The organism is Eubacterium sp. An11 (genome assembly GCF_002161065.1).
GTDB classification, from domain to species: domain Bacteria; phylum Bacillota; class Clostridia; order Lachnospirales; family Lachnospiraceae; genus Anaerobutyricum; species Anaerobutyricum faecale.
This window is the reverse complement of the sequence record NZ_NFLV01000001.1, coordinates 173015-230685: the sequence shown is the minus strand read 5'-3', so window position 1 is coordinate 230685 and position 57671 is coordinate 173015. Positions and strand designations below refer to the sequence as shown.

At 47.7% G+C, this 57671-nt stretch carries 48 protein-coding genes (2 of these 48 running past the window's edge); 7 read left to right on the top strand and 41 right to left on the bottom strand.

Going from position 1 to position 57671, the window contains the following annotated elements; translation table 11 throughout:
* From B5E53_RS00955 to B5E53_RS00910, 10 genes are all read right to left on the bottom strand, one after another.
* Positions 1–1775: the 5' portion of an RNA degradosome polyphosphate kinase gene (locus tag B5E53_RS00955; protein ID WP_087311855.1), read on the bottom strand. 361 nt of this gene lie to the left of the window's left edge; only the first 1775 of its 2136 coding nucleotides appear in the window; its start codon is at positions 1773–1775; the stop codon falls past the left edge of the window.
* 14 nt (positions 1776–1789) lie between these two features.
* Positions 1790–3325 carry an HD domain-containing protein gene (locus tag B5E53_RS00950; RefSeq protein ID WP_087311853.1) on the bottom strand — a complete coding sequence of 512 codons (1536 nt, stop codon included), beginning with the start codon at positions 3323–3325 and terminating at the stop codon, positions 1790–1792.
* A gap of 10 nt (positions 3326–3335) precedes the next feature.
* Positions 3336–5831, bottom strand: coding sequence for an LTA synthase family protein (locus tag B5E53_RS00945; RefSeq protein ID WP_087311851.1), 2496 nt, complete (start codon positions 5829–5831; stop codon positions 3336–3338).
* Between the two features lie 41 nt (positions 5832–5872).
* Entirely contained in the window at positions 5873–7015 is a 1143-nt protein-coding gene (locus B5E53_RS00940) for a bifunctional chorismate mutase/prephenate dehydratase (RefSeq protein ID WP_087311849.1), read from the bottom strand.
* 94 nt (positions 7016–7109) lie between these two features.
* Positions 7110–8003 carry a 2-amino-4-hydroxy-6-hydroxymethyldihydropteridine diphosphokinase gene (folK, locus tag B5E53_RS00935; RefSeq protein ID WP_242963475.1) on the bottom strand — a complete coding sequence of 298 codons (894 nt, stop codon included), beginning with the start codon at positions 8001–8003 and terminating at the stop codon, positions 7110–7112.
* Between the two features lie 32 nt (positions 8004–8035).
* Positions 8036–8845 (bottom strand): dihydropteroate synthase, encoded by an 810-nt coding sequence (folP, locus tag B5E53_RS00930; RefSeq protein ID WP_087311847.1) that lies wholly within the window; start codon positions 8843–8845, stop codon positions 8036–8038.
* 135 nt (positions 8846–8980) lie between these two features.
* Positions 8981–10453 carry a folylpolyglutamate synthase/dihydrofolate synthase family protein gene (locus B5E53_RS00925; RefSeq protein WP_087311845.1) on the bottom strand — a complete coding sequence of 491 codons (1473 nt, stop codon included), beginning with the start codon at positions 10451–10453 and terminating at the stop codon, positions 8981–8983.
* A 120-nt stretch (positions 10454–10573) separates the two neighbouring features.
* Positions 10574–11368, bottom strand: a complete 795-nt coding sequence (locus B5E53_RS00920) for a polysaccharide deacetylase family protein (protein WP_162611734.1) — start codon at positions 11366–11368, stop codon at positions 10574–10576.
* A 197-nt stretch (positions 11369–11565) separates the two neighbouring features.
* Positions 11566–13674, bottom strand: coding sequence for a glutamine synthetase III (locus B5E53_RS00915; protein ID WP_242963463.1), 2109 nt, complete (start codon positions 13672–13674; stop codon positions 11566–11568).
* A 477-nt stretch (positions 13675–14151) separates the two neighbouring features.
* A complete protein-coding gene (locus B5E53_RS00910; protein WP_087311841.1) occupies positions 14152–14946 on the bottom strand; it encodes an alpha/beta hydrolase family protein in 795 nt (264 codons plus the stop codon).
* Positions 14947–15303: 357 nt separating this feature from the next.
* On the opposite strand from B5E53_RS00910, the gene B5E53_RS00905 reads away from it, so the two are divergent.
* Complete coding sequence (locus B5E53_RS00905; protein WP_087311839.1) at positions 15304–15930, top strand: sigma-70 family RNA polymerase sigma factor; 627 nt, start codon at positions 15304–15306, stop codon at positions 15928–15930.
* 13 nt (positions 15931–15943) lie between these two features.
* The gene (locus B5E53_RS00900; RefSeq protein WP_087311837.1) at positions 15944–17074 is read left to right on the top strand and encodes a DUF4179 domain-containing protein; all 1131 of its coding nucleotides are present in this window, start codon (positions 15944–15946) and stop codon (positions 17072–17074) included.
* 222 nt (positions 17075–17296) lie between these two features.
* On the opposite strand, the gene B5E53_RS00895 is transcribed toward B5E53_RS00900, so the two are convergent.
* The 15 genes from B5E53_RS00895 to B5E53_RS00825 form a co-directional block, all read right to left on the bottom strand.
* A complete protein-coding gene (locus B5E53_RS00895) occupies positions 17297–18685 on the bottom strand; it encodes a glycine--tRNA ligase (RefSeq protein WP_087311835.1) in 1389 nt (462 codons plus the stop codon).
* Positions 18686–18825: 140 nt separating this feature from the next.
* Entirely contained in the window at positions 18826–19629 is an 804-nt protein-coding gene (recO, locus tag B5E53_RS00890) for a DNA repair protein RecO (protein WP_162611733.1), read from the bottom strand.
* 62 nt (positions 19630–19691) lie between these two features.
* Positions 19692–20594: a GTPase Era gene (era, locus tag B5E53_RS00885; protein WP_087311831.1), complete on the bottom strand. Its 903-nt coding sequence runs from the start codon at positions 20592–20594 to the stop codon at positions 19692–19694.
* A 12-nt stretch (positions 20595–20606) separates the two neighbouring features.
* Complete coding sequence (locus tag B5E53_RS00880) at positions 20607–23531, bottom strand: insulinase family protein (RefSeq protein ID WP_087311829.1); 2925 nt, start codon at positions 23529–23531, stop codon at positions 20607–20609.
* A 221-nt stretch (positions 23532–23752) separates the two neighbouring features.
* Positions 23753–25927, bottom strand: coding sequence for a nucleoside hydrolase-like domain-containing protein (locus B5E53_RS00875; protein ID WP_087311827.1), 2175 nt, complete (start codon positions 25925–25927; stop codon positions 23753–23755).
* A 199-nt stretch (positions 25928–26126) separates the two neighbouring features.
* Positions 26127–27632, bottom strand: coding sequence for an ABC transporter substrate-binding protein (locus B5E53_RS00870; protein ID WP_087311825.1), 1506 nt, complete (start codon positions 27630–27632; stop codon positions 26127–26129).
* The gene (locus B5E53_RS00865) at positions 27629–29239 is read right to left on the bottom strand and encodes a histidine kinase (RefSeq protein WP_087311823.1); all 1611 of its coding nucleotides are present in this window, start codon (positions 29237–29239) and stop codon (positions 27629–27631) included. Before B5E53_RS00865 ends, B5E53_RS00870 begins: the two co-directional genes overlap by 4 nt.
* Positions 29236–29964, bottom strand: coding sequence for a response regulator (locus tag B5E53_RS00860; RefSeq protein WP_087311821.1), 729 nt, complete (start codon positions 29962–29964; stop codon positions 29236–29238). The genes B5E53_RS00865 and B5E53_RS00860 overlap by 4 nt, the downstream gene beginning before the upstream one ends.
* Positions 29965–30312: 348 nt before the next feature.
* Positions 30313–31332 carry a ketol-acid reductoisomerase gene (gene ilvC, locus B5E53_RS00855; protein WP_087311819.1) on the bottom strand — a complete coding sequence of 340 codons (1020 nt, stop codon included), beginning with the start codon at positions 31330–31332 and terminating at the stop codon, positions 30313–30315.
* A gap of 228 nt (positions 31333–31560) precedes the next feature.
* Entirely contained in the window at positions 31561–32055 is a 495-nt protein-coding gene (gene ilvN, locus B5E53_RS00850; RefSeq protein ID WP_087311817.1) for an acetolactate synthase small subunit, read from the bottom strand.
* Positions 32056–32079: 24 nt separating this feature from the next.
* Complete coding sequence (locus B5E53_RS00845; protein WP_162611732.1) at positions 32080–33213, bottom strand: LCP family protein; 1134 nt, start codon at positions 33211–33213, stop codon at positions 32080–32082.
* 102 nt (positions 33214–33315) lie between these two features.
* Positions 33316–34227, bottom strand: coding sequence for a glycosyltransferase family 2 protein (locus tag B5E53_RS00840; RefSeq protein WP_087311813.1), 912 nt, complete (start codon positions 34225–34227; stop codon positions 33316–33318).
* A 115-nt stretch (positions 34228–34342) separates the two neighbouring features.
* Positions 34343–36895 carry a homocysteine S-methyltransferase family protein gene (locus B5E53_RS00835; protein WP_087311811.1) on the bottom strand — a complete coding sequence of 851 codons (2553 nt, stop codon included), beginning with the start codon at positions 36893–36895 and terminating at the stop codon, positions 34343–34345.
* 46 nt (positions 36896–36941) lie between these two features.
* Positions 36942–38963, bottom strand: coding sequence for a bifunctional homocysteine S-methyltransferase/methylenetetrahydrofolate reductase (locus tag B5E53_RS00830; protein ID WP_087311809.1), 2022 nt, complete (start codon positions 38961–38963; stop codon positions 36942–36944).
* An 86-nt stretch (positions 38964–39049) separates the two neighbouring features.
* On the bottom strand, positions 39050–39868 hold the full coding sequence (locus B5E53_RS00825; RefSeq protein WP_087311807.1) for a hypothetical protein: 819 nt from the start codon (positions 39866–39868) through the stop codon (positions 39050–39052).
* A 221-nt stretch (positions 39869–40089) separates the two neighbouring features.
* On the opposite strand from B5E53_RS00825, the gene aroE reads away from it, so the two are divergent.
* Positions 40090–40959 (top strand): shikimate dehydrogenase, encoded by an 870-nt coding sequence (gene aroE, locus B5E53_RS00820; RefSeq protein WP_087311805.1) that lies wholly within the window; start codon positions 40090–40092, stop codon positions 40957–40959.
* Between the two features lie 215 nt (positions 40960–41174).
* Here aroE and B5E53_RS00810 read toward each other — a convergent pair whose 3' ends face one another.
* The 9 genes from B5E53_RS00810 to aspS form a co-directional block, all read right to left on the bottom strand.
* A complete protein-coding gene (locus tag B5E53_RS00810; protein WP_087311801.1) occupies positions 41175–41807 on the bottom strand; it encodes a hypothetical protein in 633 nt (210 codons plus the stop codon).
* Positions 41808–41823: 16 nt separating this feature from the next.
* Positions 41824–41970 carry a hypothetical protein gene (locus B5E53_RS19015; RefSeq protein WP_162611731.1) on the bottom strand — a complete coding sequence of 49 codons (147 nt, stop codon included), beginning with the start codon at positions 41968–41970 and terminating at the stop codon, positions 41824–41826.
* Positions 41971–42103: 133 nt separating this feature from the next.
* Complete coding sequence (locus B5E53_RS00805) at positions 42104–42823, bottom strand: DUF975 family protein (protein WP_087311799.1); 720 nt, start codon at positions 42821–42823, stop codon at positions 42104–42106.
* A 36-nt stretch (positions 42824–42859) separates the two neighbouring features.
* Positions 42860–43042 carry a hypothetical protein gene (locus B5E53_RS00800; protein WP_087311797.1) on the bottom strand — a complete coding sequence of 61 codons (183 nt, stop codon included), beginning with the start codon at positions 43040–43042 and terminating at the stop codon, positions 42860–42862.
* 93 nt (positions 43043–43135) lie between these two features.
* Positions 43136–43939, bottom strand: coding sequence for a hypothetical protein (locus tag B5E53_RS00795; RefSeq protein WP_140401417.1), 804 nt, complete (start codon positions 43937–43939; stop codon positions 43136–43138).
* Between the two features lie 54 nt (positions 43940–43993).
* Positions 43994–44521 (bottom strand): EutP/PduV family microcompartment system protein, encoded by a 528-nt coding sequence (locus tag B5E53_RS00790; protein WP_087311793.1) that lies wholly within the window; start codon positions 44519–44521, stop codon positions 43994–43996.
* Positions 44514–44807, bottom strand: a complete 294-nt coding sequence (locus B5E53_RS00785; RefSeq protein WP_087311791.1) for a hypothetical protein — start codon at positions 44805–44807, stop codon at positions 44514–44516. The genes B5E53_RS00790 and B5E53_RS00785 overlap by 8 nt, the downstream gene beginning before the upstream one ends.
* A 30-nt stretch (positions 44808–44837) precedes the next feature.
* Positions 44838–45938: a glycoside hydrolase family 25 protein gene (locus B5E53_RS00780; protein WP_087311789.1), complete on the bottom strand. Its 1101-nt coding sequence runs from the start codon at positions 45936–45938 to the stop codon at positions 44838–44840.
* A gap of 245 nt (positions 45939–46183) precedes the next feature.
* Positions 46184–47935: an aspartate--tRNA ligase gene (aspS, locus tag B5E53_RS00775; protein WP_087311787.1), complete on the bottom strand. Its 1752-nt coding sequence runs from the start codon at positions 47933–47935 to the stop codon at positions 46184–46186.
* Between aspS and B5E53_RS18805 the strand changes: the two genes are divergently transcribed.
* Complete coding sequence (locus B5E53_RS18805; RefSeq protein ID WP_140401416.1) at positions 47919–48329, top strand: hypothetical protein; 411 nt, start codon at positions 47919–47921, stop codon at positions 48327–48329. The two genes, aspS and B5E53_RS18805, sit on opposite strands and share 17 nt — an antisense overlap.
* A gap of 403 nt (positions 48330–48732) precedes the next feature.
* On the opposite strand, the gene B5E53_RS00770 is transcribed toward B5E53_RS18805, so the two are convergent.
* The 4 genes from B5E53_RS00770 to B5E53_RS00750 form a co-directional block, all read right to left on the bottom strand.
* The gene (locus B5E53_RS00770) at positions 48733–49230 is read right to left on the bottom strand and encodes a CarD family transcriptional regulator (protein WP_087311785.1); all 498 of its coding nucleotides are present in this window, start codon (positions 49228–49230) and stop codon (positions 48733–48735) included.
* Between the two features lie 365 nt (positions 49231–49595).
* A complete protein-coding gene (eutL, locus tag B5E53_RS00760; RefSeq protein WP_087311781.1) occupies positions 49596–50249 on the bottom strand; it encodes an ethanolamine utilization microcompartment protein EutL in 654 nt (217 codons plus the stop codon).
* Positions 50246–50902, bottom strand: coding sequence for an ethanolamine utilization microcompartment protein EutL (gene eutL / locus B5E53_RS00755; protein ID WP_087311779.1), 657 nt, complete (start codon positions 50900–50902; stop codon positions 50246–50248). The genes eutL (B5E53_RS00760) and eutL (B5E53_RS00755) overlap by 4 nt, the downstream gene beginning before the upstream one ends.
* A gap of 150 nt (positions 50903–51052) precedes the next feature.
* Entirely contained in the window at positions 51053–52126 is a 1074-nt protein-coding gene (locus B5E53_RS00750; protein WP_162611730.1) for a fibronectin type III domain-containing protein, read from the bottom strand.
* A 239-nt stretch (positions 52127–52365) separates the two neighbouring features.
* Between B5E53_RS00750 and B5E53_RS00745 the strand changes: the two genes are divergently transcribed.
* Positions 52366–53430 (top strand): SH3 domain-containing C40 family peptidase, encoded by a 1065-nt coding sequence (locus tag B5E53_RS00745; protein ID WP_162611729.1) that lies wholly within the window; start codon positions 52366–52368, stop codon positions 53428–53430.
* A gap of 27 nt (positions 53431–53457) precedes the next feature.
* Here B5E53_RS00745 and B5E53_RS00740 read toward each other — a convergent pair whose 3' ends face one another.
* Positions 53458–54129 (bottom strand): NUDIX hydrolase, encoded by a 672-nt coding sequence (locus B5E53_RS00740; protein ID WP_242963462.1) that lies wholly within the window; start codon positions 54127–54129, stop codon positions 53458–53460.
* 179 nt (positions 54130–54308) lie between these two features.
* On the opposite strand from B5E53_RS00740, the gene B5E53_RS00735 reads away from it, so the two are divergent.
* Positions 54309–55712, top strand: a complete 1404-nt coding sequence (locus B5E53_RS00735; protein ID WP_087312199.1) for a PLP-dependent aminotransferase family protein — start codon at positions 54309–54311, stop codon at positions 55710–55712.
* An 8-nt stretch (positions 55713–55720) separates the two neighbouring features.
* Here B5E53_RS00735 and B5E53_RS00730 read toward each other — a convergent pair whose 3' ends face one another.
* Both B5E53_RS00730 and trpS read right to left on the bottom strand, forming a co-directional pair.
* Entirely contained in the window at positions 55721–56005 is a 285-nt protein-coding gene (locus B5E53_RS00730) for a DUF2325 domain-containing protein (protein ID WP_087311772.1), read from the bottom strand.
* Positions 56006–56265: 260 nt separating this feature from the next.
* Positions 56266–57351 carry a tryptophan--tRNA ligase gene (trpS, locus tag B5E53_RS00725; RefSeq protein WP_087311770.1) on the bottom strand — a complete coding sequence of 362 codons (1086 nt, stop codon included), beginning with the start codon at positions 57349–57351 and terminating at the stop codon, positions 56266–56268.
* Positions 57352–57505: 154 nt separating this feature from the next.
* Here trpS and B5E53_RS00720 point away from each other — a divergent pair, with 154 nt between their 5' ends.
* On the top strand, positions 57506–57671 hold the start of the coding sequence (locus B5E53_RS00720) for an AI-2E family transporter (RefSeq protein WP_087311768.1). The gene runs 1019 nt beyond the window's last position; the window shows 166 of its 1185 coding nt (coding positions 1–166); its start codon is at positions 57506–57508; its stop codon lies beyond the right edge, outside the window.

The window sequence follows — 57671 nt, the reverse complement described above, 5'->3', positions numbered from 1 at the left end:
ACGATGGACCGGACACGGATATTTTCGCTGACACCCGGGATCCCCACTACCAGGCAGCAGATTCCCCGCACGATCAGATCGATCTGTACGCCCGCCGCAGACGCCTCGTAGAGAGCCAGAATGATCTTCTTATCACAAAGAGAATTGCATTTGGCGATGATGTGCGCTTCTTTTCCTGCTTTTGCATTCTCCGTCTCTCTTTTGATCAGCTGGAGGAATCGTTTCTTCATCCAGATTGGCGCCACCAGAAGTCTGTTCCATCTGGCCGGCTCAGAATAACCGCTCAGCATGTTAAAGACCGCTGTGGCGTCCTCGCCGTAAGCATCCCGGCAGGTAAACATACCGATATCCGTATACTGTTTCGCTGTGGAATCATTATAGTTACCGGTTCCCAGATGGACATACCGGCGGATACCGTCGGATTCTCTGCGGACCACCAGAGCAATCTTACAGTGGGTCTTCAGTCCCACCAGACCATAGATCACATGACATCCGGCTTTCTCCAGCTTCTTCGCCCAGTTGATATTATTCTCCTCATCAAATCTGGCTTTCAGCTCCACCAGCACCGTAACCTGCTTTCCGTTCTCCGCTGCAAGAGCCAGCGCAGAGACAATCGGAGAATGTCCGCTGACACGGTATAAGGTCTGCTTGATAGCCAGCACATCCTCATCTTCCGCTGCCTGACGGATAAAGGCCACCACCGGATCAAAGCTTTCATATGGATGATGGAGCAGCACGTCTCCCTTCCGGATCTGCTCAAAAATATTTCTGTCCGCCCGCAGTTCCGGTGTGATCTGCGGAACATACGGTTTTACTTTATATTCCCGGAATCCGTCCAGACCATAACACTTCATGAGGAAGGTCAGATCCAGCGGTCCGTTTACCGGATACATATCATCCGAATGTACTTTGAACTGTTTTTTCAGGTATTTCACCAGACGTTTGTCCATCCGCTCTTCGTACTCAAACTTGATGACCTCGCCCCACTGTCTTTTCTTTAACTGTTTTTCAATCTCCTTGAGCAGATCTTCCGCCTCATCTTCCTCGATATCCAGATCCGCGTTGCGCATGATACGGTAAGAGCTTGAACAGATGATCTCATGGTTCAAGAATAAATCCGGCAGGAAATGTTCAATGAGCGTCTCCAGAAGAACAATCCTCGTCGTCCCTTCTCCATTTTTCGGAAGAGTGATGATCCTCGGAAGAACAGACGGCACCTGCACAGTGGCCACATCATATTCTTTCTTGGCTTTCTTGCCCTTGTTCTCAATGAGGGCCGCGATATTTAATGTCTTATTCTGAATCAGCGGAAACGGTCTGGAAGAATCGATGGCCATCGGTGTCAGCACTGGATAGACATTCTTGTGGAAATATTGATCCAGATATTCCACCTCATCCTCCGTCAGCTCGTCATAATTTACGATCCACAGGCCGGCCTCTCTGAGTTTTGGCAGCATGGAACGGCTGTACACAGAATACTGCTTCTCCATAAATTCATGGGTCACCTTGCAAAGAGCATCCAGCTGCTCCTGAGCCGTCATTCCCGCGATATCCTTTTTGTCATATTCCGCATTCACCATATCTTTTAAGGATGCGATTCTCACCATAAAAAATTCATCCAGATTGGAGGCGGTGATGCTTAAAAACTTCATCCGCTCAAAAAGAGGGTTTTGTTTATCCTTCGCTTCCCCGAGAATTCGTTTATTGAACTCCATCCAGCTTAATTCCCGGTTGCTGAAATTACTTGGTTGATCAAATATAACTTTTTCTGCCATGACTGTCCCTTTCTCTAAAATACTCTTTTCTGCCTAAGTACCGGTTTCACACCCAGGATCTCGTTGAAATATTTGGCCTTTTTCTCAAAAAGACTGATTTCCAATGTGATATCCTGATCCGATTCCACGGTAATGATCAGTTCTTTTCCTTTTCTTACGATGCTGCGCTCCCGGTACTTCTGCCCATGGCCCCGGTCAAGGGCATTGGCCAGACGCAGGATAGCGGACAGTTTCGCGATCCGGAGATATTCTTCCCGCAGGAAAACGCTTTCCAGCTGATCCGTCTCCGGCAAAAACTCCGTATTGTACCGGACCACATTGGCCACTTCCTGTCTCTCCCGGTGAGAAATACCCATGATTTCTGTGGAAATGATCAGCTGGTACCCATTCTGCCCCGGCTGATTCATGTTGACGTACTTGCCGATATCGTGAAGAATCGCGGAGATTTCCAGAATCAGACGATCCCGTTTGGACAGTCCGTGGTATTTCACCGTCCTGTCAAAAATCTCGCAGGCCAGCTCGGACACGTACTCCGCATGCACTTTGTTGGAGCGGTAACGTTTTCCGATATATTTTACTGAAGCGATAATATCTTTATAATAGTCATGTTTAATTTTGATCTTATTCGTTTTTAACGCGTAATCCACCACGCTTCCGTCGCAGAGATCCGTATCGCAGATATAAACCGTATCCGCCTTGGACAGCTCCAGAAACTTCTTATAAATGATGACGGATGGCAGCGTCATCCTGGCATCCTCGATGGACATGCCGTACTTCACCGCCAGATCCTGATAGGACGCTTTCTTGATCTTTTTAAAAATATAACAGATTTCTTCGTAATTTAATGTAAGGGAAGGATTCAGTTCCGGTACGATTTTCTTAAGATTTTTGATCTCATCACCGATGGCCACCACATTTTTAATGGCCTTATCCTTCAGATAAGTATTGCGGAACATATCGATCTCATACTGGATATATTCCTCCATGACAGAAATGTAATCAAGGGCGTTATGTTCCACAGATTCCAGAATTTCCAGAATCTTTACGGTTCCGATCGCCATATTCTGCGTCAAATACAATGCCTGTTTGTCAAACAGAGATACCTGCACGCTTCCGGATCCAATATCCAGAATCGCTGTGTTTTTTTCAATAATGCGGTCAAAGTCAATTTCAGACACCTGAATTCCTTTGTACATTAAGAACCGCAGCTCAGAATTTGACAGCATCTGTACGTCAATGCCCGTCCGGATCTTAATCTGGTTCAGGACGGAAAGCTGATTTTTAGCGTTACGGATGGCGCTGGTGGCATAGCACTGGTATTCCTTCACATCGTACTCTTTCATTTTCTGAAGAAAACGATTCAGAACATCGCTGATCTCCTCAATCTGCGGAAAGGAAATCCGTCCGGTTCCGTAAGCTTCTTTTCCCAGCTCATACTCATGACATACCCTATCGATTTCCCGGATGCCATTGGCCTGAGAAATCTCATAAATCTTCATCAGGAGATTTTTCGAGCCAATCACTATAGCTGCATAACTGGAATATCTCATTTGCTCCTCCTTACTCTTTCAAATAAAAGAAAGAATTTACTGTGTGATCAGTATCAATAAGATTGTTATATTGAAGAATCTGATACTCCTGCACCATATCTTCATATGGCGTCTCTTTCACAGATTCATAATAATAACCGTCGGCATCATAGGCGCCCATGGCGCTGATCACCGGAAGCTTCTTATAAAGCTTCATAAGAAACTTCTGGTACGGAGTCATCTTCAGTCCCGCTTCCTGCAGGACATACGCGCTCAGATAATTGGCGCTCATCTTCTCGATGGTTGTCTCCTCAATATCATAGTTGGCCCAGATAATAAACGGAGTCTGGTATTTCTTCATCAGCTCCTCCGATGTGAGTTCATCGGAAGATTTTCCCAGAATACTGTCATAGAACCGGCTGGTCACCGCCGGCTGATGATCTCCGAACATCACAATGATGGTCGGCTCATCCACCCCGGAGAAATAATCCACCAGATACTCAAAAGCCTCGTCGGTCTTCTTGATCAGGGAAAGATACTGCTCCGCCTGTTCATTTTTATGATTATCGGTTATCTGCACATCGTTGGTAAAATTACTGTAGCTCTTGTCAAAACCGCCGTGATTCTGCATGGTCACATTAAACAGGTAGAACGGTTTTGAGGTATTTTTCCGGTCTTCATAGAGTTCTATGATTTTCTCCACGTCGGACTGATCAGAAATATATTTCCGGTACATGAGAGGGTTGGTAAAATCGCTCTCGCTGTAGAAATGTTCAAAGCCCATGTAACCGTACACTTCCGGACGATTCCATCCGGACGCCAGGTACGGATGCAGCGCCACATTTCCCTTATATCCCTGCTGTTTTAAAGTATACGTGAGGTTCGGCAGCTTGTCCTTTACCACCTGAGTGTAAGCGATAATGCCGTTTTGCAGGAAAGCCATGGTATTCCCCGTGAGGAACTCAAACTCAGAATTGCAGGTTCCTGAACCAAAGATGGACATATAAAGCGAACCCTTGATCGTGTCCTCTGTCAGATTATGGATAAACGGCATATAGTCCTGATTGGTGGTAAAATCTCCCACCACGGAAAGATCGGAAAAGGCCTCGTTCATGATGGCGATGACATTAGGCTTTGTGCCGTCCTCGGTTTCCAGCCTTCCATCCTTCTTTTCTTCCTCGTTGGCAAACTCTTCTTCATAGCGGGCCGCGATGTCTTCCGCTGCCTCCACAGAATAATCGTCAGGCTTTTCCTGCACCAGAGAATTCATGTTCAGCACAAAGCCGAAGAAAAATCCATTTTTGGCGTAGCCTTTCTTCTGATCCCAGACATTGTTTTTAATGCCGTAGCTCCTGAGCGTCCGCTCTTCCACCACAAAATAACCAAGAACTCCCACGGCCAGAGCGATGACGCAGCCCATGATGACCCGTTTTTTCCACCCGGTCTTTCTTCTCATCGGGCACCGCCAGAGCACCGCCAGAAAAAGCAGAAGCAGCAAAGCGTTCCACACAAATACCGGCTGAATACTGTAGGTATAGTTTCCCGCCACTCCGGCCGCCGTGGAAGCGGACATGATATCCGAAGGCACGATAGGAGAACCTTTAAAATTCAAAACGTAGTAATTAGCCAGACCGACCACATAGAAGAATATCGTTCCAATGGTCACCGCTGCCTTTCTTGATACAAAAATAAGATATAAAATTCCGAAAAACAGATAATAGACAAGCACATTCAGCCAGAACTCGGCCGGATTAAGCTTTGTTATGGAATTGTTGGTAAACCGCTCCACAAACCAGAACGTAAAAAGCGGGACGGCAAAAAACAACAGATATCCGAGGACTGCCTTCACTCTTTCCGGCGCAGGAATCGGAAACAGCACCAGAAGGATCACAAGACCGAGAAGGGCACAGATTCCCATCCACTGCTGGTAAATCGTCACCGGATAATAAAACTGCGCCACCAGATATTTCTGCTGTTCCACCCGGTTGACCTGCAGTTTGCCCTGGAAACCGGTCTCTCTGGTGCTCCACTGGTACACGATCGGTTCCTTTCCGGACTCGGTTCCCACAGTGGAAATCTGTATAGAATATTTATTTCCTTTCCGGAGCTGCACATCGGTGTTGAACTCCGTATAATCATTATCCATCAGGTTGCTGATCTTCTTTGATACCCGGGACACACTCTCCCCGGTCTCACTGTCGATGATATTGAGAATCAGCTTTCCCGTTGCCACGCCGGTATAATCATTGCTGAAATACAGTTTTACCGTCTTTAAATGGGTATGCCTGGCCACAAAATTCTGTGTGACCACGCTGCCGTCAGACAGCATACATACCTGATCCACCCGGTATTTGTTGACCTGACTGGTGGCGTTTTTCTGATAATCCATGAAATTATGGCAGAGATACCACATCAAAAAGAACAGCGCCGCCACAACGACAAGACGCACTCCGAGGACGATTTTCTCTTTTTTCCCCATGGGACCTTTCTTCTGTGGTATAAAACTGCGAATCTTTTTTATATCCATTTATTATCCTACTCCAAATTTCATTATTCTTCCGCGTATGATCAATAATTTCCCAGGATCCTGAAATTGGCAGCTTCCGCCCGCACTCCCTGCAGAGCGTTGCGCACTTCTGGATCATGAAGATTGCCGCTGATATCCACATAAAAACGGTACTCCCACTGACGATCCGGCAGCGGCACCGATTCAATATGGCTTAAGTTCAGATCATTATAGATAAAATGTGAAAGTATATTATAAAGAGTTCCGCTCTCATGAAGAACCGCAAAGGAAATGCTGATCTTGGACGCATCCTTCGTATACTGGCGCTTTTTGGAGAGAATGACGAAACGGGTCTCGTTGCTCGCGTCAAAGTTAATGCTCTCCGCCAGAATATCCAGTCCGTAAAGCTCAGCGGCCCGGCGGCTGGCAATGGCTGCCTCCTGCGGATTATTTCTCTTCGCCACCATCTCCGCCGCTATGGCTGTATTCTCAACGCTTTTTTGCTCAGCGCCCAGTTTTTCCAGATACGGAGCGCACTGCATCAATCCCTGCGGATGGGAATATACCGTCTTGATCTCTTCTATTTTACTACCCGGACAGCCTAAAAGGCAATGGTCGACTTTCACAAAAACTTCTCCCACAATGCAGACATCATTCTCCAGAAGAATGTTGTAGACTCCTGCCACATCTCCCGCAGAAGAATTCTCGATGGGAAGCACACCGTAATCGGCATCTCCATTGTTGAGAGCCAGCGCCACTTCCTTAAACTGCGCCACTCCGTAATGATCGATATCTCTTCCAAAAAACTTCTCGCTGGCCATGCAGGTGAATGACCCCGGCACTCCGGCGTACACCACTCTGGTATCCGGAAACATCACCAGCTCCGGTACCTCTGTAAAATAGTTTTCAATGTAGCGGTCTCTTTGATGCACCAGATGATACTGGTATTTTCTGCTGATAGACATCATCTGAATGAAAATCTCTTCCAGACCTTTTACAATAAAAGGATTGGAACGGTTCTTTGTGATATCCGCCAGTTTTTCATCTTCTCTGTTTTTATCATAAATGGGAGCCCCGATCTCTTTTTTGGCCTCGGCCAGCTCCGCCGTATATTTCATGCGCTTCTCAAAGAGTTCCGCAATCTTATAATCGACCTCTTTGATATCTTCTCTGATCTGATTAATATCTTTCTTTATCTTATCCATTTCCCAGTTCCTCTATCAAATTTCAAATATTTTTATATCTGCTGTTTTCACTGGAGTTCACTGTTTTATTCTGTCAATCTCATTCCTCGCTGCTCTACTCCGGCGCTTCCTCTCTGCCCATGGTCTCTTTGTATTCCCGGAACCGTTTCCTGTAGAGCGGATGTACCGCGTACGGGTTCAGCTCACACAGAGGCTCCAGCACAAACATTCTCTTGGTCATCTCCGGATGCGGGATGACCAGATCCTCCTCCTCGGTGACCATGTCGTCAAACAGCAGCAGATCCAGGTCCAGCGTCCGAGGTCCCCAGCGGAACTCCCGGACACGGTGGGCTTCCTGCTCCAGCTGCTGCAGTTTTCCCAGAAGTTCCCGCGGCTCATACAGAGTGTCAAATTCAAAGACCGTATTGAGAAATTTATCCTGATCCAGATAGCCGTAAGGTTCCGTCTCTATGACTTCCGCCGCCCGGAAATGTCTGATCCATCCGTCGCTTTCCAGCTTCTTTCCTGCCTCATCCAGATAGGCCTGCCTGTCTCCCATGTTGGAACCGGCTCCTACGTAGACCCGGTGCCAGCCCCGCTCTATGGATACGGAAGCGTAATCCAGATGGGTCATCACCGGCGCCCACGGCTTCTTCACCTCAATCCGGACGGTTTTTATGAGCGCAAACTGCAGGAGAATCTGTTCCGCCAGCCTCTCCGCCACCCGTTCCAGAAGATTATCATTCTGTTTTTTCATTTCTTTGGAAATCAGCCGGCACACGTCTCCATAGCTGACGGAATCCGCCATCTCATCGGAACGTCCGGCCTTCCTGGTGGAAAGGAACAGCTCCGCATCCACCAAAAACTTCTGCCCCAGTACATTTTCTTCTTTATATACACCGTGGTTGCAGAACACTTCCAGATTTTTAATTGTTATTTTATCCATTTCATACACCCAGTTTCTGTCGATATCCTTGTATTTTCCTGTGATTGTCCCGGCCGCAGTCATTTTCCACAACCGTCCGCGATTCTGTTTCTTCTTTATTCTGCCGCGAGAATCGCTTCGGCCATCTTCATGGCACGGTAATTCTTCTCCACATCATGAACACGAAAGACTGCTGCGCCCTTCATCCGTCCGATGACCGTGGTTGCCATGGTCCCCTCTTCCCGCTCATCCACCGGCAGATCGAGAACCGCGCCGATGACAGACTTTCTGGAAGTCCCCAGAAGAACCGGAAGTCCGAATTCTTTTAAGATATCCAGATGTCTGATGATAGAAAGATTCTGCTCACAGCTCTTGGCAAAGCCCACCCCGGGATCCAGCATGATTTTTTCTCTGGAAATTCCCGCCGCATCGGCAATGCGCAGAGTCTCCCGCATATCCTCCATGAAATCTTTCAGATAATCCTGATAGTCCGCCTGCTTTCGGTTGTGCATCAGGCAGCAGGCTGCGCCGTTTTCGGCAAGGAGCGCTGCAAGACGGTCGTCCCATTTGAGTCCCCAGATATCATTGATCATATCCGCACCGGCAGCAAGCCCTGCCTTCGCCACCGCATATTTGTACGTATCCAGGGAAACCGGCACATCAAATCTCTCTTTTACCGCTTCAATGACCGGCACCACCCGCTCTGTCTCTTCTTCATCCGTAATCTTTTCATGCCCCGGTCTTGTGGATTCGCCGCCGATATCGATGATGGCCGCTCCCTCCCGGATCATTTTCTCTGCCTGAAACAGTGCCGCGTCCATGGACTGATATCTGGCCCCATCGGAAAAAGAATCCGGGGTCACATTTAAAATCCCCATGATGTATCCCTGATGTTCCAGATCCAGATTATATTTTCCTATTCTCACGATGTCTCCTCCTGATGTGGTCTTTTTTTATTGTCAGCTTCCGCTGTTATCTGCTCTCTCTTCGTTGTCAGTTTCCGCTGTTATCTGCTCTCTCTTCGTTGTCAGTTTCCGCTGTTATCTGTTCTCTCTTCGTTGTCAGTTTCCACTGTTATCTGTTCTCTCTTCGTTGTCAGCTCCCGATGCCGTCTGTTCGTTCTCAGCGTTCTCAGCGGCCGGCAGATCCTGCCACAGACTGTCATCCATTTCCTCCATAAAGGACAGGGAGCCGCAGATCACCAGCACGTCCTCTTTTTTCGCCTGCTTCACCGCCCGTTCCATGGCCGCATTGACATTGTCACAGCTTTCTGCCTTCACCCCAAACGTTCTCGCACAGCCGGCCAGAACTTCTCCGGAAAGGCCTCTCTCGTTATCCGGCCGGAATGTGTAGACCTGAGCTGCCAGCGGCAGAAGCTCCGCAAGCATCTTTTCGTACTCTTTATCTTTTAACACTCCCATTATATAGATGATTTTTTGGTTTGTAAAATGTTTTTCCAGAAATTGCCCTAATTTACGCGCCCCGTCGGGATTATGGGCACCATCCCGGAAAATGTACGGCTTCTCATGCAGAAGTTCCAGACGTCCCGGCCACCGGGTACCGGCAAGTCCCTGCTGCATCGCAGACCAGCCAATGCCCGAATTCTCCTGCGGCTGCCCGGCCTTTGACAAGATTCCGGACAGCTTCTCCGCCGCAGTCAACGCTGTCACCGCATTGGATATCTGATGGCGTCCCGGCAGAGAGATAGTAAATCTGTGTTTCTTCCATATAAATGTACTGCCGTTCACAGCCTCTGTCTCCACCCGGTAGTCCGCTTCCTTTATAAAAGTGCATTCCGCGTGTTTCTCACGGGCTTTCTCCTCCAGAACCCGGCAGACTTCCGGCACGTTTTCCGACACAACGACCGGCACCTGCTCTTTGATGATGCCTGCCTTCTGCCCGGCGATCTCCGGCAGCGTATCCCCCAGAAACGCCTTGTGGTCATAGCTTATGGAGGAGATCACCGTCAGCATCGGGTGTTCTATAACGTTGGTGGCGTCGCAGGTTCCTCCCATGCCCGTCTCAATGAGAGCGAAATCCACCCCCTCCTCCGCAAAATAAAGGAAGGCCAGGGCTGTCTCCACCTCAAAAAGAGTCGGCAGGCGCAGCGGCTGCCCCCCGGAAACCGAAGGCTGCCCCGGCTGCTGTCCTGGCATCTCATGATTCTTCTCTGTCTGCGCGTTCTCCATCTGCGCCATGGCGCGCTCCATGCGGGAGAAATACATTTCCAGTTTATCCGGAGAAATTTCTTTCCCGTCAATCTGAAATCTTTCCTCATAGGAATGGATGGTCGGAGAAATGTACCGTCCCACCCGGTATCCTCCCTCTTTCAGCATCGATGCCAGAAATGCAAAGACAGAGCCTTTTCCATTGGTTCCCGCGATATGCACGATGCGCAGCCGCTCTTCCGGATGTCCCAGGACATCAAGAAGCCCTCGGACTGTCTCAAGTCCGGGGGAGCTTCCTCGTTTTTTTAATTTTTCGATCACTTCATAATAATGGTACTTCATATTTTCACCAAGTTTCTTTCTCATAACTTATTAATATAGCGAAGGATGTGCCTTTTGTCAATTCTTCTGATGCTTTCCGGGCAAATTCCTGCATTTTGCTGACAGCCCCGGATTCCGGGCATCATCGTTGACCGACAGATATTTTCATTCCAGAATAGTATCTCTGGTCAGCCGGTCGAAGGTATATCCCTCTTTTCTGAGTCTGGCAATCAGCGGGCGGACAGCATTCAGTGTAGTCTTGCAGCAATTGAGATCATGCATGAGAATGACGGTCTTATCATGTTTTAATGCATCTTTCAACACACGTTTCATAATGACGCCGGGCGCGGACTGCACACAGACGGCATCCTCCGCGGTAGCGTTCCAGTCAAAATAGCGGATTCCCTTTTCCTCCAGAAATTTTTCTCCCTCTTCCAGCGGAAACTTCATCTGGGTGGTGCTGCTCCCGCCCGGAAAACGATAAATATCACAGCTCACCCCGGTGATATGATAAAGATAGGTTTTCAGCTTCCACAAATCTGCCTGAAAATTGTCTGCGGAACTGTAAATCTCTTTATAAACGTGAGAATAAGAATGAAGTCCCAGGCTGTGGCCTTCCCGCACGATCCGTTTATATATTTCCCGGGATTCTTCATCTTCCTTTCCCACCACAAAAAACGTGGCCTTCACATTTTCTTCCTTTAAGATATCCAGAAGCTCGCCGGAATGGGTGGACGGGCCGTCATCAAAGGTGAGGTACGCGACTTTCTGCGTCACAGTTTCCTCATCACCGTCCGCCGTCCCTTCTCCCATGACATCTGTAATTTCCGCTGGTTGTTCCATGGCGCGAAGGAACCTCCCTTCTGCTTCCCGGGCATAGGGTGCGTACAGGCAGCCAGCCAGACACAATCCCAGCCACAAAACCGCCCGCCGTCCCCAGTTTTTCCTGTCTCTTCTCACCGGCATCCCTTCTTTTTATTTCTTTATGCATACCAGTATATGAAAAAATCCGGCCCAAAATGAGCCGGATTTTCTGCTTGATGTCTTACTTCTATTGCATTATGCATTTTATGTCAGGATGGGTATCCTGTTACGTTGAGGATTATTTATGTTGAAGATTTCTTGTCAGATTAAACTTTAATTACTGCGCTTCCAAATTAAACTTCGAAGATCAGATCACCGTAGCTTGGGAATGGCCATGCTTCTTTAGCCACAAGCATCTCCAGACGGTCTGCCGGAGCACGGAGTGCACCCATGTCTGCAAATACCACATCGTGATAGTAGTGGCCCTGTGCTTCCACATCGTCCATAGCTTCTGCTTTGGCTGTCACGTCTTCCAGTTCTTTTAATGCGCCGAAGGCTTCCTTCACGTTGGATGCGATATCGGACATTAAGTTCTCCTGTACGGAAGTATCGAGGGACGGTGTCGCTGCCTTGATGGCATTGATGGAATCTGCCAGGCTGGTCTGATACTTGATGCAGGCCGGGATGATCTGTTTCTTCGCCATGTCGATCATGGTGAGAGCCTCGATGTGAATGGTCTTGGAGTAGGTCTCGTACAGAACTTCCGCACGGGATTCCAGTTCTGCCTTTGTGAACACACCATGTTTCTCAAACATTTCCACTGCTTCCGGTTTTGTGAGGGCCGGGACAGCGTCCACCATACATTTGATGTTCGGGAGACCTCTTCTCTCTGCCTCTTCCACCCATTCTGCTGAATAACCGTCGCCATTGAAGATGATCCGTTTATGAGCAGCCATAGTCTCTTTGATCATATCATGGACTGCCATACCGAAATCGTCTGCCTTTTCCAGCTTATCAGCCATATCACAGAGAACTTCTGCCACAATAGTGTTAAGCACAGTGTTCGGATCTGCGATGGACTGTGTGGAACCAACCATACGGAACTCAAATTTATTTCCTGTAAAGGCAAATGGTGAGGTTCTGTTACGGTCTGTGGCGTCTTTCTTAAAGTGTGGGAGAGAATGTACGCCGGAAACGTATTCTTCTCCTTCCAGAGAGCTGGTTGCCTCTCCGGCATCCACGAACTGTTCTACCACGTCCTCCAGCTGTTCGCCAAGGAAGATGGAGATGATGGCTGGCGGAGCCTCGTTAGCTCCCAGACGGTGGTCATTACCCGGTGTGGATGCGGACAGACGCAGGAGGTCTGCGTGTTCATCCACGGCACGGATGACTGCGGCAAGGAACAGAAGGAACTGCATGTTCTCGTGAGGAGTCTTGCCCGGATCCAGCAGGTTCTCGCCGGTATCGGTAGCCATGGACCAGTTGTTGTGTTTACCGGAACCATTGATGCCTGCAAATGGTTTCTCATGAAGCAGACATTTCAGACCTTCTTCATCGGCAACTCTCTGTGCAGTCTCCATTACCAGCTGGTTGTGGTCTGTTGCCACATTGTTCTGATCATAGATCGGTGCGATCTCATGCTGTGCAGGAGCAACCTCGTTATGCTGGGTCTTTGCGGAGATACCCAGTTTCCAGAGTTCCTCGTTAAACTTGCTCATGAAACCAAGAATTCTCTCCGGAATCGTTCCGAAGTAGTGATCATCCATTTCCTGTCCTTTTGGAGGCATGGCACCAAATAATGTACGTCCTGTGAAAATCAGGTCTTTTCTCTTTAAGTACATGTTTTTATCTACAAGGAAATACTCCTGTTCCGGTCCTGCGGATGTGGAAACATGCTGTGCAGTTGTATTTCCGAATAATCTTAAAATACGCATTGCCTGTACGTCCAGTGCCTGCATGGAACGAAGCAGCGGAGTCTTCTTATCCAGAGCCTCTCCCTTATAGGAACAGAAGGCTGTCGGGATACAGAGGATGGTGGAATGCGGGGTCTCCTTGATGAAGGCCGGTGATGTACAATCCCATGCGGTATATCCTCTTGCCTCGCAGGTTGCGCGAAGGCCGCCGGATGGGAAGGAAGAAGCGTCCGGTTCTCCCTTGATCAACTCTTTACCGGAGAAACGAAGCAGTGTTGTTCCGTCGCTCTGCGGATCAATAAACGCGTCATGCTTCTCAGCAGTAATACCTGTCAGCGGCTGGAACCAGTGAGTAAAATGAGTAGCTCCTTTTTCAATGGCCCATTCTTTCATCTCATGGGCAACAATATCTGCCACTTCCGGATCAAGCTCTGCACCGGCATCGATGGTAGCTTTCATCTTTTTGTAAGCGGCTTTCGGCAGACGATCTTTCATTACCGCATCGCTGAATACGTTGGAACCAAAGATTTCTTTGACATCTGTTTTCATAGTCGTAACATCCTTTCCATTATCATCCATGACAGAACAGTATCTGGTTATGAGAAAAATCTCTGTATAATCAGAAAAGCGTCCGAGAATCTGATGATTCACGAACGCCCTTGTTCTCGTTAAGATTAAGTTATATGTCTTTCGCAATTGCTAGATATAAAATACAACCATTGATTCAAAAAAGCAAGTGTTTTTTGTGCATTTTTTCAGATTCATAAGATTTGACGATTTTCGCTTGCTTTTTTTAATCGCTTTCTTATATTATTACCACATTTGATTTTTCTTTACTTAATTTTATAATGTCATATTCACATTTTGTTTAATATAATTAACCGCCATTTTCCATATCTGTTTCTTTCCGGAAGTTTTTGTCACATTTCACAGGAAATGCGCCGGGAGGCGGATGCCAGACAGACGCCGCCCATCCCGAATGCATCCGGCAGAGAGAACAGGTCCGGCGCGGGAACTGCTCTTCTCTTACTTCATCAGCCAGCGCACCGCCGGCTGCAGCTCTCTGTTCCAGTAATCCCAGTCATGAGCGCCCGGCTGTTCATGGTAGAGAACAGGAATCTGTTTTTCATACAGATCATCCCGAAACCTGCGGTTCTCGCCGATCAGACTGTCCTCCGTGCCGCAGGCCAGATAAAGTTCCGGAATCTCCCCTCCCGCTTTTCTGATCTGCTCTATCAAAAATTTGGGATTCCGGTCGCTTTCTCTAAGCTGTCCCGGCTCCCCGAAGATTTCCCGGAGATACGCTTCATTGAAAAGTTCATGTCTGTAATCTTCTCCCTTGTCCGCCATCTCATCCAGATGCAGAGCGGAGGAGAAAGCCATGATCTTCCCGAAGGTCTCATAGTATTTCATGCCGTTGATGACAGCCCCGTAGCCTCCCATGGAAAAACCGCCGATAAAGGTATCTTCTCTCCGGTCAGAGAATCCGAAAGTTTTTCTCGTATAGTCCACCAGCTCTTTTCCGATAAATGTACTGTATTTGCCCCCGGTCATCTCCCGGTCCAGATAGAAACTGTTATCTCCACAAGGACAGACCACCGCGAAATTATACTTTTTGCACAGGGTATGAATATTGGTGCCGCAGATCCAGTCCGTGTCATTGCCCGTAAAACCATGGAGAAGATACAGGGTCTTCATGCCCCTGTTATAGGAACTGTTTCCTTTCCGGTCCTCCTCTGAAACATCGTTGGGAATCACAACGCTTATGGTCGTGATCTTCTGCAGTGCATCCGATAAAAAATCCATTCTCAAATATGCCATCTTTTTATCCTTTCCTTCATGTTTTCATTTTCTTCGATCCTTTTTACAAAACCGCACAGTTTCAGGACGCACCCGTGAGTCCTGGCCTGTCTGTCATTCAGCATACCGCAGCTGCCCGCAATTTGCAATATTCCTGAAAAAATTTGCTGAAAATTGATAGATTTCCCTCTGCATTTGCGAATATAAAGTGTAACCGATATAATAAACCAAACATCCGGATGTACAATTTTCAGCCGGGGTGCCCCCGCTGAAAGTTGAGCCTCCGGCGGATTACAGAGGCCGCAGCTGAAGCTTCTTTGGAGCGCGCGCTTTGCGGCAAGTACGCCGGAGGCATACTTAAAACAAAAAGGAGCAGTTATGAAAATAACAGAACAAAACTTCGTTCAGGAGCTTTCCAGAGGAAATGAACAGGCCCTGGAATACGTCATGGTCCATTACGGTGGTCTGGTCAGATCCGTGGCTCACCGGTATCTGAGCGTCCTCTCCCAGTATGAGGAGGAATGTATCAGCGACGTTTTCTTCGCCGTCTGGAATCACATTGATTCCTTTCAGCCGGACCGAAACCCGTTTGCCAACTGGATCGCCGGCATCACCCGCCTGAAGGCCCTTGACTATAAAAGGAAATACGCCAGCCATCTTCTGGAGAGCAGCTGGGATGAAAAGGAAGATTTTCTTGAAATCGAAGAAGCCCTGGATATGCAGACACAGTTTTCCGAGGAATTTTCCAGAGAAACCACCGAAATGCTCTCCTGTCTCAAACCAAGAGACCGGGAACTCTTCCTTAAACTTTATGTGGAGGAAAAATCCTTCGATGAGATTGCCAGGGAGACCGGCACAGAAAAATCCGTCCTCTATAACCGGCTGTCCCGCAGCAAACGAAAACTGCGGACACTGTTTCCCCGCGGCAGCCAGGCACTGCAGGCGGCAGAAACCAAAACCGTTTTCCCGCCTTTCCCAGGCCAGAGCACTGTAAAAAGAAAATAGGAGGTCCTAAAATATGAAAAAAGAAATTTACACTTTACTCAATGAAATAGATAATCATACAGATACTTATGAAACAAGCCCGGTGCAGAAAGAAGAATTAAAAAACTGGAAACAAGCCTTCGCCAAAAGAATGCAGTCTGAACAGGCGGAGTCCCCGGCTTTCTCCGGCCAGACTTTGGCATCCGATACCAAACCTTCAGGCCGGCGCTTTCATTCCTGGAAACGCTGCGCGGCAGCGGCGGCAGCCTTTGTATTCCTCTTAGGCGCCGCATCCGCACCGATCCGGGAAACGGTGTATGCTCAGTCCAAAAATGTGATCTACAGCCTGGCGGAGCTTTTGAATATCAACAAGGACATCAGTCCGTACCGCACCGTGGTGGGAAGTTCCTTCACCAAAAATGATATCACCACCACCTTAAACGATGTAATCTGGGATGACGATACTCTGTATGTATCTTACACCATGAACTTCGGAAAAGATTCCGGGCTGTCTCTGGACAACGATAATTTTGTACCGGCGGTGGATGTGTCTATAAACGGCAAAAGCCTTTCCAACGGCAGCGGCGGCACTACAGATCGTGTCAACAATACCTCCATCATCTGCACAGAAGAAATCAACATACCAAAGGCCTCCGATCTGTCCGGCAGTCAGACCATGGAACTGGAATTTTATCTGCTGATGGATGATGAAAATAACGATTCATCTGACGCCATGGATTTGTCCCGCCTGGGAGCACTGGAATTTACTACTTCGGGCGATGAGCTGAAGGCCGATACCGGAGACGTAAGCCTGAATGCCATTTACTCTCTGCCAAATGACACTTCCATCACCTTTAACCGCTACACCAGTAACGCCGTGGGACAGAAGATTTATTTTACCTCCACCGATGAAAACAGCGATTACGACGTCATCCTGAAAGGCACCGATGACCTGGGCAATCCAGTGGAATTTTACACCAGCAATTACGATGGCATGACCGGTATTGGAAAAATGGTGGTGGACACCACCGAAAACGGTTATGTCTCCGACAAAGCTTCTTCTCTCACACTCACCCCTTATGCCCTAAAGCTGGCAGACAGCAACGGTGAGAATTCCGAAGATTACAAACCAATCGGAGACGCCTTCACCATCTCTTTGCGCTGACGCTCCCTGCGTCGACAAAAGAGGACTTTTCCCCTGACCAAAATGTTTGTCAATGGAAATGCCTTTCAGCCTGATTTTCCGGCAGACAGCAAAAGACCGGCAGCAGCCAGAATCCCACTGGCCGCTGCCGGTTTCTTTATTACAGTTCTTTATCACAAACCTCTGATACTTCGTTCTCATGGTCTGTGACTGATTCCCACAAATCTTCATTCACCCGCAGGATTAGTAAGCAAATTTCTCCTCAAAGTATGCTTTCAGATCTTCAATCTTGATTCTCTCCTGCTCCATGGTGTCACGGTCACGGACAGTCACAGCGCCGTCTTCCACGGAATCAAAGTCGTAAGTGATACAGTAAGGTGTACCGATCTCATCCTGACGACGGTATCTCTTACCGATATTTCCTCTGTCATCGTACTCGCAGTTATATGTCTTGGACAGTTCCTGATAAATCTTCTCGGCGCCCTCGGAAAGCTTCTTGGACAATGGCAGCACGCCGATCTTCACCGGTGCGATGGCCGGATGGAAGTGCAGAACGTTACGCACATCGCCTTCCTTGATCTCTTCCTCATCATAGGCTGCACACAGGAACGCCAAAGTCACACGGTCAGCACCCAGGGACGGCTCGATGACATACGGGATGTATTTTCTCTTCTCTTCATCATCGAAGTAGCTCATATCTTCTCCGGATACTTCCTGATGACGGCTTAAGTCGTAATCAGTACGGTCGGCAATACCCCACAGCTCGCCCCATCCGAACGGGAAGAGGAACTCAATGTCGGAAGTTGCCTTAGAATAGAAGGAAAGCTCTTCTTTCTCATGGTCGCGGATCCGCATTTCTTCGTCTTTGATACCCAGATCTTTCAGCCAGTTCACGCAGAAATCTTTCCAGTAAGCGAACCACTCCAGATCTGTATCCGGCTTACAGAAGAATTCCAGCTCCATCTGCTCGAACTCTCTGGTACGGAACGTAAAGTTACCCGGTGTGATCTCATTACGGAAGGACTTACCAATCTGTCCGATACCGAACGGAACTTTCTTTCTGGAAGTTCTCTGTACATTCTTAAAGTTGACAAAAATACCCTGGGCTGTCTCCGGACGAAGATAAACAGTATTCTTTGCGTCCTCTGTAACACCCTGGAAGGTCTTGAACATCAGGTTAAACTGACGGATATCGGTAAAGTTATGTTTGCCGCAGCTCGGACATGGCACATTGTGCTCATCGATAAACGCTTTCATCTCTTCCTGGCTCCAGCCGTCGATGGAAGACGGCAGCTCAATGCCGTTCTCTTTGGCGAAGTCTTCAATGAGCTGGTCGGCACGGAATCTTTCTTTACATTCCTTACAATCCATCAGCGGATCGGAGAATCCTCCCAGATGTCCGGAAGCCACCCATGTCTGCGGGTTCATGAGGATAGCACAGTCCACACCTACGTTGTACGGGCTCTCCTGGATGAACTTCTTCCACCAGGCTCTCTTGACATTGTTCTTAAGCTCCACGCCAAGATTACCGTAATCCCAGGTGTTTGCCAGGCCGCCGTAAATCTCGGAACCCTGATATACGAACCCCCTTGCCTTGGCAAGAGCGATAATCTTATCCATTGTTTTTTCCATAATGTCTTACCTCTTTTTTCTTTTTATTTTGCTGCTCTTAAAAAAGGGCCGCGCATTTTATAATCGGTTTCTATTCTACCGTGGATATGCGCTCTTTTCAAGAGTTTTTTCCTGTGCAGCCATATTTTGCACCGCATTTTTCACAGTTCGTCCAGCATTTCCGCAGCCTTGAACCGATGCTCCACGTGCATTCGGAAGAAATGTTTTACGATCCACTGAAATTCCAGAAAGATTTCTTCTTTTAACACAAAACTGTACAATTGTGTCAGCGGAACGCTCAAAATGTACTGAAGAGTGTAAAGCACCGCCGGCTCCACATGGGTGCCGCCGGATAATTGACCGCCGTTGCCCTGGCGGCTGGTCCCCTGAGACGTGGAAGCTGTGCCGCCCTTCGCATTCCTGCCGGCGCAGTCGTGACATAACACGCCGCCCGCCTCGAAAGAAAGGGTATCCAGATTCTCTGTCTTTCCGCAGGAGATGCACTGGAACACCTCCATGCCGATACCGTAATACTGAAGAATCTTCAGCTCGTAGACACGGCGGATGAGAGGAAGCGGCACCTTATCTTTTTCCATGGCGGAAAACGTCACGAAAAGCAGGTTCAGGATATTTCTCTCATCCATGCCCTCCACAGTGAAATATTCCGCCAGCTCTGCCACATAAGTACTGTAATAAATGTGTTCCAGGTCTTCTTTCAGATGTGGAAAATAATTCTTTCCTTCCGCAGAATTGAGATAGTTGTATCTGCGTCCCTCCGTAATCATAAATTCACAGTAGATGAGGGGCTGCGTCACGCCAAAAAGAGGGTGATTCGGCTTGCGGCACCCTCTGGCAAATACCTGAATCTTCCCTCTTTCTTTTGTCAGTATGGTCAGACGTCTGTCATTTTCTCCGACGGGATATACGGATAGCACGATGCCCGTCACCTTTGTCTGTTCGCTCATTTTCTCTGCCTGCCTTACTTCACTGTCGGACATCAGTGTCCGGCTACTTCTGCTGTTCTCCACTACAGCTCTTTCTTATTATATCCGTAGTTCTTCAGCAGAAGGTCGCTGTCTCTCCAGTCTTTCTTGACCTTGACCCACATTTTCAGGTTCACCTTCATATCCAGAAGATTCTCGATCTCCTGACGGGCCGTGGAACCGATTTCTTTGATCATGTCTCCCTTCTTGCCGATGATAATTCCTTTGTGTGAATCTCTCTCGCAGATGATGGTCGCCTCAATGTCCACGATATTTCCCTTCGGGCGGACCTTCATTCTCTCGATGACCACTGCAATGCCGTGAGGTATCTCCTGACTTAAAAGACGCAGCGCCTTTTCCCGGATCAGTTCCGCCACAATCTGTCTCTCCGGCTGGTCTGTCACGGTGTCCTCATCATAATACATCGGTCCTTCCGGAAGATATTTGAAAATGGTATTGATCAAATCCTGGGTGTTGGTCCCCTCCAGGGCGCTGACCGGAATCACTTCCGCAAAATCCACCTTGTCCTTATAGGCCACGATGGCTTTCAGGATATCCTCCTCTTTTGCCAGGTCCGTCTTATTGATCACCAGGAAGATCGGTGTTTTTACATTCTGCAGCTTCTCAATAATGTACTGTTCTCCGCCGCCGATAAAGGTGGTCGGCTCCACCAGCCACAGCACCAGATCCACCTCATTTAAGGTGCGCTCCGCTGCCATCAGCATGTAATCGCCCAGCTTGTTCTTTGCCTTGTTGATACCCGGCGTATCCAGAAAGACAATCTGTCCTTCCTCGCAGGTATAAACGGTCTGGATACGATTTCTCGTGGTCTGCGCCTTGCTGGAAGTGATGGCGATCTTCTGCCCGATCAGACGGTTCATCAAAGTGGATTTGCCCACATTCGGTCTCCCGATAATCGTTACAAATCCGGATTTAAATTTACTCATATATACTCCTCTCTACTGCATCAGCATCCGTGTATTCTCAAAGATATCCGCTTCCCGGATCTTCTTGTCATTTCCAATGGCGCAAACCGTGTCCGCTTCCATGAGCGCTTCCATGTACGGCGCCAGCGCACGGATACCTTCCTGTGTGGTATTTAATACCTGTTCTCTCTCTTTCTGGAGCATTGCCGGCGTGGTTCCGGTGAGATACCCCATGAAGGAACGGTCGCCGAGAGCCGATGGTTCCAGCGGCTGATCCATGGTGCTGATGGTGCCAATGATATACTTGGTCATATCCCGGTCGCTTACGTCAAAATTCCGCACATAATCCGCTGCATTTTTATAGACATCCATGGTGGCGGTCAGATGCGGATCCCTGTAGGACACCAGATAACCGTAACCATTTCTCGAAAAGCCGCACATACAACCATAGGCACCGCCGGTGACACGGATATTTACCCAGAGATAATCGTAGGAAAAAATAGTCTTTAATACCCGGAGAGCACCCGTGTAATCCTGTCCTTCTCTTTCAAATCGTCCGGCTGTGGCCACATACTGCACCTTGCTGGAAGTGCGGAAACCTTCGTTTAATTTCTGCATTTCCATCTTTGGGGCCGCCTTTACACACGGCATCACATAAAGTCTGTTTCCAAAACGGGAGAGATGTCCCTCCAGCAGATCTTTAAAGTTAAATTCTCCGGTCAGGCCCAAAATAAGATTTTCTTTTCGGAAAATGCACTGAGCCGCATGCACCAGATTTTCCATGAGTATCTCTTTTTTCTCCTCAAAATGATTGTCAAGATTCTTTACAAAATCATAGAAATCAATTCCCTCGGCAATTTCTTTATATTTCATCATCGGATCCACATAGGAAAGAGCCCGGTTGGCCGCATACACATGGCCGGAAGCCGGTATCCGGGTATCCATTTTGGTCCGGAGTTCGGAAATGATTTCTTTTAACCGTTTTTCATCCTGAAGTTTTGAGGTGAAAAGAATCTCCTCCATCAGTTCCATGCCGTCTGCCACCTGCTCGCCCAGACATTTCATCCGGATGCTGAAATACGGACGGAAACCATCTTTCTTCCACACCAGTGGATAGATACCGGTCTGGAAAGCGATTCCGCCAATTTTTAAATTAATCTCCGTGGCCAGATCATTATAGCTGTAGTGCTCCGTATCCACATAACGGTACAGCTCCACCAGAAGGGTCGCGTACGGAATCAGTTCTTTTGGAAGTTCTGTGGAATCAAAAGAGAAATCCAGATACACAATGCCGTTGGTGCGGTAATCATGAATGACGGTCGGGATTCCTCCGATGTTCATCTCTTTATTCCGGTACGGCAGCGCCTCCCTGGTGATATCAGAAAGCTTCAAAAGAGGAATCTTCATAAGTTCTTCCTGAGTGGACGGCGTCTCCTGAAATTCTTTCAGCTTTCTGGTCTGCTCGGTAAGATAATAAAGCTGTTTCTTATCCAGGGTTCCCTTAATGTGAGCCAGCTGACGTTTTAACTCAGCATCTGCCCTCTCATTCTTTCCCTTTTCCGGATACAGATTCACAAACGCTTTGTGTGTGTTATTCAGAAGATATTTCTTCACCAGCTCCTCAAAGTAACCGCTCTCCACCTTCTTTTTAAGGTTCGCCAGCGGTGTCAGCGTATCGCCCAGATCCATGGCGCGGCTGTCGTCATACAACCAGGTATTTAAAAAGTTCAGACCATAGATGAGCCCCTTCGGATAGCGTCCGAAATTTGCCTCCCGGTATTTGAACTCAAAATTGTTGATGGCCGAGTAAATGGCCTTCTTGTTCATACCGTTTTCCGCCTGTTCTGCCAGAGCCTTTTCCATAACTGCCTTAAACTGTTCTTCTTTTCCCTGCTGTACATTTTTTACGATCACAGAGAATACCGGCTGCTGAATACCGGCGTCCAGATAACTGTCCACATCTTTGCCGATCCCCGCGTCAATGAGCGCTTTCCTCACCGGAGCTCCCGGCATGGAGAACAGCACATATTCAAGAATCTGCAGGGCCAGCATCTCCTCGTTGTCGCAGCTTCTTCCGGTCACAGCGTTATAGCTCAAATAAATGCCCTCACCGCCGTCATCGTCATCCTCGGACACCGGATAGGTATCTTTCACGGTGACCGGTGCGGCAAACGGCTCCTGCAGCGCGATCTCCGAATGAACCTCTTTTCTCTCAAAATGACTTAAATATTCTTCATCGATGAACGCCAGCTCTCTGGCAAAATCTACATTTCCATATAAGTAAATGTAACTGTTGGACGAATGATAATATTTCCGGTGGAAATTCAGAAATCCTTCCCTGGTCAGCTCCGGAATCACATCCGGATCACCGCCTGACTCGTAGAAATACGGCGTATCTTTCAAAAGCGCCGCCTGAATCTTTCTCTGCAGAAGATCATCGGCTGAGGAGAACACGCCCTTCATCTCATTGTAAACCACACCGTTGAACTTCAGTTCCCCGTCGGCGCTGTCCAGCTCATAATGCCATCCTTCCTGTTTTAAAATCTCATCTCTTTGATAAATGTTCGGATAAAAAACTGCGTCCAGATATACATGCATCAGATTGTGATAATCCTGGTCATTGCAGCTGGCAATGGGATACACGGTCTTATCCGGATAGGTCATGGCATTTAAAAATGTATTGAGGGAACCCTTGGCCAGCTCCACAAACGGGTCCTTGGACGGGAACTTCGCAGAACCGCAGAGCACCGAGTGTTCCAGAATATGCGCCACTCCGGTATCATCCGCCGGCGGTGTCCGGAACGCAATACTGAACACCTTATTGGTATCGTCATTGTCGATGAGCAGCACTCTGGCTCCGGAACGTTTATGTTCCAGCACATACCCCTCCCCATGTAATTCTTCTATCTTTTTGCGCTCTTTAAGCACATAGCCTTTTAATTCTGAAATATTCAGCATATAAAACCTCCTGAATAGTTTTTCTTATAGTATCTGCAATACTTTTGTTATCATAACACAAACAGGCAAAAAAAGGTATCCCGAAAGTATCTTAAAATACTTTCGGGATACCCACCTGCTTTGAGAAGTCTGTCGTGCAGCACTTCTTCATCGCACATTCATTCTAAGAGGAATCCAGTTGTATGACTTATTATTGCTATGACTGATCCACAATGTCCCACTTATTCCACGGTGATGATCACCTGCTGATAATGGGTCAGAGTATGCTCGCCATCATCTTTTGCCTGAACGATCAGATGGATAGTATCGCCGCTTTCGGCATCTTCCGGAACAGTGAAGCTTACCATATCGGAAGCTGCGCCTTTTAAGGTGAATCCGGTATCGCCGGCATAAGTATCCGCATCGGCATAATGAGTCCAGTTCACAGTCACGTAATCCCCATCCGGGTCGGAGGCGATGGCTTTTAATTTCAGCTTCTCTCCTGCAGCTGCCGTCACATCCACGCCGCCTTCCACACTCAGCGCCGGCGCATGGTTGGCGTCATCATAATTGTCCGTGATACACCAGTCCGCTCTGGCAGAAAAGTCATTCTGAATATCGTCCACATATTTCCAGCTGGAAAGAATCGTAGCCGGATCATTCTCCTGCGGAGTTCCGCCGTCTCTTATGTATGTATCTTCCACCGGACTCCAGTAGTTGACCAAGACACCGTCTTTATTGGTTCTTGTGGTAGTTTTTTCCAATCTGCCGCTCCAGCCGCCGTAAGTGGAACTTTCCAGAGAACGAAGACCTGTGTCAAAGAGCATGAAGAATGTCGGAGAATCTCCCTCAGATAAGAAATCATATCTTTGATAGGCTCTTCTTCCCCACCAGTTTGTGCTGTCCAGCAGGTCCTCATTACATCCGAACTGGTCAGAGTCTCCTTCTCCTTCCAGATAAGTGCCGTCACCCCAGGTTACATAAAGATCCAGAAGCGCGCCATGGCCTTTTTCCAGATTCTTTAACATGTAGTCTGCTTTCAGGGTTGCCTTGCTGGCATCATCCGGTCTTGCACCCCACATATAAGCGTAAGCACCCATCTGATTGCTGTTCATGAATTTCAGATCCGGATACACATCCTGAATATAATATTCATAGGTATAATCCTGCTCGCCACAGGCAGAAATCACCACTTTATTGACCACTTTTTCATAGATGGCATCCCACTGATCTGTACCTTTATACTCTTCTTCGATATCCTTAAGCGCTCTGGCAATGGTATTGATGCCGCCCCATGCCTGAAGATACAGAGTTCTCTCATCGTCGTCGAGAATGGCTTTGCGAATCAGCTCGGAACCTTCTGTCGGTGCATCCATTTCACCTTCATAACCGATATTTCCAATTTTTGTGACACTTCTTAAGTAGTCCGGTGTCGGATAACTGCTGTCATGTTTTTTCAGATTGGAATACACTTCTTCATAGGCGTCCAGATATTCAAACATCCAGTCAGTGCCCGGCCAGCGTTTCTTTTCGCTGAATTTATGGCCTGTACTGCTCTTCATTATACCTGCAGTCGGACCCTCCGGTGTCTCTTTTCCGTCTACACCAATCCAGTGATGCTGAGAAGAACTCTGCACGATTCCCTGAATATCAATTTCATTGGAATACAGTAAAATATGAATCAGAGAATCCATATCATCCACTTCCGCATCCTGGGTGATGATTGTGCGCGGGCGGTTCTTTTTGGTCACAGTCACAGTAATCTCCGCTTTCTTTCCGCTGCCGTCTGTGGCTGCTGCCGTGATAACCGTCGTACCCTGAGCGATAGCGGTAATGACGCCTTTTTCGTCAACCACAGCTACATTTTCATCGGAAGATGTATACTGGATGGTCTTGTTAGAGGCATTGGACGGAAGAACAGTGATAGCCGGCTGCGCGTTTTCTCTCTCATTGAGCGTAAGATTACTCTTGTCTGCCTTCACTTCCGTTACTTTCACCTGCGGTGTCTGTGGCATCGATGGCGTTGTCGGTGTTGTCGGCGTAGTTGCTGCCGGTGCTGTTACAGTAATCTTACATTTGGCTTTTAAAGTCTTTTTTCCCACTTTTAATTTAGCAGTAACCGTGGCTTTTCCAGCCTTCTTTCCAGTAATCACGCCTTTCTTATTAACTTTGACCACCTTTTTGTTGGAAGATTTCCAGGTTACATTTTTCAGCGCTTTCTTCTTTGCCGTCTTTGGCATTACTTTCAGTTTTGATTTCAGTTTCTTTTTCTGTCCCACCTTGACGGTCAGTTTCTTTTTGGTAAATGTGATTTTTTTCGCCTGCTTTGCCGCTGCTTCCACATTCCCCCCCGGAACTGCCAGCGTCACAACCATAGCCGCAGCCATTCCCAATGATACAATACTTTTTCTTCTCATAGGTTCCCTCCTCGTTATTTTTGTATATTCAGCATAACAAAAACAAGTCAGAAATCCTATAAATAACCTGATATATCACAAAATAAATTTGATATCTTTTCTTTTTTGTGCATTTAGCACAATTTCATCCAATGCATATCTCTCATACAGATATTGCCATCCGGTGATCTGGCAACATTTCCAGTACATTTGGCACAATCTACTGATCTGTCCGCGCTTTCCAATACGCAAACTGCCTTCTCTCTTCCGCCAGCACATCGGAAAGTCCACTGGTATACATTTCTGCCAGCATCGTCTCCAGCCCTTCTTCCGGATTCACCAGACCATTTTCCAATATATTTTTATATTTGGAATAAATGTCACTTAAAGCGAAGTATTCCGTCATCACCGGGCTGATATCAAAATTAAACCCTATCTCACAGGACTGAATCGCTTCTTCATTAAATTTTCTCATATTTTCCCACAATGTCAGAGGATTTCCCTCCCATACGCCGGTTATGAACTGGTTGGGAACCTTCCAGGCATTGTTGATAAAAGGATTTCTCTTCTCCTCATCCACATAAGTAAAATGCCCGTCCTCCGTCTTTTTATAATGCACTCCTTCTACGCCATAAGACATCAGGTTCATAATATCCGGATCGGTATACATCAGATTCAGAAGCTCCATGGATTTTTTCTCCGACACAGTATTTTTAGTAATCACGTAGGGCATGGCCGCATAGGTATTAAAACTAACTGCCGTTTCTCCCAGCTGTACACATACCATCTCATATCCGGCGGCATTGGTATCCTGACTCTCAATTCCCGGTTTCCATTTTGTAGTGTAAGCAAAAATTTCTCCCTTTCTCACCCTGGCAAAAAGGCTTTCTGTCTGACCCAGCATATCCTCGTCAAGATATCCCTGCAGATACCATCTTCTAACCCGTTTCAACGCCTCAAAATATTCTTCAGTATCAAACAGATTAACTATCTTCTCGTCTCTGCCGTAATCCATGTGCACGCCGGGGCGGAAACTCCCCATCATGAGACTGGTAAAATACAGATTAGAAATCATGGTTCCTCCGCCGGAAACCAGCACAGATATATCCGGTTCTTTTTCTTTGATAAAAGCAAACACTTCTTCCAGCTGTTCCAAATTCTTTATATCCGCGGGATCAATATCATACTTGTCAAGGAGATCTTTTCGAAGCATAAATGCATTGGTTCCCGCCGCATAATCCCGGTTATTAGGCACGCCATAAATCTTTCCATTGATGGAACAGGCTTTTATCGCCATCTCTCCGGCTTCTTCCATGATTCCCTGACCATATTGTTCAAGAAGTTCATCCAGCGCCACCAGCTTCTCATTGATGTACGTCTCAATAAACATATTTCCGGAAGCCATCATAATATCGAGCTGTTCTTCTCCCGCCAGCATCAATGTAATCGTATTCCTATAATGATCCGCACGTACAAAAGACACTTCCACTCCTATTTTGTTACGGGTGATCGCATTAACCTCCCTCTCCATCTGTTCCATATCTTTGTCCGGAACATCTGAGTAGGGTACCGCCATCACAAGTTTTATGATATTTTTCTGATTCTGTTCCTGCTTTCGTACGTTTTCCGTAATATGTGTTTCGTTTCGATCCAACTCCGACAAAATAAAATAGCTACCACCAAATAAAAAGACCATACCTGCCAGGACAATGACAATCTTTTTCATTTTAAATCCCTTTCTTCCACCGTTTTCTCAACATTGACTCTCCGTTCTGGCAAAATCACTGTAATTACCGCTCCCTGTGTATCCGCATTCTCAAAACACAAAGAAGCCTGCTCTCCATACAGTATTTTCATACGCTGCATCAGATTTTTTATACCGATATGTTCTTGCTCCGGCAATCCTTCTCCTTCTTTCTCCACGAATCCATTCTCTCTGCTTCTCAGCTGAGTAAGAATTTCCTGTGTAAATCCTGCTCCATTATCCTGCACTCTCAGAAACACCTGATTCTTCTCTCTCTGAAGCCGTACCCAAATCAATATGAATAATGTCTCTTTCTGCTTCATCTGATGTTTTACCGCATTTTCCACAAAAGTCAGTATAGACATAGCCGGAACCAGAATATTTTCCATGTCTTCATCCATATAAATATCCAGTTTCAGTCGTTCTCCATATCTCATTTTCTGAATCTCATAATATCTTACGACCTGTTCTATCTCATTTTTCAATAGAATTTCTGTCTGAGTATTCAGGTAGCCCCGGGTAAATTTTCCCAGAGCGAGAGTCACTTTCTCCGCTTCTCTGTTTCTGTTAAGTAAAATCAAGTTGCGAATCAGACTGAGACAGTTGTTCAAAAAATGAGGATTGGTCTGTATCTGAAGAAATTGCAGCTGTGCCTGATTTTTCTTTCTCTCCTCTTCCAGAAACACTTTTGATAATGGATTTAATACCATTTCACTGGTCAGTACCAACACCAAAAACAAAGAAAATCCTCCCATAATCAAAATTACCGATACCGGTATAATCAACTGTACAGCTGCTTTAAAAGGGGAATCCTGTTTTTGCACATAGGACAAGGTTAGACCGCCTCGTCCATTCTGCGATTCAGAAAAAACTTCATAGGAAGTTCCTTCCATTTGTATTTTATGTCCTGTAATTTTCTTCACATGCAGCAATTTGTCTTGATTGAGAACTGTTCCTTTTTTATCACTAAGAAAATATATCCCCTCCTCCGGCCGTTTTTCTCCCTGCAGATCAGCAACCATATTTTCCGGCTTCAACCAGGCGCAATAGTAGATTTCTTTCCAATTCATCATTCGGAAAATATAGTATTCATTTTCCACCTCGGCAATCATCCATTCTGAGGGAGTGTCTGAATTCTCATAGCTGGAAACTAATTCTGCACAATGATTCTTTATTGCTGTATGATTTTCCGCAGATACATTTTCACTTTTAACACCAATATATGTTCTATCTCTTTTATCAAACAGAAACAGACCGTCTAAAAATCTGTATTTTCCTATTTCCTCTTTGAAGAATGTCCTCTTTTCCAACAGAGACAGATACCTGTCCAGTTCGCATCGTGGCTTTCGGATATTCTGAAGATCAACATCTTCGATATCCTGAGCAATCAGCATATCCTCAATATTTTCCATAGCCCTGTCTACTGTAATCATATACATCTGCAGATTTCTCTGATTATTCTGCCGGGTTCTCTGACGGTTGGCACTCATCAGCTGCAGATTAAATAGCAGTACAATGAGAATCATCACCAACACCAATCCGCCCACAATGACAAATAACCTTTTTTTCAATTCCACTAGTTTCTTCATCCTGCCGTCCTTGCATTCTGTCTGTATTGTTTGGGAGTCATTCCCGTCTCCCGCTTAAAATGTTTTGCGAAATAGGCGGTGTTAGAATAACCGGTGCTGGCTGCGATGTTGGAGATGGAGGTATCTGTGTAAATGAGCATCTTTTTTGCTTTGTCCATCCGTGTTTTTATGACGTAATCCTGAAAAGTGATTCCCGCCCACTCTTTAAAAATGTGCGACAGATAATCCGGATGAATGAAAAACTGCTCCGCCACCTCTGCCCTGGAAATTTCTCTGTGGCTGTTTTCCTTTATATATATTTTTGCTTTCTCCACAATCTTTTCTGCATTGAGCGTTTCCGTATCGCCCCGGAAGTCCGGTATCCTTCTGGCCGCCTTTTCCAGTGCCCGCATCAAATCTTCCTGTTCCACCGGTTTCAGAAGATAATCCACCGCTCCCAGACGCAATGCTTCTGTGGCGTAGGCAAATTCTGCGTGACCAGTGAGATAAATGACTTCCGCTTCTATTTCATGTTCCCGAATCCATCTGGTCAGCTCCAGTCCGCTTCCCTGAGGCATCTCAATATCGCACAGAATGACTGCCACCGGATATTTCTTCAATATCCCAACAGCTTCCGCCATATTCTGTGCCACATAGACAGCGGAATAAGGAAAGCGTTTTCTGTCAATCAACTTCTGAATAATTTCCGCTTCAAGGACTTCGTCATCTACAATTAATATATTCATGACATGCACTCCCCCTCCCTTACTTTTCTATTCTTAAATCATAGTATTTCACTTATATATAACAATATACAACTTTTCTTCTTCTGATTCATAGAACGATTCCGCTGAAAACTATAACGATTCAGACATGAAGTATCTTCTTTCCAGAAATCTCGCATACTCTTTTGGTCATGGGCCCTTCTCATGACGATATTTTCCGGTAAAAGAAAAAAGAGAGCTTTTCTTTACGAAAAACTCTCTTTTATATATCATTTATTCTGCAAGACTTATATGACTGATCTTCCGATGACTCTTTACGATGCCATTCTCTTCTGTCTCTCCCGAATCATCTGAAAACTACCGGAAATCTTAGTTGTTGATCAGTTTGTCTTCGTCGCTCCAGCTGTACAGCTTACGGATCTCTTCTCCGACTTTCTCTGATGGATGCTCAGCTGCAAGCTTTCTCATAGCTCTGAAGTGAACCTGTCCGCCTGCGCTGGACATATCTAATAAGAAGTCTTTCGCAAATGTTCCGTCCTGGATATCGGAAAGGATCTTCTTCATAGCTTTCTTAGTATCTTCTGTGACAATCTTAGGTCCGGTTATGTAATCACCATACTCAGCTGTGTTGGAAATGGAGTATCTCATTCCTGAGAAACCGGACTGATAAATCAGGTCTACGATCAGCTTCATCTCATGGATACATTCGAAGTAAGCGTTACGAGGATCATAACCTGCTTCACACAGTGTCTCAAAACCAGCCTGCATTAATGCACATACACCACCGCAAAGTACTGCCTGCTCACCAAAGAGGTCTGTCTCTGTCTCTGTACGGAATGTAGTCTCAAGAATACCCGCTCTTGCTCCGCCGATACCCTGACCATATGCCAGAGCCATCTCCAGTGCTTTTCCTGTGTAGTCCTGTTCAACAGCTACCAGACAAGGAGTACCTTTTCCAGCCTGATACTCGGAACGAACAGTATGACCTGGAGCCTTTGGAGCGATCATTGTAACGTCCACGTTAGCCGGTGGAACGATGCATCCAAAGTGAATGTTGAAACCATGAGCGAACATCAGCATGTTACCCTCTTCCAGGTTCGGCTCGATGCTCTCTTTGTAAAGCTGTGCCTGTTTCTCATCATTGATCAGAATCATGATGATATCAGCCTGTTTTGCAGCCTCTGCTGCTGTATAAACTTTGAATCCCTGTGCTTCTGCCTTTGCCCAGGATTTACTTCCTTCGTAAAGACCAATAATGACATCACAACCAGACTCTTTTAAGTTAAGTGCATGAGCATGTCCCTGGCTGCCGTAACCGATAATCGCAATCTTTTTTCCATCCAATAAGGATAAATCACAATCTTCCTGGTAAAAAATCTTTGCTGCCATTGTTATTCCTCCTAAATGTTTAAACAATATTTGCGAGCCATTCATCATATCACGCTAACACTTTAGCTTGATAAACAACCCGTCTGTTATAATACTCCTCTTTATATCAGAAATCAAGCTGTCTTGGCTAATTTTTTGAGATTTCTTTTTCTGTTTTGAAGAATCGCTCTCTTAATCCTGCAAAAATGAAGAATTCCTCTCCAAACTTTCCGTGACGGAATCCATCTTTTATCGTTTTAAAACACGCATTCCTCTTCCCAGTCCCGTAAGTCCGGTCCTGACCATCTCAAGCACTTCGTAGTCAGACATCAGGTTCAAAAATGCATCAAGCTTGCTCTGATTGCCCGTGAGCTCTATCATTACGGAATTCATGGAAACATCCACCAATTTTGCCCGGAATACATCAGCAATGGCAATGATATCCTGTTTCTCCTTTTTGTCCGCCATGACTTTGACCAGCACCAGCTCCCGGCACACGGATTCCTTATCATCAAGTACGATAATCTTGCGCACTTCTTCCAGTTTCTGGATCTGATTGCGGATCTGTTCCAGAATCTGGTCATCCCCGCTGACGGCCACTGTGATCCTCGTATATTTTGGACTGTCTGTCACGCCGGCAGACAAACTGTCAATGTTATATCCTCTGCGGCTGAACAAAGATGCCACCCGGGCGAGTACTCCCGGATTATTGTCCACCAGCAGAGAAAGTACTATCTGTTTCAATCCTCTCACTCCTTCAAATGTAAATTAATATGTGGAAATGCCCTCGGTCTTCTCCGGATAATATCCTTTAATGAAGTCGTCATTACCCACACCATATTCATCATTGATCTGCGGATCCTCTCCTGTTCCGAAAATGAAATACTGGAGCGCCTGCTTATTCGCTTCATAATCCACCTGCATTACCCAGGCTCCGGTACCGCCCAGACGTCCCTCTGTATAAGATCCCTCATACGGAATACGAAGCTGTTCGATCTCTGTGGTTCCCATGGTGATAACAGAAGTCATCAGGCTGCGGATCTGCTGTTCTGTCAAATCTGTCTTTACATACTTCAGCGCCTTCATGCAGATATTGGTGATGGTCATGATATTCTCGCTCTTTAACTGATTAAAGATAGCCATCAACACTTTTCTCTGACGGTCGGTACGTCCAAACTCACCGGAGACATCCTGACGGATACGGCAGTATGCCAGCGCCTGATATGGTGTCAGCAGATTGGAACCTGCCACGACATTCTTCTCTCCGTGTTTGGATGTGGCATAGGCAGTCTGAAGGAAATACGCTTCCGCCTCTGTCAAATCCATCTGTACGCCTCCCAGAAGATCCACCACTTCACGGAACGCTTCCATATCCACTTCCACATAGCCGTCAAGCTTAATGCCGAAGTTCTCAGCAATGGTCTCGTATTCCAGCTGCACGCCGCCGTAGGAATAAGCCGCATTGAACTTATGATATCCGTATCCCGGCACATCAATGTACATATCTCTCATCAGGGAAGTGAGCTTCAGTTTTCCGTTCTTTAAATCCACGGTGGCGATCATGGTCGTATCAGAACGGCCGGACTCCGTCTCATCAGCACGCTTATCGGCGCCGATCAGAAGAATATTGACCACATCCTGATCATATACCAGATCCGTCTCCACCACATCAGCATCTCTCAGAGCTGTCTCTGTATCTGTCTGAATGGTATTGGTGGCTGCTGTATAATAGGCCGCTGCCGCTCCGCCCAGCGCAGAAAATGAAAACAGCACCACAAGAAGAAGACAGACAATGACCTGCGCGATAATTCTGCGCTTTCTGCCACGACGTCTTCTCTTTTTGCCCTGTCCGTCTTCTTTGTCTATTGTACTCTCCAAGATGTTTTCCTGTTGATTATCCAAACTCTGTAACCTCCTATAGAATAATTTAGATAAACTCTTTTTATACATTATACTACTTTCTATGGGTTTGCAAGATAAAAATTCTTAAAATTCAGTGTTTTTCTACATTTTCCAGTAAGACGGATTTAAGGAAATTTTCAGAATCAGCCACCGGGGCAGATGTTTGTAATTCTGTCCCAGCTTATATCCCAGATACTTCATCCCGCTCTGCAGGATGATATGCGGAACCAGTGCAGCCCTTCCTTTTTTTATAAAATAAAGAAGTGTTGTCTTTACCAGCCGGATTCCTTCGGACTCTGATTTCACAGAGGTAAACAGGCCTCCGTAATCCACCTGCGAGACCGCCAGATCAAAATTCCGCTTCAGTTGTTCCACAGCGCTGTAATTATGCCAGTGCCACACCTTCGCATCCGCTTCATAGGCAATCTTCTTACCTGCCTCGATGAGCCTTGACGCAAAAATCATGTCTTCATTAAATATCGTATGCAGTGGAAAACCTCCCATGGCGTCATAGACAGATTTTCTGTAAGCCGCACAGACATTGGAACAGAAAAATGTCTTGATCCCCAGTATCGGCAGATCTTCTTTTGACTTGATCCGGCTCTCTTTCGGATAATTGAAGGTCCGGGTATAGGCTTCCACCGGATTATCCTTCCAGTCTGCCATCTGCCTCCCGTATGCCGCACAGACCTCCGGGTCCTCAAATGGTTTTGTAAGATTCTCCAGCAGATACTCGTCGGCAGGTATGGCATCCTGTGTGAGCAGCACGATGATATCTCCGTCACACATGGCCGCTGCCCGGTTTCTTGTACCGCCGTGGTCAAATTCCGATTTTTTTATATGAACAATCTCTCCCTGGGGCAGTTTACCAAACTCTTTGCTGTGAAACAGAGATTCTTCTGTATTGATCAAAAGGATGCGGTCCGGCTGCAGAGTCTGCCGCCGAAGCATCCGAAGATTCTTCTCCAGTTTTTCATCTGGCTTATAGGTAGGAATAATTACATCGATCTTCATGTTCCGTCCTCCTTGTAAAGCGGTTATACCGGCTGCCGGCATAACTGCGGCCGACCGTATCCGGCGGGGCCTTCCCCTGTTTTTTTGCGCTCACCATATCCGGCAGGGCTTTCTCTTATTCTCCCAGCAGAGACTGTACCAGTTTTACCGCCTCTGCGGCGTCTTTGGAATATCCGTCCGCTCCGATTTCTTCGGCAAAACTCTGTGTGGTCACCGCACCACCAATGATAACTTTCGCTTTCAGGTTCTTTTTATTTCTGAGCGCGATAGTATCCTTCATCCGCATCATAGTCGTAGTCATCAGTGCTGACAAAGCGATGATGGAGGCATCGTGTTCCTCAGCCGCCGCAATGATCCGGTCCGCCGGCACATCCTTGCCCAGATCATATACCTGATAGCCATAATTTTTTAACATCAGCGCCACCAGATTCTTTCCGATATCATGAATATCTCCTTCTACCGTGGCAATGACGATCACCGGTTTTTCTTCCCCGTCATTCTCTTCCTGCAGAAGCGGCTCCAGATATCCGATCCCTTCCTTCATGGTATTGGCACTAGCAATGAGCTGCGGCAGAAAATACGTCTGTATGTCAAAGAGCCGTCCAACCTCGTTAATCGCCGGGATCAGCATATGGTCGAGAATATCCTTCGGCGCCGCGCCCCGTTCCAGCGCATCTTTGACCCGGTCCACGATCTCCTCGGTATTTCCTTTTAACACCGCCTCAAATACCGGCGTCTGTTTCACCGCTGCTGGCTCTGCTCCGCCGTTGTTTTCCCGCTGACTGCCGCTTTCTTTTGCTGTGCTTCCCGCTATAGCTGTACCTGATGTTCCCTCTCCGGTATTCCCGGCTTCCGCTTTTCCGGCCGCGCTGCCGGTATTTCCGGCATGGAACGCTCCACTTTGACTGCCTCCGGCGGTCTGCTTTTCTTTTATCCGTTTTACCTGTTCAATATAAGTAATGTCCGCCTGTGGTTTATTCTGAAGCAGATCAGAAGCATAGGCAAGCCCCATCAAAAGGCCGTTGGACGGGTTGGCAATGGCCATGGTCAGACCATTTTGAATAGCCATAGCCGCAAACGCTCCGTTGACATAGGCCCGTTCCGGAAGACCAAAAGAAATGTTGGACAGTCCCACGGTGGTACAGAGTCCCAGTTTTTCCTTACAGTAGCGAATGGTCTCCAATGTCTCCAAAGCCGCCTTCTTATTGGCGCCAATGGTAGTGACAAGGCCATCCACAATAATACGATTCCGGTCAACACCACAGGCCTCTGCCTTCTCAAGGACCTGATGGATCAGCGTCTTTTTCTCCTCCAGACTCTCCGGCAGGCCTTTGTCAGAAAGCGGAAGCAGGATAAACATGGCGCCGTATTTTTTTACCAGAGGAAGAAGCTTTTCAATTTTTTCCTTTTCCATGGAAATGGAATTGACCAGCGCCCGGCCCGGGTAGGCGCGCAGCGCCGCTTCCATGACTTCCACGTAACTGGTATCAATACACAGAGGAAGATCCGTGACCATCGTCACTTTCCGGATGGCTTTCAGCATCATTTCCTTCTCATCAATACCGTTAGTACCCATATTGATATCCAGGATATGCGCACCCATCTCTTCCTGTTCTTCCGCCATTTCCTCCACCATGCGGAGTTTTCCTTCCCGGAGTTCCTGCTGCAGTTTTTTCTTTCCTGTCGGATTGATCCGCTCTCCTATGATGAGGAAATTACCATTCAGAAGGACTTCCTGACTCTTTCTCTCGGATGCCAGCATGGCCGGATGATGATTCTCAGGCGGCAGGACTGTAAGACTTTTCACTGCTTCTGCCAGCCGTTTAATATGCTCCGGTGTGGTACCGCAGCAGCCGCCGAGGATTCCGGCGCCAGCTTCCATAAAGGCCGGACCGTAAGAGGCAAACTCCTCCGCTTCCATAGGATAAATAGTCTCCCCGTCCACCAGCTCCGGCAGTCCCGCGTTGGGTTTCACCAGGATCGGGACTTCCGCATATTCTTTCATCTGACGGACCACCGGAAGCATCTGTGCCGGTCCCGTGGAACAATTGACGCCAATGACGTCCGCACCGATACTCTGGAGTACCACCACTGCCGTCACCGGATCCGTTCCGTAGAGAGTCCTTCCGTCTTCCTGGAAAGTCATGGACGCCATTACCGGCAGATCACAGGTTTCTTTGATGGCAATGACTGCCGCCCGGGTTTCCGCCAGGCTCATCATAGTCTCCACCACAAACAGATCCACACCAGCCTCATAGAGATACTGCGCCTGTTCCTTGTAAATATCTATAAGCGTTTCCAGGGGCATCGGGCCCACCGGCTCCAGTGCCACGCCGGTCATAGTCATATCGCCGGCCACCAGCGCCCGGCTGCCGGCCGCTTTTTTGCTGATCCGCACCAGCGTCTTATTGATCTCCTCCGTCCGGTCCTGAAGACCATATTCTTTCAGCTTCTCCCGATTGCCGGAAAACGTCGGCGCATAGAGGATATCCGTTCCGGCTTCCACATAGGATTTCTGCAGCTTTACAAGCACATCCTCGTGTTCCATGATCCACAGTTCCGGGCAGACGCCGGTAGGCATTCCCGCTTTCTGCAGATTGGAGCCTGTGGCCCCGTCCAGAATGAGGGGACCATTCTCCAGTCTCTGATACAATTCTTCTCTTGTCATACTGTCACCTCAGTTTCTTTTCTTCCATCTTTTCTTTCATTCTTTTTTACTGCCCGCACATTTCACTCTCTTCTGCTGCCCGCACACCGGCCGCTCCCCCGCTGCCCGGCAGACAGTTTTCCATAATCCGCTGAATCAACGATACTCTGTGAAACGGCGTCATAAAATAGTATCCGGCTCCCACATCTTTTCCCATGGATATCACCTGACCGGAAATGGTGAGAGCCGTCTGCTCCCATTCTTCCCGGCTGCCTTCCGGACTGTAGCGCGCAAGCACTTCATCGGGCACATGGATGCCCGGCATCTCATTTTTGATAAAAAGCGCATTCCGGTAGCTGACCAGCGGCATGATGCCAATGAGAATCTTTGCCCCGGTTTCCCGCTGCAAAAAGGCGAGCCTATCGATCTCCTCCTCCGAGTAGACCGGCTGGGTCAGGAAAAACTGACAGCCGGCGTCCATTTTCCGCTTCATCCGCTCAGCGATCTTATCCGCTCTGGCCCCGTTCTGATTCAAAGCGCCTCCATAGCAGAGCGGGGCATCCGCAAACAGTTCTTCATTGAGACTCTGCAGGAATTCCATCAGTTTAATGGAATTGAAATCAAACACACTTTTGGTAAACTCCCGTTCTTCCCGTCCCACCGGGTCTCCTGTCACAATGAGCATATTCCGGACGTCATTGACATAGGCGCCGAGAATACCACTTCGGATGGCGATGCGGTTTCTGTCCCGGCAGGCAAGATGCGGCATGACCGGAATTCCAGTTTCCTGCTGAATCTTTACCGCGGTCAGCAGCGCATCCGCCCGGGAACGCGCCAGCGGAGAATCCGCAATGGTAATGATATCCGCAGGCGTATCTGCCAGGGCGTGGGCCCCGTTCATCAGTTTCTCCATCTGCGCGTCAAAAGGCGGGTCCAGTTCCACGGCAATGACCGGCTCGCCTTTTGCAAGCTTCTGACAGAAAGTATTATGACGCAGCCGCTCTCCTGCATCCCGGCTGTTTCCGGCTGTTTTCGCTTCCTCCGCTTTCTGTCCGGCAGACACGCCGGCTCCGGACGCTTCCTTCCCGCCCCGGCGATTCATGATTTCATTACCCTCTGTCACCGTTTGTCTTATCTGTTTCCCGGTCGTCAGACGGATCCGCGGATATTTTTTCCGTCCGCTGCCCTGCAGTCTCACAGCGATCTCACGGATATATTCCGGCGTAGTCCCGCAGCAGCCTCCAAGGATTCCAACGCCCAGCTTTGCCAGATTCTCCGCCTTTTCCCCAAAATAGGATACACTGTCTGAATACACCGCATGTCCCCGCACGATCTGAGGATAGCCACAGTTAGGCAGCGCCGTCAGCACCACCTGTTTTGGCATGCCGGATTCCTCCAGCCAGGAACGCAGGAACCTCTCCATATGAGCGGCGCCGATGCCGCAGTTAAGGCCTGCCCCGTCTAACAATCCGCTGCCGACCGCCTTTTTGAGAACTGTTTTATAATGGAAACCGGTCCGTCCATATCCCGTCGGCACGAACGAAAACTGCCCGATGATAAAGGCATCCGGCCGTCTTTGCCGGATATATTCCGCCATGAAAAGCACATACCGGGTATCCGGAAATGTTTCCAGTACAAAAAGATCCGCTCCGGCTTCCAGAAATGCATCAATGATCTCTCTGTATTCTTTTTGCATCTCTGCCTCACTGCTCTCGCTGTCCTCATAGACGGGCCCGATATCTGCCGCTGCAAAAACTGTCCGGCCCTGCTTCGCCGCCTCTGCGGCCGTTTCTTTGGCAATCGCATAACCAGCCTGAACAAATCTCACAAAACCGGCATCATCCGCCGGCATCCCGTGCTTTTTCATGATGTCCTCATAAGTCTTCCTGTTGGCAGAAAATGTATTGCTGCGTATGAGGACCGCGCCTGCTTCTATATAGGATTGATGGATCTCTCTGATTATATCCGGCTGGAAAAGATTGGCTTCTTCCGAGCAGAGAAACTGTCCCTCCGTCTTCTCATCAAAATATGTACCCATGGCGCCGTCTGTCAGCAGGATATGTTCTTTTAAATAGTCTCTGATCTTCATAGTCTGATATCCTTTCTACAGAAAAAACCTGCATAGCCATTCCGGACATCCGTTGTCCGAGAAACCGGTATGCAGGCTCACAGCAATTATAACGCGGTGATCTTTCCTTCGTACTCCAGATTCAGCCGACCCTTCATATCACAGGCCAAACCAAGCTTTCTCATGCAGCGCATCATGGAACGATTGTCATCCACACCGTATTTGTCGATGATATCCACAAACTTATCAATCATATCCATGGCTTCTTTGTCAGACAGATAAAAGGTCTCTATGATCTGCTGTACATTCTCCTTCTTGGAAGTGGTAAACAACAGAAGGGTAATCTGCAGTCCCACCAGGATATGATATAACTTTCTGTTATAGTCAGACATACCAGCCTTTAAGAAGGCAAACAGATCGCTCAGACGCATGGTGTCAATATCGTCAATATGCATATCGTTAGCCTTTAACTTATTCTCCACATCAATATCCATGATCACAGAACTGATCATCATGGCCGTCTGGTAGGCATCAATATCTTTATCGGATACCGGTGTGAGAGACGGCGCCTGATTACTCATCTGCTGGCAGTAGATCAAATCCCTCACCAGCGCATTCTCAAACAGATAGTCTTCCAGTCCGCTGTCCACCTTGACGATAAACTCTTTCTTTCCTGTGTCCATGGCCACCGGATGACTGCAGTCCTCTGTATTCTCCGGGTCCATCTTGAGAATATTCACAGGATAAATCAACTCTCCGGTGATCTCATTGTACAGCTTCTCTGCCTTTTCTGACAGCGTCTTTCCTAAAATCTCCATACTCATCGTTCCAACCTTTCTTCTTCGATACCAGGTCCTTCCCGGCCACAGTCTGATGCCGTGCCCGGCCGCCCGGTTCTTCATGCATTTCTGTAACAGTCCAGTCATGGCATCTCGGAAACCCGCTGCTAAACTGTTACCACATTTCCTACATTCTAACAAAATGGAACCTGCGTTTCAAGTATGTTTTTTCTCCCGGTGAAATTCATGGCAGTGATTCGTTACTGTTCACACAGTGATCAGCAGCAGTGATTTTTCTCCCATTGACTTTTTTTCCTCTTCCGGGTTATAGTAGTGCAATAGACAGTAACATACAGGAGGTATCAACAATGGCAGAAAAAATCACGGGAACGACTGTGCTCATCGGCCTCCTGGGAAGTCCGGTGGCCCACAGTCTCTCTCCCCTCATGCATAACGAAAGTTTCCAGGCTCTCGGTCTTGACTACGCATATCTTTGTTTCGACGTGGGCACCGACCGCCTGAAAGAAGCCGTGGAGGGTCTGCGCGCCATGGGCGCCAGAGGCTGGAACCTGACCATGCCGGACAAAAATCTGATGTGCGAACTTTGCGATAAACTCTCCCCGGCCTCGGAGATCAGCGGAGCCGTCAACACTGTGGTCAACGACGGCGGCGTACTGACCGGTTACACCACCGACGGCACCGGCTACATGCGCGCGGCGGCGGAAGCCGGCTTTCCCCTGCCAGGCAAGGTGATGACGCTCCTTGGCGGAGGCGGCGCCGCCACTGCCATCCTCGTTCAGGCGGCTTTAGACGGCATGAAAGAGATCCGCGTTTTCAACCGGAAAAGCCCTTCCTTCGACCGCCTCTTACACATTGCCGGGCAGTTAAACGAACGGACTGACTGTAAAGTAAGCGTCCTTCCCCTGGAAGACGCCAAAACGCTCCGCGAATCCATCGAAGAAAGCGATATCCTCACCAACGGCACCAGCTTAGGGATGGCTCCCCACACCGACGCCTGCCCGATTCCGGACAGTTCTTTCCTTCGCCCGGATCTCATCGTCTCCGACGTTATCTACAACCCACGGCAGACAAAGCTCCTTGCCATGGCGGAAGAAACCGGCTGCCCGTTCTTTAACGGTCTTTACATGCTGCTCTACCAGGGCGCAGCCGCCTTTGAGCTGTGGACCGGACAGGAGATGCCGGTGGAACGGATCAAAGAGAAATATTTCTCGGAGTGAACATTTCCCGGTATCATGTGGCCGTCATATTTTTGCAGGTTCCCGGCGCTACTGCCAGGACTAAATTCCAACTTTTTATAAAAAAAGAGGTAATATGCAAGACATCTGTCCTGTATATTACCCTTTTACAAATCGCAATTCCGCAATACAAAATTCTCTGTCCGCAGCACATCAGCGGCACATTTCTTCTCTGCCGCCGCAACCGCCCCATCTCATTATTTCTGTCCGACCGGTACTTTCAGGGTCTCCCGCAGCTGCTCAATGGTTTCCTCGGGAAGCGCCGTGGCCTCCATAATAAATGCATTGTCCTTTCCCATCTTGATCAGATTGATTGCCACTTTAGTAATGCCACGTTCCTCAAACATATCGGATAAGTTACACATCTTATCTACCTCCCTTCCATAGCCGTCGTCCATGGCAATGCCATATTGTTCTGAAAGTTCTCTTTTGATCTCCTCTTTTGACTTCCGGGAAGAAAACAAAGTATTGAGCATCCGGATCAACGCATCGTCTTTCTCATCCATATCTTCCCGAAGACAAATCTGAATCACTTCCAGTTTATCATATGCATTCTTTTCATCGGGAATCCCCGGAATTAAATCGTCTTTTTTCATGGAATACCGGCTGATGGCGTTGCCTATATATGTCGGTGGATTAAAACAAATCCAGATGGAATACACTTTCTTCACGTCATCATAATGTTCCAGAGTAAATTCCTGATTAATCTGAGAAGAAATCATTCTGGCACAGTATACGATACCCCTTGTCACAATCTTATATCCCGGATAAAAATCTTTCTGTGCTTCCACATCAAATAAAATCTTTAATTTATCTTTATCATCTATCACAATATAGAAACGAATATCATAATAGATAGTACTTTCTAGTACTTTCGTTCACAGATACGGATTCCGTATTATCTCCTGTAATCCTTTCCGGCGTTTCCAGCACCGGAATCTCCCCCGACTGCGTACTTTCCTCAATAGATGCACTTATCTCATCAACATCCATGTCCGCAACCTCTGAAACCGTTCATTTTAAAATCCTGGCCAAGATTGATTTATGGGACAATACCACTTTACCCTGTTTCAAAATTTATCGTAAACAAAAAAGAGGATTGCTCCTCTTTTCCTCCTGCTGCTATTTAAACTTCCGGCTCTGCCTCTTTCAGAGATTCTCTTCCGTAAAAGGCGTCCGCTCTGCCGGAAATCTCGTTATAAAAGACGGCCTCCGCAGTATTCATGTACGGCAGAACATAAAATAATGCCAGTCCAAAGGTCAAAAGACTTAAGATATACCATCCAAGGAAACTGAATCGCAGACAGAACAGCTCCCATTTATGTCCCCGCATGATCTTTCTGGACATCTTCATGGCCTTCCCCACGGTATAATCCTTTTTCTCCTCCAGAATGTACGGAACCATGGCATAGGCGTACATGGTGACGATTCCAGGGATAATAAGGAGAATGGTAAAGAACAGCTCATAGAAAAACAGGGCGATCTTCATGTACATTCCCTTCCATATCAGTGAGAACCGGCCAAGCACCATGGACGGCACTGCCTCTCTTCGGTCCAGAAGGGCCAGGTTAAAATCAATATAGCCAAACCGTGCCGGACCTCCCGCAAAAAAGAAGAATACCGCCAGCACGATTCCGATTCCCACCAGCATCAGAAAATAATGCGGAAGATTCTCAAAAATCCGGATGGCAACACTCATTATAAACATAAAGTGGCTGATGAAATACAAGGAGGTAAAGAACGCGCTCAGGCAGGCTGCTATGAGCATGGCCCCGATGGCCCTTCCCCAGTTTCCCTTCAGAGCATCTCTTGCAATCTCCTTGTATTCCGCTGATGTCAACTTCATAGATTTCCTCCTGCTGTCAGTACGGAATCCATTGACCTAATCGATGTTCCACATTTCTTTTACCCGCATCACTTCATTCAGGGTCATATTCATAAATGCCTCGTTCTGCGGCTGATTGCTGAATGCGTTGGTTTCTTTCCGGTATGCAATCTCCGCATTGACATCGTCAATGGTAATTCCTTTTTCTTTTAAAAGTTTTGCTGCTTCGTAACCTCTCATTTCTACTACCTCCCATTTTATCCTCATTGATCGCTCAGTTACCGTTATTATTATAATGCATTTTTTACGAATAATCTACTGTTTTATTCCCTATCACTCATCACCGCGCAGGAACTCCACATAAGAGCGGGGTTCTTTGGTGCTTCCGGAGAATCCGCAGGAGCGATACAGATATTCTGTATAGAAAGAAAGCAGGGTGCGGGCGTCTTCTTTTTCCGGCACCGGCGTCTTGATGACCATGGTATAAAGATTCTCTTCATCTACTTTGACTACTTTATAAATTTCCAGACTTTTGTTCTCTTCATAGCCCGTCACCACATAAACGGTATCCAGATAAAGCAGAGTTTCGGCATCTGTGAGAGATTCCATATCTTCCCTGTACATTTCTTCCATCGGAGTCTCTTCCTCATCCTCGCCATGCCTCTCCTGACTGTAAGAAAGCAGCGCGCTGTTATCTTTTCCCCGAAAAGAAACGCTGTACTTTCCGGCATCCTCATCCGCCTCCGCTTCCACCGAACAATACAGATTCTTCGGGTAGGCAAAAGAGAAACTCTCATCAAGATTTTCATTGGCGTCATGCCCGTTAAACTGCCGGTAATCATCCTCCAGCAGCACCCGGTGGAAGTCCATCTTCTCCCTGGATGAAATACGAAGTCCCCACTCCTGTGCCAGCTTCTCTCCTTCGCTCAATTGCTCTTCCTCTGTGGTATCATCCACATTTTCTGAGCTGTCCCGCTGCTGTGTCATGTCCTCTGTGTCGGACGTAAGCTCCGCATCATAATCGGGCTCCTTAAAAGGATTGCGTCCCCGGATACTTACAAAAAAGCAGAGCAGCGCAAACATTCCGGCAAAGGACACACAAAAAATAATACATATTCTTTTGATAAATTTCTTCACATACCCAGACATCTTCTCTTTTCTTCACCCGTTTCGAATAGTCCTCTTTACATGTTATATGATCTGATGGCGGCTCTCATCTTTTTCATTCTCGCCTTTTCCGAAGCCCAGCTCATCGTACTGTGCCTTTACCTCCTCCCATGGAAGTACATCTCTCTCTTCTTTCAGATAAGAGAGGATATCGGCAATTCCTTCTCCGGTATAGGCGCTGGTGTAAAAAATCTTATGGCAGCCCGCCAGAGTCAGCCACGCCGCCGCCTGTTCCGGCTGAGCTGCCCAGTGGTCGATCTTTGTCACGACTCCGACAACTTCCCGGTTGCAGACCGGTGTCAGATTCGGGGAATAGAGAGAAAACGGCTCTGTGGCATCCATCAGCAGTCCGATGACATCAGCCTCCGCTGTAAAGACCGCCAGCGCGGAAATCAGGTTCTTGGACTGAAGATATTCCCCCGGTGTATCAATGATCGCATCATAATGATTGACATACTGTGTCTTGTGATAGGTGATGGTGTCACCTTTCATTGCCTGGGATAAGGTTGTCTTTCCGGCTTCACTGCGGCCGATGAACATGATCTTACGCATGAGGCACCGTCTCCCGTTCTTTCCATTCTTTCCACTCTTCCATGCATTCTTTACAGCAGAACTTATGCTCGATCCCGTCTTCCTCCCAGGTGCATATATTTTCATCATCATCAAATACGTTATCGTAGCAGTTCTCGCATATGATCATGCCTTCTGTCTCCGCATCTATAAAATCCTGAAACATAGAATCGATGCCCATCAGCTGCTTGATAATGCCCGCCACATTCCCTCCCGGGCTGGCGGCAGCGGCATCTTCCTGATTTATTTTATTCTTCTCATTGTCCACAATGATTGCCTCCTGTCATTTATAAATATTTTATCGAACTCGCACGGACACTGTCTTTGAATACCTGGAACAGACAGTCACTCCGTTCAGCTGGCGGCTGAGCCGCACTTTAAAATAATATTTCTTTCCGGACTTAAGCTTCTTAATCTTCGCAGAACCTTTTTTGGCATTCTTTGTCAGCAATTTATACTTTCCTTTTTTGGATCTGGAATAATAAATCTGAACAGTGCTGCCTTTTTTCTTCGGCTTCCAGGATACTTTCACTTTTTTCTTTCCGGCTGTGGTCACTTTAACGGTCGGTTTTACAAAAATCTGATCGGAGATCAGAAAATTGATATCCACCGGACCCTGAACGCCGGCCACACGGCCCTGATTGGTGGCCTGCCACATCTGATATGTACCTTTGTAGCCGCATTTGGCACTGTAATGGGCCACCCATCTGCCCCATTTATTGAAAGTCTTTTCCGGAAGTTCATTGGTAAAAGAATAATTGCTGGCGTATATGGCAGCTTCATATCCGGCCGCCTCGATTCTCTGGCAGAAAGCCTTCGCAATCTGGCTGCGCTGCTTTGCAGTTGTCGTACTGAAAATGGACTGATCCTCCATATCAAAATAGACCGGATAGGCAAGCCTTCGTCCGTTGATGAGACGCAGAACATGATCCGCTTCGCTGACCGCCCGGCTGACCGAGTCAGCATAGGAATAAATGTATACGCCATACGGAATACCAGCCGCCTCACAGCCCGTCACATTTGCAAGCCACTGGGGATCGTCCTGATTGGTCTGATTCATACCGTAACCACAGCGGATAATGGCGAAATCCACACCGTCGGCCTTCACCGCATTCCAGTCAATGGCCCCATTATTGCCGCTGACATCAATTCCTCTGGCGTAAGCCCCGTTGATCACTTTTCCGTTGCTGCTGTAATAAGCGTTGCCGGATCTGGTCCATGCGCCGGCATTCAGAAGACCAAATGACAGACCGGATTCCTCCAGAGCGCTCTTTCCATACCGGAAGCTGTCTGCCTGATCACCTTTCTCTCCTGCCTGCACTCCGGTATGCAGGTAAAAAAATGCCGCCAGAAGCAGCATGAAGGATATACCGATTTTCTTTAAAACGCCATTCTGCATAATATTCCTCCCAACTTTCTATACCATTCTCAGAATCTGTAAATTTCTTTTTATATTCTACCCATGAAAAGGCTCCTTGTCAATGGAGAGGTTGGATTGCATTTTTGCATGGCTGCCGATATTTTATCTTTACACAATACCGGAAGGGAGCCCCGGTTCCGGATGACTCCCTTCCTATTATAATGCATTTTAACTATAATGCATTTTAACATAATATCTTTTAAAATCTAAAAATGTATTCCGGACTATTTTCTGATCTTGATGTGTACCTCACGAAGCTGCATCTCGGACACTTCGTTTGGCGCTCCGCACATGACATCCTGCGCGTTTCCGTTCATCGGGAACGGGATGACCTCGCGGATATTTTCTTCGTTGCGAAGAAGCATGATCATGCGGTCCACGCCCGGCGCCATACCCGCATGCGGCGGGGCTCCGTACTGGAACGCATTGTACAGTGCTCCGAATTTGGTCTGCAGATCTTCTTCCGTATAGCCGGCAATCTCAAAGGCTTTGACCATAATATCCAGATTATGGTTCCGCACAGCTCCGGAGGATAATTCCACACCGTTGCAGACAATATCATACTGATATGCCAGAATATCCAGCGGATTCTTTGTGTTGAGCGCTTCCAGGCCGCCCTGCGGCATGGAAAACGGGTTGTGGGTGAAGATGATTTTCTTCTGCTCTTCATCGTATTCATACATCGGGAAGTCATTGATATAACAGAAACGGTATGCGTTCTTTTCCAGAAGATCCAGCCGTTCTCCAAGTTCCGTCCGGATCTGTCCGGCATAGAGGGATGCCTGTTTCTCTTTGTCCGCGATAAAGAAAATGGTATCTCCCGGCACCAGGCCGCCCAGCTCGGCCATCTCTTTTTTTATATCTTCCGGTATAAATTTATCAATTGGTCCCTTATAGCTGCCGTCTTCCAGCACTTCCAGATAACCGAGTCCTCCCATTCCGATGGACTGCGCGAACTTCAGCAGTTTTTCATGGAAACCTTTGGACATTTTCTCAGACACCTTGATGGCACGTACAGTCTGACCGTGGAACGGCTTAAAACTGCACCGCTGGAAGAATTCTGTCACGTCGATGATGCGGAGAGGATTACGAAGATCCGGTTTATCCGTACCAAACGAAAGCATGGCCTCGGCGTAGCTGATCACCGGAAACGGCGCCTCTGTCACCGCATACCCTTCCGGCGCAAACTTCTTAAATGTGTCCGCCAGCACCTCTTCTCCCACACGGAACACATCTTCCTGTGTGGCAAAACTCATCTCAAAATCCAGCTGATAGAACTCTCCCGGCGACCGGTCCGCTCTCGCGTCCTCATCACGGAAGCAAGGGGCGATCTGGAAATATTTATCAAAGCCAGAAACCATGAGCAGCTGCTTATACTGCTGTGGTGCCTGCGGCAGTGCGTAAAATTTACCTTTAAACTTCCGGGACGGCACAATGTAATCTCTGGCCCCCTCCGGAGAGGAAGCGCACAGAATCGGAGTCTGGATCTCCAGGAATCCCATCTCCGTCATCTTCTCACGCAGATAACTGATAACTTTGGAACGGAAGATCATATTGTCTTTGACTTTCCGGTTTCTGAGATCCAGATAGCGGTATTTCAGACGGGTATTTTCATGATTTTCCTTTGAAGTCACAATCTCAAATGGCAGCGGTTTATATACCTTTCCCAGCATATCCACTTTATGTGCTTCCAGTTCAATGGTTCCCGTCGGAATCTTTGGATTATAAGTCTCCTCATCCCGGTGCTCCATGACACCTTCCACTGAAATGCAGTCTTCTTTATTAATTCCTTCAAGAAGAGAGGTATCTCTCATAACCACCTGGAGCACGCCGTACATATCTCTCAGATCAATAAAAGACACGCCGCCGTGGTCGCGGATATTTTCCACCCATCCGGCGGCCCGCAGGGTCTTTCCCACATCCTGCTCACTGATTTTATCTAAAGTAACGTCTCTGTAAATGTTTGATGTACTCATATTTTCTCCTTTCTTTCCGGGGCTTTCTTCATGCAGCTGCTTCTTTCTTCCTGGCTTGCCTTTGTTTTTCTGCCTTCGCCATCATCTCGAATCCGCTCCGCTTCTTCTCGATGTCGCTGCGCGCCTTATACAGAAATCACGTCACTGCTTTCCGAAAGCAGGCTTTCTTCATGCAGCTGCTTCTTTCTTCCTGGCTTGCCCTTGTTTTTCTGCCTTCGCCATCCATCTCGAATCCGCTCCGCTTCTTCTCGATGTCGCTGCGCGCCCTATACAGAAATCACATCACTGCTTTTCGAAAGCAAGCTTTCTTCATGCAGCTGCCGTGATTTCTGTGCATGGCTTGGCAGAAAAACAAAAAAACCGCCCTGAACTAAACGTTCAGGACGGAATATGACCGTGGTACCACCCGAATTACCGCAGCCCCGTTGCTGCAGTCACTCAAATTTCACTGCTGCTGTTTATCGCACAGCTACGGCGCACCTACTGACAGAAGACGGATTCCTCTGCTTTCAGATTGCTGCTGGTAAAGTGTTATTCACGCGGATTCATTCTGCGGAGTTCCCACTGTCCTCCGCTCACTGGGAGCGATAATCTGCGCTACTTCTCTTTGTCATCGCATTGCTTTATCAAATTATCGTGACTATCATATCATAATTTTTTTTAATTGTCCAGACTTATTTTTTTAAATTTCTGCAGTTTTTCTTTGCATTTCTTTCAAAATTTTCGAACAATTCTTCTTTCAGCCGTGATTTTCCCTTCTTCCGGAACATAATACCGCCGAAAATGTCATATCGTTGTCATTCTTCTCTGATTTTATCTGCCAGAATCTTGTCCACATCCTCCACATCCATATCCAGCGCAATGGACAGCTCATTGAGCAGACAATCTTTTGCCAGAAACAGGTACTTCTCGTCCACCGCCGTAATCCTCCGGCCAGCCGCTTCTCTTTTTCTTTTCCGCTCATACAATGCTTTCAAAAGCCGGAGCGATTCTGTGGAATTCCCACTTTGCAAAATTTCTTTATATTGCTGTTCCTGTGTTCTGGAATCCCGGATTTCCATATCTTCATACTCCGGAATGCCCCTCAGCAGCTCTCTGGCTTCTTCTTTCGTCATGACTTTACGCATAAAAACTTTCTGGTTGTCTACAGGTGAAAAAATCGTGCTTCCCTTGGAACGCATCGGCGCCAAAACATAATAAATTCTGTTGTCCCCTTCTCCTGCTGCATTCATATAGTCCTGGACTTCACAAACGCCGTTGCTGCCGTAAATAATATATTCACCTTTTTCAAACATTTCTATCAGCCCTCTTTCTCATGAACAAAATGCAGTTATTTATTGCCTTTATATATAATTTATCAGTTTTTTTCGTGTTTTTGCAAGATTTTTTTTATTTTTTACCTTTTATCCACTTTATAATTTATTTTTTTAGTTTTTTTGTATATTTTTCCCATAAGATATATCAGATTTTGTTTCTGTCACACTATTACTTTATCCCGGCACAAGACGTTCTATTTTTATTTTTCCATTTTTTTCTGGATTTATTCCTGATTTTTCAAAAGACTTTTCCTCTGTAGATCTGGATATGGGATTTATATGAAAAAGAACCGCCCGGCGAAAACATTTCGTCTGACAGTTCTTTCTATAGTCTGAATATAAAGTTAAATCTCCAGCGGATGTGCGATGGCATGCTGAAGGCCATCCACAAAAGCTCTGGCTGCCGCCCGGCAGGCGGATTCTGTTCCCGCAAGGACCGCTCCACTGGAGTTCGCGTGAGACGGCGGATACCAGTATCTGGCAATCCGGGTCTCTCCGGCTTTTAAGGCTTTGTCCAAAGCGTAATTGGTCTCGATGGGGCCTCCCACCAGATAGGCGTAAGCCGTTCCCTCCTCGATACCGCAAAAATCTTTAAAAAACTTCCCGGAACGAGGCACACACTGGGCATAAAAGGCCGTTCCTCTGTCCCCGTCAAAATTACAGAGCTCCGTCCGGTTATCAATGAAATCTTTGACGTAAGCAAGACCACTCTTCACATCCGCCACCTTCGGACCGGAAAACATAACAAAAACGCTGCCGCCGTACCGGCTCCAGGAACAGGTGGAACCTCCATAGAAGGTCTCCGCATGAATCACTTTGATATCCGCCTTTTTGGTGGCGTCATCCACAGCCAGATACCCGGCGTCATCGTTGTCCACCGAGAAAAAGCCCACACTCTGATGCCCTTCCGGCAGCTGGTACACTCTGGCAAATTCATCCGATACATTCGCAATGATCTTCTGGCTGAGCATTTTGGTCTGCATTCTGATTACTTTCATCTTTCTACCTCCATTGGATGAAATGCACAGTATTCTACTGCCTCGGCAAAAGCCTGCACCGCCGCCCGGCAGGCTGACTCCGTCCCTGTAAGAACACCCCCGCCGGTGTTGACTCTGGTCGGCGGGCGGAACAGTTCCGATACTTTCGTATCGCTGGCCTTCAGCGCTTTATCCAGCGCATAAGTGCTCTCCACCGGGGTACTGACCAGATAAGCAAGAGACATTCCTTCCGGTATCCCCAGTTTCTTCTGATAAAAGCGTCCGGCCCTCGGTATCCAGTCGGCGTAATAACCAAGGGTTCCTTCCTCGTCCAGCATATAACAGGCAGACCGGTTCTCAATATAATCCTTCACGTAGCGGATACCGCTCTGCACATCAGAGACATTCTCTCCGGAGAGAACAGCGGTGATCTCTCCGCCGTATCTGCTCCAGGAATAGTCCACGCCGCCATACACGGTCTCTGCGTGGACAATCTCTATTTTGGCTTTCTTGGTGGCGTCGTCCAGGGCGAGCCACATTACATCTTCATTATCACAGGCAATAAAGCCAACGCTCCCGTGATCCTCCGGGATATCCCACAGCGCCCGGTAGGCATCCGTGACATTGGGAACCACCTTCTGCATAGTCACCTGCGACTGCACTCTTCGTTTCATTTCTCCTCCTGATTTTTGCAGAAAACTTCCGCTCTTTTCTGCCTGCCCGCGGCAGCGACGACATATTTACGCGCAGGCCGGCAAGATTACTGATAGTATACCACAGCTGCTTTCTCAGGGAAAGCCTCTCTCTTCAAATGCAATCCTCTTTCAGGAAAACAGATCTTTCAGAACTTCTTTTGCTGACTGATCCCTGTAATGATCCGGATCTTCCATGACCGCACTGCCGCTGACATCCCAGCGGAACCGACTGTAATGCAGATAGGAAGCACCTCTGGCGTTGTCCGGAAAACGGCGGTGCCAGGATGGAAAATATTTTTTCATATATTTATCCGCCAGCTTCACCGCTTTAGAATTCTTCTTTCCGGACGGCGCCTCTGTGCCGGAAAGCTGCACACCGGCAGGGCTGGAATGAACGAGCACCACACTGCCATCCGCACAGGAACCGATCACAATATAGACATGACCGGAACCGGACATAATATCTCCGGCCTTATAGTCTTTGACAGCGGACGCTTTCCGGAAAGTTCCCCATCCATTTTCCGCATAATTTTTTGCCAGATTTTTCGCCTTATCCACATAGCCCTCTCCCTCTTTTCCCCTGGAAGTATGCAGAGAGTTGTAAACCGTCCAGCCCACAAAACCTGAACAGTCCAGCCCGTATCCCCTTTTATACCGGTAATTGCGGTAATTATAGGAAGCTCTCTGTTTTGAGGCAAAAGTCCTCCACTGAGGATTCAGGCCGATACGCAGAGCATCCTTTCCGGCGCCGTTATCCGCTTTGTTCCATCCGCCTCCCCAGATGTACATGGTGGATCCCACCGGAGCCAGAGAAACTTTCAGGAAATTCCGCAGGGTTGTGGTCGCCTGTACAGGTACCGTGGTATCGCTTTTTTTGCTGTAAACTCCGTATTTGATTTTCGTTTTTTTCACTTTATAAGCTCTGACCCGGTAAATGTACCTGGTCCCGCTTTTTCTGTCTGAAAGTATGGCCTTCTTTTTGGCAGTGGCTTTCACCATGGTCCAGCTGTCCTGACCATCGGCTTTTTCATACACTTCATACCCATCGGCGCCCTTCACCGGTTCCCAGGAAAGAACCACTGAATCATTCACTCCGCTGGCAAGCAGCCCTTCCGGCGCCGACAACGCCGCTGCCCGGCAGGTTTTTCCGGAAAATCCCAGCCAGAAAATACCCGCCACAAAAATCGCAGCCCATAAAACCATTCTTTTTTTCCTTTTCTGATACCATTCTTTTTTCATTCTATACTATAAAATCCTTTCTTATGTGGAAGATCTTCCTCTTCTTTTTCTTTTTTTCACAAATAAAAACATGTTATTTGTTCAAATATGCTGGTTTTTACCAAAAACCCGTGCTATAGTATAAATATCTATGACAACACTGCACAGGAAACGCCAGTAAAATGACGTACTGGCCGGACAAAAACAACAGGAGAGTGATACGTATGAATTATGAAACAGCACCCACCCATTCCGCACCCGAAGCGCCGCGCTATCACCGGAAACGCCGTGCGCCAAGGTGCCGATTCGCCCGCAGACATATCAGCCGAGCGCTGTCCGTCTGTTTTCTTTCTCTCTGTCTTCTTCCCTCCGCTGTGTCAGCTGATCAGCTGTTCACCACGGACGGCGTCAATGTAAGAAGCGGTCCTTCTTCGGATTCTTCCATTTATTTTGCGGTGCCGGCAGGCACAGAAGTCACCAGGACCGGACAGACCGGCAACTGGATCGCCGTCAATATCGACGGAGTCCAGGGCTACATTTATAACAGTTATCTTTCCGGAAACACTTCAGATTCCGGATCCCCTTCGGACAGCTCTGTTTCAGAGTCAGACAGTCCTTCAGATCGTTCTTCGTCTGCGTCAGGAGACTCCTGCATCAACAGTACAGAAGTAAATCTGCGCAAAAAATCCAACAGCCATTGCAAAGTTCTGGCGGTCCTTGCAGTAAATGAACCGGTTTCGGTGTTGTCTGTGGACGGAAACTGGAGCCGTATCCGCCGGGAAAACGGACAGGAAGGTTATGTATATTCCATCTATCTGGGCGATAATAAACCGGAGAACTCCGACTCCGGATCGCAGAGTACCGTACTTTCCCGGGAGGACTGCATCGAATCCTTCCGCTCCGCCGCCATCTCCTACGCCGAAGGCAGGCTGGGAGACACTTACAGCCAGGAATTCCGGGACAGCGACGGCTACGCCGACTGTTCCAGCCTCGTCCGCGACGCCTTCCAGCATGCCGCCGGCGTCTCCATCGGCGACACGACTTACACCCAGGCTGACACCATGGATCATTATTTTTACTCTGTCAGTCAGATCACTGACGCCGCGCCGGGCGATCTTCTGTATCATCTTTCCGGCGAACATCACACCGGCATCTATCTGGGCAACGGACAGGTGCTCCATGCTTCCCAGAAAGCGGGAACTGTAAAAATCTCCTCTTACGGCAGTGACAGCTCCTACTGGGAATACGGATGCAACGCTGCTGCCTACTGCTATGACGCCGGGCAGTAAGCAAAACAGGCTGGCCTGCCGCTGCATCTACAATTTCAGAAACTCACAGGTGACAAAAAACATGAGTGCCGCCCAGGTATACACCGGATAATAGATGCCGTGTTCATCTTTGCCGTCCACCAGATATTTTCTGGCTTCTGCCAGACTCACCAGCCGGCATCCTTCAAACTTCTCCGAGCCTTCCGCTCCACTCTGAGACAGTTCCGGCATGGTATCGCGGTTGATGGACATGTATACCAGCGCGTTGGCCTCATCGGTCATTCCCGGCGAGGAAAAAACAAAAGGATTGATGATGCTGACCTCATCCTTTTCCCCCACGGCAATACCTGTTTCTTCTTTCAGCTCCCGGACGGCCGTATTTTTTATGGCTTCCTCGGTGCTGTTCCAGGCTTCCGCCTCCACAAGCCCCGCCGGCACACTCAAAAGATACTGTCCTGCCGGATAACGGTACTCCCAGTTGAGAAGCAGCTTCGGCTCCTCTCCTTTCACCCGGAGAACCACCACGCAGCTGACGCCGTCCGGCGGCAGACTCCCGTACTTCTCTTTGGGCAGCACCGCCTGCAGACGGTCTTCTTCTCTCCGGCTGGCACAGTAATAATGCTTGCCTTCCTTATATTGCAGGTCATACATTTTCATAAACTTTGAATCATATAGCTTTTTAATCTGTTCTTTTTTCATAAATCCTCCAAATTCTGCCATGGCATCTTTATTTTATTATGCATTTTTCCTGTGTGTATCATATCATAAAACCTTCGAAAAAGCACTTCCTGTCCCATTGAATTTTTTTACAGAACAGGTATAATCAGGGTATTACTTATTTTGACACGCCGGCGGCGGACATGGCGTCCGTACCGGCACAGACAGATTGGAGTACCGCCATGCTTACCTATTCATTTCATGATATCGGAACAACGCCTCTTTATGAACATTTATATAAATGTATCAAAAATGATATTGTCAACGGAACGCTCCGCGCCGGAGCAAAACTGCCCTCCAAGCGCAGCTTTGCCAAAAATCTGGGCGTCAGCCCCATCACCGTGGAAAATGCCTACGCCCAGCTTTTATCAGAAGGTTACATCTATTCTGTTGCAAAAAAAGGATATTACGTTGCAGATTTCTCACCGGAACTCATGGCCCGGCCGGCCTTCTCTGAGGCACCGGCTGCCCCGCCGGAAAACCGGCCGCAGTTTTTTGCAGACTTTTCCAGCAACCAGACCCGGCCGGAACATTTTCCCTTTTCTGTCTGGGCCAAACTGATCCGGGAAACCATGCAGGAAAGAAACACGGAACTTATGACCAAATCCCCCTGCGGGGGCATCCGCGAGCTCCGGGAAGCCATTGCCGGTTATCTGCGCCAATTCCGGGATATCCACGTTGAGCCGGAACAGATTTTTGTAGGTGCCGGAACCGAGTACCTTTATGGTCTCCTGGTACAATTCCTGGGATTTGACAAAATATATGCCATCGAAAATCCGGGCTACGAGAAAATCGCGCAGATTTACGACAGCTATCAGGTGGACTATCGGTTTATTGACATGGATACCCAGGGTATACGTATTGACCGGCTGGAAGAAAGCGGCGCCGATGTGGTGCATATTTCTCCTTCTCACCATTTCCCCACAGGAATCATCACGCCGGTGAGCCGGCGCTACGAACTTCTCAGCTGGGCGGCAAAATCCGACTCCCGTTACATCATTGAGGACGATTACGACAGTGAATTCCGGATGACCGGACGGCCGATTCCCGCGCTCCAGAGCATTGATATCATGGAAAAAGTCATCTACATCAACACGTTTTCCAAGAGTCTTTCTTCCACCCTGCGTATCAGTTACATGGTGCTGCCGCCTTCCCTGGCCGCCCGTTTCCTCAGGAAGATGAGTTTCTATTCCTGTACCGTGTCCAACTTCGAACAGTACGCCCTGATGCGCTTTATCCGGGAGGGATTTTTTGAGAAACATATCAACCGGATGCGCAACGCCTATCACAAGAAACGGGACTGTCTTTTATCGGCCATCAAAAAAAGCCCGCTCTCCTCCCTTGTCACCATCACGGAGGAGGACGCCGGCCTTCATTTTCTCATGCGGGTTGATACAAATATTTCTGACTCAGTCATCATGGAACGGGCGCTGGCCCGGGGACTGCGCCTGACCTGCCTGTCTCAGTACTATCACCAGCCTCCGGAAAATGTGGAACATATTTTCATTATCAATTACTCCTATCTGGAGACGGACCACATTTCCGAAGCGGTGAGACTTTTATATGAATGTCTGGAGGATCAATAAAAATCCGGTCATGCCTGACAGGCATTATCCAGAATCTCATGAAGAGCGCTGCCGCTGCTGGTATGACAGCGGACAATATCCGCGTTGCATTTTTCCGCTTCCGCCACCGCGCAGCGCACCATTTTATGGGATACGGTATTGGTAAATAAGATCAGCAGATCCGGACGCCCGATCTGGGTACTTAAATTGCCTCTCATCTGTGTAAATACCTTGGCCTTACACTGATGTGCCTTACAGATTTTTTTGTACTGGGACACCATCCGGTCATGTCCTCCTACGATCACTACACTCATGGATATACCTCCGTTCTCTATAATAACAAACCAAACACAAAATCACTATGTATTAATTAGTTGTAACTAACTTACATTTAGTATATCTAACCATCCTGCATTCGTCAATATTGCTGTTGAGAATCTTTCTCCATAAATGTATCATGCGATGCAACCGAACCATTTTCCCCATGACAAAAGACGGGCGAAAAGCACTGTAATGATGCTCTCGCCCGTCTGATTCTTACAGAAACGACAGGTAAACCGGCCGTTTCCTTTGATTATTTCTGATATTTCGCTTCCTGTTCCCGGATCATGTCGTCGTTATCGAAGTAATTGATCCGCATGGCTGCCTTCACCTCTTTTAAGGTCTCCGCTGCCACAGCCTCCGCCTTGATGCTGCCCTCTTTGAGGATCTCATAAACAGCCGGGATATCCTTCTCCCACTCTTTTCTTCTCTTGCGGATCGGTTCCAGTTCCGCCTGAAGCACCTTATTTAAGAACTTCTTCACCTTCACGTCGCCAAGGCCGCCTCTGGTGTAGTGGTCCTTTAATTCCTGCAGGTTCGCGTACTCCGGCAGGAATTCATCGAAATGTTCCTGTTTGCTGAAGGCGTCCAGATAGATAAATACCGGATTGCCTTCCACCTGTCCCGGATCTTCGATCCTTAAGTGGTTCGGATCCGTAAACATGGACATTACCTTTTTCTTTACTTCCTGCTCGGTATCGGATAAGTAGATGCAGTTGCCAAGGGATTTGCTCATCTTCGCCTTGCCGTCGATACCCGGCAGACGCAGACACGCTTTATTATCCGGCAGAAGGATCTTCGGATCCACCAGTGTCTCCCCGTAAACCGAATTAAACTTGTGCACGATCTCTTTGCACTGCTCCAGCATCGGCATCTGATCCTCGCCCACCGGCACGGTGGTTGCCTTAAAGGCCGTGATATCCGCCGCCTGGCTGATCGGATAAGTGAAGAATCCCACCGGAATGCTGGCCTCAAAGTTACGCATCTTGATCTCGGACTTCACCGTCGGATTCCTCTGAAGGCGGGAAACTGTCACCAGATTGGCATAATAAAAGGTAAGCTCGGTAAGCTCCGGCACCATAGACTGGATAAAGAGCGTGGACTTCGCCGGGTCCAGACCGCAGGATAAGTAGTCAAGAGCCACTTCCATGATATTCTGGCGCACCTTCTCCGGGTGATCCGCATTATCCGTGAGCGCCTGAGCGTCCGCGATCATAATAAAAATCTTATCGTACTCTCCGGACTCCTGTAACTCTACTCTTCGTCTCAGCGAGCCCACATAATGGCCGACATGCAGTCTTCCCGTCGGCCGGTCTCCTGTCAAAATAATCTTTTCCATTGTATTGAAACATCCTTTTCTGTAAATTTTCTCTTGTCCTATTGTAGTATACTCTGGTAGGAGTGTCAAAAGGAATTTTTCTGATTTGACTTTGGTATGGCAAAATGGTACAGTAGGCTTATTCAACAAATACATAAATAAAAGGATGTGCGTTATGAGTAAAAGAATGAAAAATTGTATGCTTTTGATCGCTTTCGGCGTGGCTCTCTATGCCTGTCTCAACAATCTTGGAAGCGTCATCGGCTTTTTTCAAAATGTCGGCGGACTTCTTCTTCCCATCATCGGAGGCATGGTCGTTGCCTTTGTGCTCAACGTTCCGG

Coding starts and splice junctions, on each gene's coding strand:
- era (WP_087311831.1), bottom strand. CDS start 20,594: ATGAGTAAATTTAAATCCGGATTTGTAACGATTATCGGGAGACCGAAT.
- B5E53_RS00895 (WP_087311835.1), bottom strand. CDS start 18,685: ATGGAAAAAACAATGGATAAGATTATCGCTCTTGCCAAGGCAAGGGGG.
- B5E53_RS00840 (WP_087311813.1), bottom strand. CDS start 34,227: ATGAAGATCGATGTAATTATTCCTACCTATAAGCCAGATGAAAAACTG.
- B5E53_RS00745 (WP_162611729.1), top strand. CDS start 52,366: ATGAATTATGAAACAGCACCCACCCATTCCGCACCCGAAGCGCCGCGC.
- eutL (WP_087311779.1), bottom strand. CDS start 50,902: ATGAAACGAAGAGTGCAGTCGCAGGTGACTATGCAGAAGGTGGTTCCC.
- B5E53_RS19015 (WP_162611731.1), bottom strand. CDS start 41,970: ATGGATGTTGATGAGATAAGTGCATCTATTGAGGAAAGTACGCAGTCG.
- B5E53_RS00880 (WP_087311829.1), bottom strand. CDS start 23,531: ATGCTGAATATTTCAGAATTAAAAGGCTATGTGCTTAAAGAGCGCAAA.
- B5E53_RS00945 (WP_087311851.1), bottom strand. CDS start 5,831: ATGGATATAAAAAAGATTCGCAGTTTTATACCACAGAAGAAAGGTCCC.
- B5E53_RS18805 (WP_140401416.1), top strand. CDS start 47,919: ATGTTTGATGTACTCATATTTTCTCCTTTCTTTCCGGGGCTTTCTTCA.
- B5E53_RS00740 (WP_242963462.1), bottom strand. CDS start 54,129: ATGGCAGAATTTGGAGGATTTATGAAAAAAGAACAGATTAAAAAGCTA.
- B5E53_RS00770 (WP_087311785.1), bottom strand. CDS start 49,230: ATGTTTGAAAAAGGTGAATATATTATTTACGGCAGCAACGGCGTTTGT.
- folK (WP_242963475.1), bottom strand. CDS start 8,003: ATGACTGCGGCCGGGACAATCACAGGAAAATACAAGGATATCGACAGA.
- B5E53_RS00870 (WP_087311825.1), bottom strand. CDS start 27,632: ATGAAAAAGATTGTCATTGTCCTGGCAGGTATGGTCTTTTTATTTGGT.
- B5E53_RS00950 (WP_087311853.1), bottom strand. CDS start 3,325: ATGAGATATTCCAGTTATGCAGCTATAGTGATTGGCTCGAAAAATCTC.
- B5E53_RS00900 (WP_087311837.1), top strand. CDS start 15,944: ATGAAAAAAGAAATTTACACTTTACTCAATGAAATAGATAATCATACA.
- B5E53_RS00925 (WP_087311845.1), bottom strand. CDS start 10,453: ATGAGAAAGAAACTTGGTGAAAATATGAAGTACCATTATTATGAAGTG.
- ilvC (WP_087311819.1), bottom strand. CDS start 31,332: ATGGCAGCAAAGATTTTTTACCAGGAAGATTGTGATTTATCCTTATTG.
- B5E53_RS00865 (WP_087311823.1), bottom strand. CDS start 29,239: ATGAAGAAACTAGTGGAATTGAAAAAAAGGTTATTTGTCATTGTGGGC.
- B5E53_RS00830 (WP_087311809.1), bottom strand. CDS start 38,963: ATGAAGATCAGAGACTATTTAAAAGAACATATCCTGCTGACAGACGGC.
- B5E53_RS00835 (WP_087311811.1), bottom strand. CDS start 36,895: ATGACAAGAGAAGAATTGTATCAGAGACTGGAGAATGGTCCCCTCATT.
- B5E53_RS00735 (WP_087312199.1), top strand. CDS start 54,309: ATGCTTACCTATTCATTTCATGATATCGGAACAACGCCTCTTTATGAA.
- aspS (WP_087311787.1), bottom strand. CDS start 47,935: ATGAGTACATCAAACATTTACAGAGACGTTACTTTAGATAAAATCAGT.
- aroE (WP_087311805.1), top strand. CDS start 40,090: ATGGCAGAAAAAATCACGGGAACGACTGTGCTCATCGGCCTCCTGGGA.
- B5E53_RS00875 (WP_087311827.1), bottom strand. CDS start 25,927: ATGAGAAGAAAAAGTATTGTATCATTGGGAATGGCTGCGGCTATGGTT.
- B5E53_RS00910 (WP_087311841.1), bottom strand. CDS start 14,946: ATGGCATATTTGAGAATGGATTTTTTATCGGATGCACTGCAGAAGATC.
- B5E53_RS00915 (WP_242963463.1), bottom strand. CDS start 13,674: ATGAAAACAGATGTCAAAGAAATCTTTGGTTCCAACGTATTCAGCGAT.
- eutL (WP_087311781.1), bottom strand. CDS start 50,249: ATGAAAGTAATCAGAATGCAGACCAAAATGCTCAGCCAGAAGATCATT.
- B5E53_RS00780 (WP_087311789.1), bottom strand. CDS start 45,938: ATGCAGAATGGCGTTTTAAAGAAAATCGGTATATCCTTCATGCTGCTT.
- recO (WP_162611733.1), bottom strand. CDS start 19,629: ATGAGCGAACAGACAAAGGTGACGGGCATCGTGCTATCCGTATATCCC.
- B5E53_RS00805 (WP_087311799.1), bottom strand. CDS start 42,823: ATGAAGTTGACATCAGCGGAATACAAGGAGATTGCAAGAGATGCTCTG.
- B5E53_RS00860 (WP_087311821.1), bottom strand. CDS start 29,964: ATGAATATATTAATTGTAGATGACGAAGTCCTTGAAGCGGAAATTATT.
- B5E53_RS00940 (WP_087311849.1), bottom strand. CDS start 7,015: ATGGATAAGATAAAGAAAGATATTAATCAGATCAGAGAAGATATCAAA.
- B5E53_RS00790 (WP_087311793.1), bottom strand. CDS start 44,521: ATGCGTAAGATCATGTTCATCGGCCGCAGTGAAGCCGGAAAGACAACC.
- B5E53_RS00825 (WP_087311807.1), bottom strand. CDS start 39,868: ATGACTGGACTGTTACAGAAATGCATGAAGAACCGGGCGGCCGGGCAC.
- trpS (WP_087311770.1), bottom strand. CDS start 57,351: ATGGAAAAGATTATTTTGACAGGAGACCGGCCGACGGGAAGACTGCAT.
- B5E53_RS00905 (WP_087311839.1), top strand. CDS start 15,304: ATGAAAATAACAGAACAAAACTTCGTTCAGGAGCTTTCCAGAGGAAAT.
- B5E53_RS00730 (WP_087311772.1), bottom strand. CDS start 56,005: ATGAGTGTAGTGATCGTAGGAGGACATGACCGGATGGTGTCCCAGTAC.
- B5E53_RS00750 (WP_162611730.1), bottom strand. CDS start 52,126: ATGGTTTTATGGGCTGCGATTTTTGTGGCGGGTATTTTCTGGCTGGGA.
- B5E53_RS00800 (WP_087311797.1), bottom strand. CDS start 43,042: ATGAGAGGTTACGAAGCAGCAAAACTTTTAAAAGAAAAAGGAATTACC.